At 67.9% G+C, this 55940-nt stretch carries 55 protein-coding genes, 1 tRNA gene and 1 riboswitch (2 of these 57 only partly in view); of the genes, 26 read left to right on the forward strand and 30 right to left on the reverse strand.

Annotation, left to right across the window (positions count from 1 at the left end; translation table 11 throughout):
- On the reverse strand, positions 1–264 hold the start of the coding sequence (locus ACLJPX_RS13595) for a DUF2786 domain-containing protein (RefSeq protein ID WP_101610657.1). It extends 471 nt beyond the left edge of the window; only the first 264 of its 735 coding nucleotides appear in the window; it begins with the start codon at positions 262–264; the stop codon falls past the left edge of the window.
- A 94-nt stretch (positions 265–358) separates the two neighbouring features.
- On the opposite strand from ACLJPX_RS13595, the gene ACLJPX_RS13600 reads away from it, so the two are divergent.
- Positions 359–1822, forward strand: a complete 1464-nt coding sequence (locus ACLJPX_RS13600) for a phytoene desaturase family protein (RefSeq protein WP_410600390.1) — start codon at positions 359–361, stop codon at positions 1820–1822.
- Here the strand turns inward: ACLJPX_RS13600 and ACLJPX_RS13605 are convergent.
- From ACLJPX_RS13605 to ACLJPX_RS13625, 5 genes are all read right to left on the reverse strand, one after another.
- Positions 1786–2451 (reverse strand): response regulator, encoded by a 666-nt coding sequence (locus tag ACLJPX_RS13605; protein WP_410600391.1) that lies wholly within the window; start codon positions 2449–2451, stop codon positions 1786–1788. The two genes, ACLJPX_RS13600 and ACLJPX_RS13605, sit on opposite strands and share 37 nt — an antisense overlap.
- Positions 2448–3620: a sensor histidine kinase gene (locus ACLJPX_RS13610; RefSeq protein ID WP_410600392.1), complete on the reverse strand. Its 1173-nt coding sequence runs from the start codon at positions 3618–3620 to the stop codon at positions 2448–2450. The genes ACLJPX_RS13605 and ACLJPX_RS13610 overlap by 4 nt, the downstream gene beginning before the upstream one ends.
- A gap of 249 nt (positions 3621–3869) precedes the next feature.
- A complete protein-coding gene (locus ACLJPX_RS13615; protein WP_101610653.1) occupies positions 3870–4427 on the reverse strand; it encodes a TetR/AcrR family transcriptional regulator in 558 nt (185 codons plus the stop codon).
- Entirely contained in the window at positions 4406–5206 is an 801-nt protein-coding gene (locus tag ACLJPX_RS13620) for an SGNH/GDSL hydrolase family protein (RefSeq protein ID WP_410600393.1), read from the reverse strand. The genes ACLJPX_RS13615 and ACLJPX_RS13620 overlap by 22 nt, the downstream gene beginning before the upstream one ends.
- 68 nt (positions 5207–5274) lie before the next feature.
- A complete protein-coding gene (locus ACLJPX_RS13625; RefSeq protein WP_410600394.1) occupies positions 5275–6756 on the reverse strand; it encodes a GAF domain-containing protein in 1482 nt (493 codons plus the stop codon).
- Between the two features lie 105 nt (positions 6757–6861).
- On the opposite strand from ACLJPX_RS13625, the gene ACLJPX_RS13630 reads away from it, so the two are divergent.
- Genes ACLJPX_RS13630 through ACLJPX_RS13645 form a run of 4 tightly spaced genes read left to right on the forward strand, consistent with a single transcriptional unit; the run spans position 6862 to position 10053 of the window.
- Entirely contained in the window at positions 6862–8385 is a 1524-nt protein-coding gene (locus ACLJPX_RS13630) for an aldehyde dehydrogenase family protein (RefSeq protein WP_410600395.1), read from the forward strand.
- Complete coding sequence (locus ACLJPX_RS13635; RefSeq protein ID WP_410600396.1) at positions 8385–8729, forward strand: DUF779 domain-containing protein; 345 nt, start codon at positions 8385–8387, stop codon at positions 8727–8729. The genes ACLJPX_RS13630 and ACLJPX_RS13635 overlap by 1 nt, the downstream gene beginning before the upstream one ends.
- Before the next feature lie 27 nt (positions 8730–8756).
- Positions 8757–9452, forward strand: coding sequence for an MOSC domain-containing protein (locus ACLJPX_RS13640; RefSeq protein ID WP_410600397.1), 696 nt, complete (start codon positions 8757–8759; stop codon positions 9450–9452).
- Entirely contained in the window at positions 9442–10053 is a 612-nt protein-coding gene (locus tag ACLJPX_RS13645; RefSeq protein ID WP_410600398.1) for a TetR/AcrR family transcriptional regulator, read from the forward strand. The genes ACLJPX_RS13640 and ACLJPX_RS13645 overlap by 11 nt, the downstream gene beginning before the upstream one ends.
- A gap of 58 nt (positions 10054–10111) precedes the next feature.
- On the opposite strand, the gene ACLJPX_RS13650 is transcribed toward ACLJPX_RS13645, so the two are convergent.
- Together ACLJPX_RS13650 and ACLJPX_RS13655 are read right to left on the reverse strand one after the other, a co-directional pair.
- Positions 10112–11692 (reverse strand): beta-N-acetylhexosaminidase, encoded by a 1581-nt coding sequence (locus ACLJPX_RS13650; protein WP_410600399.1) that lies wholly within the window; start codon positions 11690–11692, stop codon positions 10112–10114.
- 108 nt (positions 11693–11800) lie between these two features.
- Entirely contained in the window at positions 11801–13672 is a 1872-nt protein-coding gene (locus ACLJPX_RS13655) for a propionyl-CoA synthetase (protein WP_410600400.1), read from the reverse strand.
- 175 nt (positions 13673–13847) lie between these two features.
- On the opposite strand from ACLJPX_RS13655, the gene ACLJPX_RS13660 reads away from it, so the two are divergent.
- Positions 13848–15629 carry a serine/threonine-protein kinase gene (locus tag ACLJPX_RS13660; RefSeq protein ID WP_410600401.1) on the forward strand — a complete coding sequence of 594 codons (1782 nt, stop codon included), beginning with the start codon at positions 13848–13850 and terminating at the stop codon, positions 15627–15629.
- A 78-nt stretch (positions 15630–15707) separates the two neighbouring features.
- Here ACLJPX_RS13660 and ACLJPX_RS13665 read toward each other — a convergent pair whose 3' ends face one another.
- Positions 15708–16049 (reverse strand): hypothetical protein, encoded by a 342-nt coding sequence (locus tag ACLJPX_RS13665; protein ID WP_410600402.1) that lies wholly within the window; start codon positions 16047–16049, stop codon positions 15708–15710.
- Positions 16050–16071: 22 nt separating this feature from the next.
- On the opposite strand from ACLJPX_RS13665, the gene ACLJPX_RS13670 reads away from it, so the two are divergent.
- Positions 16072–16317 (forward strand): hypothetical protein, encoded by a 246-nt coding sequence (locus tag ACLJPX_RS13670; RefSeq protein ID WP_101610642.1) that lies wholly within the window; start codon positions 16072–16074, stop codon positions 16315–16317.
- 118 nt (positions 16318–16435) lie between these two features.
- Entirely contained in the window at positions 16436–17422 is a 987-nt protein-coding gene (locus tag ACLJPX_RS13675) for an EamA family transporter (RefSeq protein WP_410600403.1), read from the forward strand.
- On the opposite strand, the gene ACLJPX_RS13680 is transcribed toward ACLJPX_RS13675, so the two are convergent.
- Positions 17373–18944 carry a dolichyl-phosphate-mannose--protein mannosyltransferase gene (locus ACLJPX_RS13680; RefSeq protein ID WP_410600404.1) on the reverse strand — a complete coding sequence of 524 codons (1572 nt, stop codon included), beginning with the start codon at positions 18942–18944 and terminating at the stop codon, positions 17373–17375. The two genes, ACLJPX_RS13675 and ACLJPX_RS13680, sit on opposite strands and share 50 nt — an antisense overlap.
- Before the next feature lie 68 nt (positions 18945–19012).
- Between ACLJPX_RS13680 and rsmI the strand changes: the two genes are divergently transcribed.
- Positions 19013–19846 (forward strand): 16S rRNA (cytidine(1402)-2'-O)-methyltransferase, encoded by an 834-nt coding sequence (gene rsmI, locus ACLJPX_RS13685; protein WP_410600405.1) that lies wholly within the window; start codon positions 19013–19015, stop codon positions 19844–19846.
- Between the two features lie 3 nt (positions 19847–19849).
- Here the strand turns inward: rsmI and ACLJPX_RS13690 are convergent, their stop codons facing one another.
- A complete protein-coding gene (locus ACLJPX_RS13690; RefSeq protein WP_410600741.1) occupies positions 19850–20404 on the reverse strand; it encodes a QsdR family transcriptional regulator in 555 nt (184 codons plus the stop codon).
- Between the two features lie 99 nt (positions 20405–20503).
- On the opposite strand from ACLJPX_RS13690, the gene ACLJPX_RS13695 reads away from it, so the two are divergent.
- Positions 20504–21463 (forward strand): quinone oxidoreductase family protein, encoded by a 960-nt coding sequence (locus tag ACLJPX_RS13695; RefSeq protein ID WP_410600406.1) that lies wholly within the window; start codon positions 20504–20506, stop codon positions 21461–21463.
- Between the two features lies 1 nt (position 21464).
- Here ACLJPX_RS13695 and ACLJPX_RS13700 read toward each other — a convergent pair whose 3' ends face one another.
- From ACLJPX_RS13700 to ACLJPX_RS13720, 5 genes are all read right to left on the reverse strand, one after another.
- The gene (locus ACLJPX_RS13700; RefSeq protein ID WP_410600407.1) at positions 21465–22742 is read right to left on the reverse strand and encodes an aminodeoxychorismate synthase component I; all 1278 of its coding nucleotides are present in this window, start codon (positions 22740–22742) and stop codon (positions 21465–21467) included.
- Positions 22743–22859: 117 nt separating this feature from the next.
- Complete coding sequence (locus ACLJPX_RS13705; protein ID WP_101613517.1) at positions 22860–23474, reverse strand: glycoside hydrolase family 25 protein; 615 nt, start codon at positions 23472–23474, stop codon at positions 22860–22862.
- 94 nt (positions 23475–23568) lie between these two features.
- A complete protein-coding gene (locus ACLJPX_RS13710; protein ID WP_410600408.1) occupies positions 23569–24333 on the reverse strand; it encodes an ABC transporter permease in 765 nt (254 codons plus the stop codon).
- Positions 24323–25333 (reverse strand): ATP-binding cassette domain-containing protein, encoded by a 1011-nt coding sequence (locus ACLJPX_RS13715; protein WP_410600409.1) that lies wholly within the window; start codon positions 25331–25333, stop codon positions 24323–24325. Before ACLJPX_RS13715 ends, ACLJPX_RS13710 begins: the two co-directional genes overlap by 11 nt.
- Before the next feature lie 88 nt (positions 25334–25421).
- On the reverse strand, positions 25422–26012 hold the full coding sequence (locus ACLJPX_RS13720) for a PadR family transcriptional regulator (RefSeq protein WP_410600410.1): 591 nt from the start codon (positions 26010–26012) through the stop codon (positions 25422–25424).
- Between the two features lie 62 nt (positions 26013–26074).
- On the opposite strand from ACLJPX_RS13720, the gene metG reads away from it, so the two are divergent.
- From metG to ACLJPX_RS13735, 3 genes are all read left to right on the forward strand, one after another.
- The gene (gene metG / locus ACLJPX_RS13725) at positions 26075–27868 is read left to right on the forward strand and encodes a methionine--tRNA ligase (protein WP_410600411.1); all 1794 of its coding nucleotides are present in this window, start codon (positions 26075–26077) and stop codon (positions 27866–27868) included.
- Positions 27869–27875: 7 nt separating this feature from the next.
- Positions 27876–28712, forward strand: coding sequence for a TatD family hydrolase (locus tag ACLJPX_RS13730; protein ID WP_410600412.1), 837 nt, complete (start codon positions 27876–27878; stop codon positions 28710–28712).
- Positions 28713–29125: 413 nt separating this feature from the next.
- On the forward strand, positions 29126–30505 hold the full coding sequence (locus ACLJPX_RS13735) for a transglycosylase family protein (RefSeq protein ID WP_410600742.1): 1380 nt from the start codon (positions 29126–29128) through the stop codon (positions 30503–30505).
- A 59-nt stretch (positions 30506–30564) separates the two neighbouring features.
- Here ACLJPX_RS13735 and ACLJPX_RS13740 read toward each other — a convergent pair whose 3' ends face one another.
- The gene (locus tag ACLJPX_RS13740; RefSeq protein WP_410600413.1) at positions 30565–31500 is read right to left on the reverse strand and encodes a DUF222 domain-containing protein; all 936 of its coding nucleotides are present in this window, start codon (positions 31498–31500) and stop codon (positions 30565–30567) included.
- Positions 31501–31690: 190 nt separating this feature from the next.
- On the opposite strand from ACLJPX_RS13740, the gene rsmA reads away from it, so the two are divergent.
- From rsmA to ACLJPX_RS13765, 5 genes are all read left to right on the forward strand, one after another.
- Positions 31691–32530, forward strand: coding sequence for a 16S rRNA (adenine(1518)-N(6)/adenine(1519)-N(6))-dimethyltransferase RsmA (gene rsmA / locus ACLJPX_RS13745; protein WP_410600414.1), 840 nt, complete (start codon positions 31691–31693; stop codon positions 32528–32530).
- Positions 32531–32836: 306 nt separating this feature from the next.
- Positions 32837–32927: riboswitch (SAM riboswitch) on the forward strand.
- 211 nt (positions 32928–33138) lie between these two features.
- Entirely contained in the window at positions 33139–34149 is a 1011-nt protein-coding gene (locus ACLJPX_RS13750; RefSeq protein WP_101613516.1) for a methionine ABC transporter ATP-binding protein, read from the forward strand.
- Positions 34150–34270: 121 nt separating this feature from the next.
- Complete coding sequence (locus ACLJPX_RS13755; RefSeq protein ID WP_410600415.1) at positions 34271–35236, forward strand: 4-(cytidine 5'-diphospho)-2-C-methyl-D-erythritol kinase; 966 nt, start codon at positions 34271–34273, stop codon at positions 35234–35236.
- Positions 35237–35303: 67 nt separating this feature from the next.
- Complete coding sequence (locus ACLJPX_RS13760; protein ID WP_410600416.1) at positions 35304–37076, forward strand: ATP-binding cassette domain-containing protein; 1773 nt, start codon at positions 35304–35306, stop codon at positions 37074–37076.
- 51 nt (positions 37077–37127) lie between these two features.
- Positions 37128–38819: a fatty acyl-AMP ligase gene (locus ACLJPX_RS13765; protein ID WP_410600417.1), complete on the forward strand. Its 1692-nt coding sequence runs from the start codon at positions 37128–37130 to the stop codon at positions 38817–38819.
- Between the two features lie 61 nt (positions 38820–38880).
- Here ACLJPX_RS13765 and ACLJPX_RS13770 read toward each other — a convergent pair whose 3' ends face one another.
- The 4 genes from ACLJPX_RS13770 to ACLJPX_RS13785 form a co-directional block, all read right to left on the reverse strand.
- Entirely contained in the window at positions 38881–39210 is a 330-nt protein-coding gene (locus ACLJPX_RS13770; RefSeq protein ID WP_410600418.1) for a DivIVA domain-containing protein, read from the reverse strand.
- On the reverse strand, positions 39210–39569 hold the full coding sequence (locus tag ACLJPX_RS13775; protein ID WP_410600419.1) for a DivIVA domain-containing protein: 360 nt from the start codon (positions 39567–39569) through the stop codon (positions 39210–39212). The genes ACLJPX_RS13770 and ACLJPX_RS13775 overlap by 1 nt, the downstream gene beginning before the upstream one ends.
- A gap of 159 nt (positions 39570–39728) precedes the next feature.
- A complete protein-coding gene (gene pth, locus ACLJPX_RS13780) occupies positions 39729–40325 on the reverse strand; it encodes an aminoacyl-tRNA hydrolase (RefSeq protein WP_410600420.1) in 597 nt (198 codons plus the stop codon).
- A 10-nt stretch (positions 40326–40335) separates the two neighbouring features.
- The gene (locus tag ACLJPX_RS13785; protein WP_410600421.1) at positions 40336–40947 is read right to left on the reverse strand and encodes a 50S ribosomal protein L25/general stress protein Ctc; all 612 of its coding nucleotides are present in this window, start codon (positions 40945–40947) and stop codon (positions 40336–40338) included.
- A gap of 341 nt (positions 40948–41288) precedes the next feature.
- Here ACLJPX_RS13785 and ACLJPX_RS13790 point away from each other — a divergent pair, with 341 nt between their 5' ends.
- Together ACLJPX_RS13790 and ACLJPX_RS13795 are read left to right on the forward strand one after the other, a co-directional pair.
- Positions 41289–42410 carry a hypothetical protein gene (locus ACLJPX_RS13790; protein ID WP_410600422.1) on the forward strand — a complete coding sequence of 374 codons (1122 nt, stop codon included), beginning with the start codon at positions 41289–41291 and terminating at the stop codon, positions 42408–42410.
- Positions 42411–42505: 95 nt separating this feature from the next.
- The gene (locus ACLJPX_RS13795) at positions 42506–43123 is read left to right on the forward strand and encodes an NAD(P)-dependent oxidoreductase (protein WP_410600423.1); all 618 of its coding nucleotides are present in this window, start codon (positions 42506–42508) and stop codon (positions 43121–43123) included.
- Here the strand turns inward: ACLJPX_RS13795 and ACLJPX_RS13800 are convergent.
- The 5 genes from ACLJPX_RS13800 to ACLJPX_RS13820 form a co-directional block, all read right to left on the reverse strand.
- A complete protein-coding gene (locus ACLJPX_RS13800) occupies positions 43117–43992 on the reverse strand; it encodes a TIGR03621 family F420-dependent LLM class oxidoreductase (RefSeq protein WP_410600424.1) in 876 nt (291 codons plus the stop codon). The two genes, ACLJPX_RS13795 and ACLJPX_RS13800, sit on opposite strands and share 7 nt — an antisense overlap.
- A gap of 130 nt (positions 43993–44122) precedes the next feature.
- Positions 44123–45103 (reverse strand): ribose-phosphate diphosphokinase, encoded by a 981-nt coding sequence (locus ACLJPX_RS13805; protein WP_101610618.1) that lies wholly within the window; start codon positions 45101–45103, stop codon positions 44123–44125.
- Positions 45100–46587 carry a bifunctional UDP-N-acetylglucosamine diphosphorylase/glucosamine-1-phosphate N-acetyltransferase GlmU gene (gene glmU, locus ACLJPX_RS13810; RefSeq protein WP_410600425.1) on the reverse strand — a complete coding sequence of 496 codons (1488 nt, stop codon included), beginning with the start codon at positions 46585–46587 and terminating at the stop codon, positions 45100–45102. Before glmU ends, ACLJPX_RS13805 begins: the two co-directional genes overlap by 4 nt.
- Positions 46588–46631: 44 nt before the next feature.
- Positions 46632–48380 carry a diguanylate cyclase domain-containing protein gene (locus ACLJPX_RS13815; protein WP_410600426.1) on the reverse strand — a complete coding sequence of 583 codons (1749 nt, stop codon included), beginning with the start codon at positions 48378–48380 and terminating at the stop codon, positions 46632–46634.
- 43 nt (positions 48381–48423) lie between these two features.
- Positions 48424–48495 (reverse strand) — tRNA-Gln (locus ACLJPX_RS13820).
- Between the two features lie 174 nt (positions 48496–48669).
- On the opposite strand from ACLJPX_RS13820, the gene ACLJPX_RS13825 reads away from it, so the two are divergent.
- The 3 genes from ACLJPX_RS13825 (at position 48670) to ACLJPX_RS13835 (ending at position 51026) form a co-directional block, all read left to right on the forward strand.
- Complete coding sequence (locus ACLJPX_RS13825; protein ID WP_410600427.1) at positions 48670–49620, forward strand: acyl-CoA desaturase; 951 nt, start codon at positions 48670–48672, stop codon at positions 49618–49620.
- Between the two features lie 98 nt (positions 49621–49718).
- Positions 49719–50312, forward strand: a complete 594-nt coding sequence (locus ACLJPX_RS13830; RefSeq protein ID WP_146044282.1) for a TetR/AcrR family transcriptional regulator — start codon at positions 49719–49721, stop codon at positions 50310–50312.
- A gap of 81 nt (positions 50313–50393) precedes the next feature.
- Positions 50394–51026 carry a hypothetical protein gene (locus ACLJPX_RS13835; protein WP_410600428.1) on the forward strand — a complete coding sequence of 211 codons (633 nt, stop codon included), beginning with the start codon at positions 50394–50396 and terminating at the stop codon, positions 51024–51026.
- 6 nt (positions 51027–51032) lie between these two features.
- Here ACLJPX_RS13835 and ACLJPX_RS13840 read toward each other — a convergent pair whose 3' ends face one another.
- Positions 51033–51425 (reverse strand): NUDIX hydrolase, encoded by a 393-nt coding sequence (locus tag ACLJPX_RS13840; RefSeq protein ID WP_410600429.1) that lies wholly within the window; start codon positions 51423–51425, stop codon positions 51033–51035.
- A 3-nt stretch (positions 51426–51428) separates the two neighbouring features.
- Positions 51429–51950 carry an isochorismatase family protein gene (locus ACLJPX_RS13845; RefSeq protein ID WP_410600430.1) on the reverse strand — a complete coding sequence of 174 codons (522 nt, stop codon included), beginning with the start codon at positions 51948–51950 and terminating at the stop codon, positions 51429–51431.
- Between the two features lie 31 nt (positions 51951–51981).
- Here ACLJPX_RS13845 and ACLJPX_RS13850 point away from each other — a divergent pair, with 31 nt between their 5' ends.
- Entirely contained in the window at positions 51982–52707 is a 726-nt protein-coding gene (locus tag ACLJPX_RS13850) for an SDR family NAD(P)-dependent oxidoreductase (protein ID WP_410600431.1), read from the forward strand.
- Here ACLJPX_RS13850 and ACLJPX_RS13855 read toward each other — a convergent pair.
- On the reverse strand, positions 52704–53888 hold the full coding sequence (locus ACLJPX_RS13855; RefSeq protein WP_410600432.1) for a PQQ-dependent sugar dehydrogenase: 1185 nt from the start codon (positions 53886–53888) through the stop codon (positions 52704–52706). The two genes, ACLJPX_RS13850 and ACLJPX_RS13855, sit on opposite strands and share 4 nt — an antisense overlap.
- Positions 53889–53909: 21 nt before the next feature.
- The gene (locus ACLJPX_RS13860; RefSeq protein ID WP_410600433.1) at positions 53910–54701 is read right to left on the reverse strand and encodes a helix-turn-helix domain-containing protein; all 792 of its coding nucleotides are present in this window, start codon (positions 54699–54701) and stop codon (positions 53910–53912) included.
- An 86-nt stretch (positions 54702–54787) separates the two neighbouring features.
- Here ACLJPX_RS13860 and ACLJPX_RS13865 point away from each other — a divergent pair, with 86 nt between their 5' ends.
- Together ACLJPX_RS13865 and mfd are read left to right on the forward strand one after the other, a co-directional pair.
- The gene (locus tag ACLJPX_RS13865; protein ID WP_410600434.1) at positions 54788–55702 is read left to right on the forward strand and encodes an LLM class flavin-dependent oxidoreductase; all 915 of its coding nucleotides are present in this window, start codon (positions 54788–54790) and stop codon (positions 55700–55702) included.
- 56 nt (positions 55703–55758) lie between these two features.
- On the forward strand, positions 55759–55940 hold the start of the coding sequence (gene mfd / locus ACLJPX_RS13870; protein ID WP_410600743.1) for a transcription-repair coupling factor. Its footprint extends 3373 nt past the window's final position; only the first 182 of its 3555 coding nucleotides appear in the window; its start codon is at positions 55759–55761; the stop codon falls past the right edge of the window.

The raw sequence follows: 55940 nt of genomic DNA on the forward strand, positions 1-55940 counted from the left end.
CCGGCAGCGCAGGGGATGCGCGATGTTCGTGAGCAGCCCCGCCTTGTCGCGGCTGTACGGATTGTCGAGCGGGATCATGATCTGGGTGATCTCGTCGGCGGTCGCCCCGGAGGCGGCCAGCAGTGCTTGATCGATGCCGTACCGGGCGATCAGTTCGGCGGCCTTGGTGTTGTACGACTCTGCTTCGGCCTCGGTGACCGCCGGGTCCTCCGCCTTCGCGAGAAGTTTCCGGACGCGTGCGAGCAGCGTGTCATGGTCGGGCATGGCCCCCCTTCCTGATTGGGTTGGAGCGGATCAACCTAGGAGAGAGGTCCGACAATATTCGGGCAAGATCTCCGGATCCCGGCAAGGGGGTGCTATGTCGGTCGAGGTGTCGGTGGTCGGTTCGGGTCCGAACGGGCTCGCGGCGGCGGTCCTGCTGGTCAGGGCGGGCCTGTCGGTCGAGGTTCACGAGGCGGCGGACGAGATCGGCGGAGGGACGCGCACGGCTCCGCTGTTCGACGACGACGTCCTGCACGACATCTGCGCCACCGGGCATCCGATGGCCGCGGCGTCCCCGTTCTTCCGCTGGTTCGGCCTCGCCGAGCACGGTGTCGACCTCCTGCGGCCGGAGATCGCGTACGCACACCCGATCGACGGTAACCGGGCCGGACTCGCCTATGAAGATCTCGACCGGACCTGTGACGTCCTTGGTACGGACGGACTCCGGTGGCGCCGCTTGCTGGGACCGCTGGCCGGGAACAGCCGCGAACTGACCGATCTCCTGCTCGGCGACCTTCGCCATCCGCCCCGTGATCCCCGGATCGCCGCCCTGCTCCCGGCTCGGATCGCGACGCTCGCGGCCGGACTGGAGCGTCGCTTGTTCACCGGTCAGGAGGCGCCCGCGCTGCTTTCCGGCGTCTCCGCGCATGTGATGGGCCGTCAGCCTTCGCTCGCCGCGGCGGGGGCGACTCTGCTGCTCAGCCACCTCGCGCACTCGACGGGCTGGCCGATCGCCCGAGGCGGAAGCCAGACCATCACCGAGGCCCTCGCCGCCGACGTCCGCGCGCACGGCGGGCGGATCCACACCGGCAGCCGGATCACCGATCTGCGGCAACTGGCGAAGTCGCGGACGGTGATCCTCGACATCGCCCCGCGCGGATTCCTCGACATCGCCCGCGATCTGATGCCGCCGCGATACCGGAAGGCGCTGGAGTCCTACCGCTACGGACCCGGCGCGGCGAAGGTCGATTTCCTGGTGTCCGAACCGATTCCGTGGGCGGTGCCGGAGGTCGGCAAGGCGGGCACCGTCCACCTCGGAGGCACGCGCGACGCGGTGTACGCGGCCGAGAACGCCATCGCGCGCGGAGGAGATCCGGAAGACCGCTTCGTGCTCGTGTCGGATCCGATGGCGATCGATCCGTCGCGCGGGCTGCCGGGCAAGCGGCCGGTGTGGGCGTATTGCCATGTGCCGCACGGGGATCCGCGAGACGTCACCGAGATCGTCCGACGGCGGATCGAACGGTTCGCGCCCGGGTTCTCCGACACGATCCTGGCGAGCCGGTGCGTCACCGCACCGGAACTCGAGGCGTACAACGCGAACTACCCCGGCGGTGACGTCGCCGCCGGGGCGGTGAACCTGCGGCAGGTGCTCGGACGGCCGGTCGTGCGGTGGAATCCGCACAAGACCCCGCTCGGCGGCGTCTTCCTGTGCTCGGCCGCGACCGCGCCAGGGCCGGGCGTGCACGGAATGGGCGGCTGGCACGCCGCGAAATCCTTACTGGGCAAGGACTTCGAGCGCGTAATTCATGATCCGCGAGGCCGGACGAGGCCGGTTTCGTAGGCGACCACCACGGCTTGGGCACGGCTCGAAATCCCGAGTTTGGTCATGAGCCGGTTCAGATGCGTCTTCACCGTGGCCTCGCTGACCAGCAGACTCCGGCCGATGTCGGCGTTCGGCATGCCGGTGCCGACGAAACGCAGCACCTCGAGTTCGCGTTCGGTCAGCCCGGCCAGCGCGGGCGGGGCGGACGGTTGTTCCGGCGGGCCTTGGGTGAAGGCTTCGACCAGCCGCCGGGTGATGGTCGGGCCGAACAACATGTCGCCGCGCGCGACCGCGTGGATCCCGGCGATCAGCGTCTCCGGCGGACTGTCCTTGAGAAGAAAGCCCGCCGCGCCCGCGCGCAACGCGGTGTAGACGTACTCGTCGAGGTCGAAGACCGTCAGCATGAGCACGCTCGGCTTGTCCGGCCCGGCATGCGCGAGGATCCGCTCGGTCGCCTTGACACCGTCGAGTTCGGGCAGCCGGATGTCCATCAGGATCACGTCCGGACGCAGTTCACGCGCCTTCTCGACGGCCTCGAGCCCGTCTCGCGCTTCGCCCGCGACGTGCACGTCGGGAACCGCGCCGAGCAGGGCGACGAAGCCCGCCCGGACGAGATCCTGGTCGTCGACCACCAGCACACTGGTCACCGGGCTCGCTCCTGCGGAAGATAGGGAAGGGTCAGTTCGATCGCGAAACCGCCTGATCCGGCCGGTCCCATTTCTATCGAACCACCGTACATTCTCGCTCGTTCACGCATTCCGATGAGGCCTTGCCCCGCCGGATTGGGCGGTGGTGTCTCCTCGGAAGCGGAATTACCGACGCGGAGTACGAGCGCTTCCTCGCCGTATTCGAGGACGAGTTCCGCACACGCCTTCTCCGCGTGTTTCAGTACATTCGTAAGCGCTTCTTGAGCGATACGGTAGGTGCACAGTTGCTGTCCCGGCGGAAGTCGTCGTGGTTCGCCGATCGTGCGCGTCTCCACCGTGAGGCCGGCTTCACGAACCCGGGTGACCAGCGCGGGAAGGTCGGCGAGGCCGGGCTGAGGGCGGTATTCGTGGGGCTCGCGCCGCGGCGGGCGCAGCACTCCGAGCAGGCGCCGCAGTTCGTCGAGCGCTTCCGTCGTGGTCCCGGCGATGGTGTCCAGCGCGGTGCGCGCGGTGTCGGGGGAGGACTCGAAGACGTAGCGTGCCAGGTTCGCCTGCACCGAGATCACCGAAATGTGGTGGGACACGACGTCGTGCAGCTCGTGCGCGATGCGGATGCGTTCCTCGACCACGGCCTGTTCCGCTTCGAGCCGGATCTCCCGTTCCGCGCGGACGGCGCGCTCGACCATCCGGTCCGCGCGGACGTAGCCGAGCCGTCCGACGATGATCGTGCCCACGCACTGCGCGATCAGGCGGGTCGTGTCGACCACGAAGGACGGCACTTCGCCGAGGATGAGCCCCAGCTCGAAAAGGACGACCCACACGATGGTCGGCGCCACCGCCTTCGCGGGCGGATAGCGCGCCCACACCGTGTACGCCGCGATGAAGGCCGCGGGTTCGCCCAAAGTGGCCCGGTAGCCCAGCGCGGTGTAGACGGTCATGACCGAAACCGAGGCGAGCAGGACCGCGATCGGATGACGGCGCCGCACGACCAGCGGGAGTGCGATGAGGACCGCGAGGGCGACGACCCCGGGTTCGACCGGGTCGCCGAACGAGCCGCCGCGAGGTGCCGCGCCCAGCGCGAGGAGGGTGGCCGAGGCCGCCGTGATCAGGCAGTCGAGAAGCAGCGGCCGTGCGCGGAGGAGCTGAAAGGGCTGAGCGAGGGACGGCACTTACGAAAACTACCGCCGCAGCGTTAACGCGCCCAATTCCTGCAACCATCGCGGTATTCGCCCGCCGATATACCGCCAAGGTTTACCCCGGCCTCCGACTCGCGGGGATTCCGCTCGGTGATCTGTCCGGTTACCGTCGGAACAGGATGGACATTTCCATTCCCCCGACTCGGCGAAGAGGATGATCTGCCCCGGGTAAGAGGGCCTTCGGGAGGGGATATCCGGAACGGGCCGCCTCTTCGCCGAGCTTCAGCCAAGGTAGGCGTCAAGGGTGACGGCCAGCGCCCTTTCCGGCGACGGCGCGAAGCTGGCGCCCGCCAGCCCGCCCCAGAGCCACAACTGGGCGAGGCCGTGCAAGGACGCCCACAGCGAGGACGCGAGCAGTCGCGGATCGGTCGTGGGATGCCAGTCGCCGTTCTGCACCTCGGCGACCAGCGCGGCGAAGAAGTCGAAAACCGCGCTGCTCACCCGCGTGAGTTCGGGATCGTCCGGATCGATGAGGTCGCGTCGGAACATCAGCTCGAACATCGCCGGATGCGCCAGCGCGAAGTCGAGATATCCGTGGCAGGCCGCGATGAGCCGCTCGCGCGGGGTCCCGGCGGGCAGGCCGTCGCCGCGGTCGAGCAGTTCGGTGTAGCCGCGGGTGGCGACCGCCGACAGCAGGGCTGCGCGGCCGGAGAAATGCCGTAAGGGCGCGCCGTGCGAGACGCCGGCGGCCTTGGCGATCCCGCGCAGCGTCACCGCGCCGACGCCCTCTTCGGCCAGCAGGTTCGCCGCGGTGTCGATCAGGCGGGTTCGGGCGCCCACGACCGGGTCTCCTCGAGGACGGGCAGGAGTTCCGGGCGCTTCGGCAGGAAGCCGTCGCCCGGCTGGCGGCCGCTGAGCCGGTTGCGGAAACGGCTGACCGCGACCGGGAGGACCTCCCGCGTCAACCAGTTCAGATCCGCGCGGAGGCCGGGGCGTCCCGCCGAACCGGGGAGCGGTTCGAGCCAGGCCGGGTCGTGAGTGACGCCGAGTTTGCCGAGCACGTGCCCGGCGAGGCGGCGGTGGCCCTGCTCGGACAGATGCAGCCGATCCGGGCCGAAGTAGCGGGAATCGTGCGCGGCGTGGTCCGGCCAGAGGTCGACGAGCGTCGCGCCGTAGCTGACGGACGCTTCCCGGACGGCGTCGTTCAGCGCGGTGAGGCGCGGGCGCATCCGGTGGCCCATCGGCATGCGGTGCGAGATGTCGCTGAGGGTGAAGGTCACGACGTTCGGCGCGATCTCGGTGCAGGCGCGGATGGCCGTGTCGACGCGGCGCGCGACCGTGCGCGCGTCCCAGCCGCGGCTCATCACGTCGTTGCCGCCGCCGAACAACGCGATCAGGTCCGGCTGGAGCCTGCTCGCCGACTCGGTCTGCTCGGCGTGGATCTGGTCGAGCCTGCGCCCGCGGACCGCGAGGTTCGCGTAGCGGAAACCGGGCTCGTCCTCGGCGAGGCGTGCCGCGACGAAGTCCGCCCAGCCCCGGTAGAAGCCACCCGACGGATGCGGATCGGCCAGCCCTTCGGCGCAGCTGTCGCCGAGCGCGACGAAACGTTGGTAGCCCATCCAGATCTCCGTAACCGCGAGTTCACCTTGTAGACACTGTCTATCAAACTTATGTAGACGCTGTCTACTCAGCGGCCGAGGCGAGCCCGATGGGTGAAGGCGACCGCGCGACGCGGGTCTTCGTCCGGGAGTGCGCGGCAGAGCGCGTCGACGACTTCCAGGTCGTCGGCACCGCAGGAGGTCTCCCAGTATGTCCAGAGCGCCGTCGCGTCCCCGCTGTCGAGCACCACCCGCCGGACCGACGCGGTGACGGACTCTCGCTCTTCGCGGACGGCGGGCGCCTCCGACTCGGCCAGCAGCGGCCCATGGAAGGCCGTGGCTGCACCGGCGACGTCACCCCGCCTGAGCGCCGCGCGGACCCGCAGGAAGTCGGCGTCCACCTCGGCCGAAAGCCGATACGGGCGCGTCTGCACGATGTCCGATCCGAGTTGGGTCCGCAGCCGGTGGATCTCCGCGCGCACGGTCACCGGGTTGCCGCTCTCGCCATAGAGCAGCAGTGCCAGCCGTTCCGCCGAGAGTCCGTCGGGATGGAGAGCGAGCAAGGTGAGGATTTCCGCGTGCCGCAAGGTGAACGGCACCTCGCGACCGTCCACTGTGGTCGATGGCGGGCCGTCGGTGAGAAACTCCAGCGCGAGCCTGGGGCGCCTCGACGGCGACCGGTGGCGCAGTCGCAGCAAATAGCCCTCGCTCAACGGCTCCACCGTGCCGAGTCGCCCGTCGGGCAGGGTGACCGCGCCGCCTCCAGGTCGGATGTCCACAGTAGAGGGAAGGTCGCCGCACGACTCCGCGGCCAGCACGCGTCCCTTCGCCGACAGCAGGGCTCCTGGCGCGCCGCGTAGCGCTTCCAGGTGAGTCATGTTCGCGACCCGCAGCCGCTCGTCCCGCATCGCGAGCCGCGCTCGCAGCTGGCCTTCGGCGAGTTGTGCGGCCGCCGTGACCAGCGCGAGCATCGCGGGATGCACCGTCCGCAGCGGGCCGCTGACGTCGATCGACCCGAGCAGCGCGCCCGTCTCCGGATCGCGCACGGGCGCCGCCGCGCAGGTCCAGCCGTGATAGGTCCGCACCAGATGCTCGGCCGAGTAGATCTGCACCGGTTCCCCGGTGGCGAGCGTGGTGCCCATCGCGTTCGTCCCGATGACGTCCTCGCTCCAGCGCGTGCCCTCGGCGAGCATCACGCCGTCCGCGCGCCGCAGGACCGCCGCAGCGCCCTCGCGCCACAGGATGTGCCCGGCCGCGTCGGTCACGATCATCATGTGCTCGGCGTCGTCGGCGATGCTCACGAGCGTCTGCCGCAGGATGGGCAGCACCGGCGCCAGCGGATGCTCGTCCCGCAGCCCGGTCAGCTCGCCGGAGTCGTAGACGAGCGGGGCGACGCCGGTGTCCGGGTCGACCCGCGCGGCGAGCGAGCGATTCCACGACGCCGACACGATCGACCTGGGGGAACGCGGTCCCGGAACACCGGAGAGGACTGCGTCGTGGACGTCTTTCAGTAGCCGCGCGTACGCCTGGGGGTCACGCGGCGACGCTTCACCTCCGGGCAGCTCCGCCACGTCTCCGAGGATAGGTGACCGGGCTCACTTCGTTGCAACGCTCGTGCAACCCCACCCGGCCTACGTTCGCCGCCATCCGCCACCCCTAGCGATGAGGCAGGAAAGATGGCCAAGTACGCGGCACCGAACACCGAAGGCAGCGTCGTCAGCTACGAGTCCCGCTACGACCACTACATCGGAGGCGAGTACGTAGCGCCCGCGAGCGGCCAGTACTTCGAGAACCCGACCCCGGTGACCGGGCAGGTGTTCACCGAGATCGCCCGCGGCACCGCCGTCGACGTCGACCGCGCGCTCGACGCGGCCGAAGGCGCGGCCGCGGCCTGGGGCCGGACGTCGGTGGACGAGCGGTCGAACGTCCTGCTCCGGATCGCCGACCGGATGGAACAGAACCTCGAGGCGATCGCCGTCGCCGAATCGTGGGAGAACGGCAAGCCGGTCCGCGAGACGCTCGCCGCCGACATCCCCCTCGCGATCGACCACTTCCGCTACTTCGCCGGCGCGCTGCGAGCCCAGGAGGGCGGTATCTCGCAGATCGACGACAACACCGTGGCGTACCACTTCCACGAACCGCTCGGCGTCGTCGGCCAGATCATCCCGTGGAACTTCCCGCTGCTGATGGCGGTCTGGAAGCTCGCGCCCGCGCTCGCCGCAGGCAACGCGATCGTGCTCAAACCCGCCGAGCAGACCCCGGCGTCGATCCACCTGCTGATGTCGCTCATCGGCGACCTGATCCCGCCGGGTGTGCTGAACATCGTCAACGGCTTCGGCGTCGAGGCGGGCAAACCGCTCGCGTCGAGCAACCGCGTGCGGAAGGTCGCGTTCACCGGCGAGACCACCACCGGACGGCTGATCCTGCAGTACGCCAGCGAGAACATCATCCCGGTCACCGTCGAACTCGGCGGCAAGAGCCCGAACATCTTCTTCGACGACGTCGCCGCGGCCAACGACGCCTTCTACGACAAGGCGCAGGAGGGTTTCGCGCTCTTCGCGCTGAACCAGGGCGAAGTCTGCACCTGCCCGTCGCGCGCGCTGATCCAGTCCGGCATCTACGACCGGTTCCTCGGCGACGCCGTCGAGCGGGTCAAGAAGATCAAGCAGGGACACCCGCTCGACACCGAAACGCAGATCGGCGCGCAGGCCTCCAACGACCAGCTGGAGAAGATCCTTTCCTACATCGACATCGGGGTGAAGGAAGGCGCGAAGATCCTCACCGGCGGCGAGCGCAGCGACCTCGGCGGCGAACTGTCCGGCGGCTACTACGTGCAGCCGACGGTGTTCGAGGGCGACAACAAGATGCGGATCTTCCAGGAGGAGATCTTCGGCCCGGTCGTCTCGGTGGCGAGGTTCGACGACTACGCCGACGCGCTGAAGATCGCCAACGACACGCTGTACGGCCTCGGCGCCGGTGTCTGGTCCCGCGACGGCAACACCGCCTACCGCGCGGGCCGCGACATCCAGGCGGGCCGGGTGTGGGTCAACAACTACCACGCGTACCCGGCGCACGCGGCCTTCGGCGGCTACAAGGCGTCCGGCATCGGGCGCGAGAACCACAAGATGATGCTGGATCACTACCAGCAGACGAAGAACATGCTCGTGTCCTATTCGGACAGTGCGCTCGGGTTCTTCTGATGACCGGGCGGGTCGCGTTGACACCGGCCGCCGCGGAGCTGCTGCGGCGGCTGGTGTCGCTCCACGGGCCGGTGATGTTCCACCAGTCCGGCGGATGCTGCGACGGAAGCGCGCCCATGTGTTACCCGGCGGGCGAATTCCGCACCGGGGTGTCCGACGTCCGCCTCGGCGACCTGGTCGTCGAGGGGATCGAGGACGTCCCGGTGTGGATGTCGGGACCACAGTTCGAGTACTGGAAGCACACGCATCTGACCATCGACGTCGTGCCCGGCAGGGGGAGCGGGTTCTCGCTGGAAGCGCCCGAAGGCGTGCGTTTCCTGACCCGCTCGAGGTTGCTTGAGTAAACGAACGATCGTGCTATCTTCGGGGTTGTGAGCACACTCGAAGTGAACGAGGTCTTCGTCGGGCGGCCGTCCGTACTCGGGGTGAAGCGCGACATCCCGGTGTACAGCGCCATCGCGAAGTCGCGTGTCGACGCGTCGTCACTGAAGCTGGACGAGATCAACTTGGCCGGTGACGACCAGGCGGATCGCACGGTCCACGGCGGGGTCGACAAAGCCGTTTACGTCTATCCGGCGACGCACTACGCGGCCTGGTCGGAGCAGGGCTTCGCGGTGGTGGCCGGCGACTTCGGGGAGAACGCGTCGGTGGTGGGCGCCGACGAGCACGACGTCCGCGTCGGTGACGTCTGGGCCTGGGGAGACGCGCTGGTCCAGGTCTCGCAGCCGCGGACGCCGTGTTTCAAGCTCGCGATGAAGACCGGGCGCAAGGACGTCATCCCGGCGATGATCGATTCCGGCCGGAGCGGCTGGTACCTGCGGGTGCTGCGGACGGGTGAGGTCCCGACCTCGGGCCGGATGACGCTCGAAGAACGAGATCCGGCGAGTCCGACGATCGCCGAGGTGTACGTCGCTTCGTTCACCAACGTCGCCCAGCTGGACGACGATCGCCGCGTCGCGTACTGGGCGCTGCTGGACCGGGTGCTGGCGGCGCCGTCGCTCTCCCGGCAGTACCGTGACGGCCTGGAATCGGCGAAACGGCGGCGGGAGGAACGGGATGCCGGTTGACGGCCGGGTTGCCCGCGGCGACGCGACGAGGCGGATCGTGCTGCGGCGCGCCGTCGACATCGCCTCCGTCGAAGGGCTCGACGGCCTGTCCCTCGGCAGACTCGCGACCGAGCTGGAACTGAGCAAATCCGGGGTCTTCGCGTTGTTCGGTTCCAAGGAGGAACTGCAGCTCGCGGCGGTCGAGACGGCGAGCGCGATCTTCGCCGAGAACGTCATCCGGCCGACACTGGAGGTCGAGCAGGGGATCGCCAGGCTGCGCGCGCTGTGCGCGAACTGGCTGGACTACTCGGAACGCCGGGTGTTCCCGGGCGGCTGCTTCTTCTTCAACGCCGGCGCCGAATTCGACGCGCGGACCGGCCGGGTCCACGACGCGGTGGCGAACGCGAGCCGGGGATTCGCCGAGTTCATCCGGGCGACCGCCGTCGAGGCGAGGAAGACGGGGCACCTTCGCGAGTCCGTCGACGTGGCGCGGCTGGCCTTCGAACTGCACGCCCTCGGCCGGGCCGCGAACGCGGACTCGGTGATGTTCGGCGGCACCGAGCCCTACACGCTGGCCCGCGCCGCCATCACCGCCCGTCTCGACGCCGCAGCGGTGACATGAAAGGCCCGTTACTTGCAAATTTCGCAAGTAACGGGCCTTTCCTGTCACGTGAGCGGGGCTACTTCCAGTCGACCTGAGTGGACCGGTAGAAGTCGATGCCCTGCTGAACCCACCGCGGGCTCTGCTTCGCCAGCCGGAGCCGGTAGGCGTCCCACGTCCGGGAATCCTTCGGCGACCAGCCGATCTCGGCGTAACCCGGCAACCTCGGGAACGCCATGAACTCGATGTGCTCACTGGTCACGAGCGTTTCCGACCACAGCGGCGCCTCGACACCGATGACGTTCTTCTCCGTCACGCCCTGCAGGTACGTCGCCGGATCCCAGTCGTAACCGGTCTTGACCTCGATCAGCCCGGCCCAGGCCAGCCCGAGCGGCGTCTGCGGGTGGTACTTCATGTCCATGTAGGCCTTGTTGGCGGGCGACATCAGGATCTTGTTGCCCCGGGCCGCCGCCGCGGCGACGTTCGCGTCGGTGCCGGTCGTGCCCCAGAACTGCGGGACGGCCGAAAGCGGCGGGGTCGTCTTCGCGATGTCGTGCCAGCCGGTGATCGTCTTGCCGTACTTCGCGACGATCGGCTGCACCTTCTTGGCGAAGGTCTGGTAATCCTCCGGAGTGGTCGCGTGCGCCTCGTCGCCCCCGATGTTGAGGTACTTGCCGGGGGTGATCGCGGCCAGTTCGCGGAGGACGTCGTCGACGAACTTGTAGGTGATGTCGCTCTTGATGCACAGCGAGCTGTAGCCGACCTCGATGTCCGTGCGCGGCGGCACCGCGACGCCGTCGCAGTTCAGTTCGGCGTAGGAGTGCTGGGCCGCGTTGGTGTGCCCGGGCATGTCGATCTCGGGAACGATCGTGATGTGCCGCGAAGCCGCGTAGCGCACCAGGTCCTTGTACTGCTCTTGGGTGTAGTAGCCGCCAGGAGCGCCGCCGACGGCGGTCTGCCCGCCCACGGTCGCCAGCTTCGGCCAGCTCTTGATCTCGATCCGCCAGCCCTGGTCGTCGCTCAGGTGCAGGTGGAGCGTGTTGATCTTGTACTGCGCGATCTGGTCGATGTACAGCTTGACCTGCTCCGGCTTGAAGAAATGCCGGGCGACGTCGAGCATCGCGCTGCGGTAGCCGAAGCGCGGGTAGTCGAGCACGGTGCCGCCCGAAACCACCCACGAACGCTTCTGGACGGTCTTCGCTTCGATCGCCGACGGGAGCAGTTGTCGCAGCGTCTGCACGCCGGAGAACAGGCCCTTGTCGGTGTTCGCCTTCAGGGTCACGCCCGAGGAAGACACCTTGAGCTGGTACCCCTCGGTGCCGACCCGGCCGCTCGCGTGGCCGGTTTCGAGCGAGATGGCGGGGCCGCCGCCGCGGTGGCCGGTGACGACGGGCAGCCGGTAGCCGGTGGCGGGCCGGAGCAGCCCGGCCAGGTACTCGGCGACCTGCTTGCCGTCGCGATCGGCGCGGATGACGGTCCCGGGGCCGAGCCGGAAGTTCGCACGGGGATCCGGTTTCGCGTCGACCGGCGCGGGGACGACGTCGGTGACGGTCCGTTCGGCCTTCGCGTGCTGTGCCGCGCTCGCCGTCGCGGGCAGGCCGAAGGTCACGAGACCCAGGACGGCCACACCGAGCACGGTTGTGGACAGGCGTTTACTCATGGAGCACCTCCGGTCGGGGAACTGGAGACTCTCTTCCTTTAGAGGTATAGACCAATAGGGCAAACGGGACAACACCCGATCGGACTAGGACGGCGTACCGATCACCGGTCATTCGCCGCGCAGAACCGCTTTCAAGGCATCGAGAACGCTCGCGTCCTCGATCGTCGAGGGCACCTGCTCGTCGCGGCCGTCGGCTATTCCGCGCATGGTCTTGCGCAGGATCTTCCCGGATCGCGTCTTCGGCAGCGCGTCCACAATGGACACGTCACGGAACGCGGCCACCGGGCCGATGTCACGCCGGACCAGCGCGACCAATTCGGCCTTGAGCGTTTCGGCGTCGGTGTCGACGCCGGACTTCAGCACCACGAATCCGCGCGGAAGCTGCCCCTTGAGCTGGTCGCGGACGCCGATCACCGCGCATTCGGCGACGGCGGGATGGGAGGCCAGCACGGCCTCCATCGAACCGGTCGAAAGCCGGTGGCCCGCGACGTTGATGACGTCGTCGGTGCGGCCCATGACGAACAGATAGCCGTCTTCGTCGACGTATCCGGAGTCACCCGTCAGGTAGTGGCCTTCGTACCGCGAAAGATACGCCTCGCGATACCGCTCGTCGTCCTGCCACAGCGTGGGCAGCGATCCCGGCGGAAGCGGAAGCTTGATGGCGATCGCGCCTTCCTGCCCGGCCGGAAGCGGATCGCCCGACTGGTCCAGGATCCGTACGTCCCAGCCCGGCACCGGTTTCGTCGCGGAACCGGGTTTGACCGGCATCGGTTCCAGCCCGCGCGGATTCGCCGCGATCGGCCAGCCGGTCTCGGTCTGCCACCAGTGGTCGATCACCGGCACGCCGAGTTTCTCGTGTGCCCAGTGATACGTCTCCGGATCGAGCCGTTCACCCGCCATGAACAGGGTCTCGAACCCGCCGAGCTGGTATTTCTTCGTTTCGTTCGCGTCCGGGTCGACCTTCTTGATCGCCCGCAACGCCGTCGGCGCGGTGAACAGCGCCTTCACCCCGTGGTCGGCGATGACCCGCCAGAACGCTCCCGCGTCCGGGGTATTGACCGGTTTGCCCTCGAACATGAGCGTCGTGGCCCCGATGAGGAGCGGGGCGTAAACGATGTAGGAATGGCCGACGACCCAGCCGACGTCGGAAGCCGTCCACCACACGTCACCGGGGTGGATGTCGTAGATCGCGCCCATCGACCAGGCCAGCGCGACCGCGTGCCCGCCGGTGTCGCGCACGACTCCCTTCGGCTTCCCCGTGGTGCCGGAGGTGTACAGGATGTACAGCGGATCGGTCGCCGCGACCGGCACCGGATCGGCGGGGGAGGCCTTCGCAACCAGTTCGGCCCAGTCGGCGTCGCGCTCGCCCAGTTCGGCGCGGGCACGCTCGCGCTGCAGCACCACGACCTTGTCCGGCTGATGGGCGGTGCCCGCGAGCGCCTCGTCGATGATCGGTTTGTACTCGACGACCCGTGCCGGTTCGATCCCGCACGACGCGGCCACGATCACCTTCGGTTTGGCGTCCTCGATCCGCGCCGCCAGTTCCTTGGGCGCGAACCCGCCGAACACCACCGAATGCACCGCGCCGAGCCGGGCGCACGCGAGCATCGCGACCGCGGCCTCGGGGACCATCGGCATGTAGACGATGACGCGGTCGCCCTTCCCGACGCCGAGCGAGGCGAGCGCGCCGGCGAACCGGGCGACGTTGTCCAGCAGCTCCGCGTAGGTGAACCGGCGTACCGAATCGGTGACCGGGGAATCCCAGATCAGCGCGGTCTGCCCGCCGCGGCCGTCCCGGACGTGCCTGTCGAGCGCGTTGAACGCCGTGTTCAGCTCCCCGTCCGGGAACCAGCGGTAGAAGGGCGCCTTCGACACGTCGAGGGCTCGCGTCGGCGGACGGGTCCAGTCGATCGCCTGTGCGGCTTCGAGCCAAAAACCCTCCGGGTCTTCGAGGCTCCGCTGGTACGACTCGGCGTACATCGAAAGCTCCTTCGCACTCGGGTACCGGACCCATCATGTCCCGGCCGTCACGCGATCGCCCGGTCATCTGGAGACACGGGATATAACCCGGCAACCCCTCGGCCCGGTAGAGCGTCCTAAGCTGAACTAGGGAAAAACCGCCGGAAACGGCCGAATCAGCGAGGGGAGCAGGGCCATGGGGCTAGCGAGCGCGCTGCTTTCGTTCGCGCACAGCCTGTTCGGGCCAGGGATCTGGCCAGGGGACTGGGTGTGGGCGACGAGCACCGCGGGAGCGCTGGTCGCGCTACTGCCCGCACTGGGAGCGATGATCGTCGCGATCATCCGCAAAGGCACCGGCAACCGCTACGACGTGGTGACCCTGTCCGTCTTCGGCGGGATCGGCGTCGTCGCGGTCTTCCTGCTGCCCTGGGTGCTGGCCACCGGCCTTTCGCAGGTCTACCAGGAGGCCGCCTCGACGAAGTCGGGCGGTGAATCCGGGTTCAGCTCCAGCGACCTGGCGACGTTCACCTCCGACCAGAGCCCGCTGATCGGCAAGCAGAGCGTGTACCTCGGCGGCGGCCAGAACGTCTACGAGGTGCTGTTCTACCCGAACGGCATGCAGCTCTCGTACATCGTCTACCTGATCCTGCTGGTCGGGTTGCCCGCGCTGTCGCTGCTGTTCGTCATGCTGCAGGCGCGCACAGCGTTCCGCCGCGGACCGAAGTGGCCTTCGCGCTTCTTCTGGATCCCGTTCGTGCTGATGGTGCTGGCGAGCGTCGGCATGGGCGCGAACACCGCCGTGCACTTCTGGCTCGGTTTCCTGCCGCTCAGTGTGCTGGGCCTGATCCCGGTCGCGCTGGTCGGCCCGCCGCCGTGGTCGGTGATCAACCGGCCGGACCCGCAGCCCCGGCAGAAGATCGAGCCGTACCGCCCGGAGCCGCCCGCCCCGAAGCCGCAGCAGCAGTTGCCGCCCCCGCCGCCGCCCAAGCAGTACCCGGCGACGGCGCTCGCGCAGGCGCCCGAACCGCCCGCCCTGGCCGCTGTGCCTGGTCCGGTCCCGGCCCCTCCTGGGTCCCGCAACTCCGGCGGCGGCCGCTACAAGCGCGTCCGACGGCTCGGCCACGGTGGCTTCGGCACCGTGTGGGAAGCGGTCGACACCCAGCTCAACCGCACGGTCGCGCTGAAGATCGCGCACGCGCCGGACCGTGACACCGAGGAGCGGATGCAGCGCGAAGCCAGGGCTCTGGCCGTCGTGAACCATCCCAACTGCGTCCGCGTGTACGACCTCGTCGAGGAGCCGGACGGGCTCGCGCTGGTCATGGAGTACCTCGAAGGCAAGTCGCTTGCCGAGATCGTCGACTCGCAGGGTCCGCTCGACGACATCGCCGCCGGGCGCCTCTGGTCGACCATGGCGGGCGCGCTCGCCGCGGCGCACGAGAAGGGTGTGCTGCACCGCGACCTCAAGCCGTCGAACATCATCCTCGACCGCAACGGGCTCGCCCATCTCATCGACTTCGGCATCGCCCGCAGTCAGGGCGACTCGAAGATGACCGCGACCGGGATGATGATCGGCACGCCGGATTTCGTCGCTCCCGAGCAGGCGATGGGCTCCCCGGCGAGCCCGGCTTCGGACGCCTGGCAGCTCGCCGCGACGGTCAGCTACGCGCTGTCGGGCCAGCCTCCCCGCGGTACCCGGGAGACCCCGATGGCCGCGCTGATGGCCGCCGCCCGCGCCGAACCGGTCTCGAAGCTGCCGAACCGCAGCGCCCACGCCCGGATCCTCATCGCGTCGCTCGACCAGGAGCCCCGCCGCCGCCCGACGCTCACCGCCGTGCGCCGCGACGTCGAAGGCTGGCTGGCCCGCGCCGGCAAGTCGCCGGACGGCCCGGTGACCCAGATCGTGCAGCGCCGCCCTCCGCAGCATCCGCCGCAACCCCAGCCCCACCAGCAACCGCAGGCCCAACGCCACCCGCGCTGACCTGCGAAAAGAGAGCAAGGGACCTTTGCTGGCGTTCGTTAGTGTGCTAACGAACGCCAGCAAAGGTCCCTTGCTCTTTCAGTCGATGATGACCCAGGTCCCGTCGCGCCACGCCATGGTGAACGTCTTGGGGTCACTGTCCATGATCGTCGCCTTCGGCGCGATCGCCGTGGGCGGGACGGTCACCTGGTCAGGCCCCTTGCTCCGCACCTTCGCGGGATCGACCCGGGCGGCTTTCAGGTTCTTCAGATCCTCGGGCGTGAACATCTCGAACAGCATCGGGGTGAGGCTGCGGCACTCCTTGATCCCGCCGTCGTAGGCGGGCGCCGAAATCCGGCAGACGGTTTCCAGGTTCTTGGCGCCCAGCGCGTGGTGGAACTCCTCCATCACGCTCGCGGCGCCGACCGGCGTGTGCGCCACCGGGCCACCGGTGGCGGGTTTGGTGACCGGCGAAGCGGTCGCCGAAGCCGCTGAAGGCCGTGAAGCGGTCGTAGCGGGAGCGCTCGAACTGCTGCTCGTCGGCGCGGTCGAGGTGCCCGGAACCGCCGAAGGCTGCGGAGACGCGCTCCCGGCCGTCTGTTCCTCGCACCCCACGAGCAGGAACAGGGCCGCGGCCGCGAAGGTCGTGGCGAGCGGTCGGATCGTCATGGTGCCCCCTGTCGAAGTGCTGCTGACCGGGGAAGAGTAACAACTAGGCCCTGAGTGTCACAGGCAAAGGAAGAAATCCGACCTTGACGGGCGACATGCCCGCTGAAAACATCTGCATGTATCTACATTTGATGTACGTACATGCAAATGGGGGAATGATGGCCACGTCCGCACGCACCGGTCTGGTGCCCTTGGTGGCGTTCGCGGTGTTCACCGCGACGCTCGACGTCTATGCCGGCAACCAGGTCCAGACTTTGAGTCCCCTCAGCGTCGCGGCGATTTCGCTCAGTCTCGCGGCGGCCTTCTTCTTCGGCGCCGACGTCGTGAGAAGAGGGCTGACGGCGGCCCTGAGCCCGTTCCGTGAGCAGCGCGCCGACGTCCTCGCCATCAACGTCACCACCGCGGTCACCTGGCTGAGCATGCTGTACGCGCTCAAATTCCTCGAGCCCGCCATCGTCAACGTGATCAGCCTGGCGATCGGCCCGGCGCTGACGGTGCTGCTCGGAACTTTCCTGCGCCGCGGCAGCGCGGTCCTGCGTGCGGAGATCGCCACGGCGATCGGTATCTGCGGCCTGCTCGTCGTGCTGGTCTGGGCCTCCCTCGCCGGGCACAGCGGTGTCGGTGAGCGTCCCGGCGCCGAGATCGTCCTCGGCATCGTTCTCACCCTCGTTTGCGGGCTCGCGTCGACCGGCAACGTGATGTTTTCGAAGCGGCTCAGCGACGCTGGGAACAGCCCGCGTTCGGTGCTCGCCACCCGCTTCTGGCTGATCATCGCGATCGGCTGGGCTTTCACCGCCTTCGACGAAACGCCCCGGCTCGGGGAAGCGTTCGTGCCGTCGGCCGTGCTCGCGGTGATCGGCGTGGCCCTGCCGATGTACCTGTTCCAGGTCGGCGTACGGCATGCCGAACCGATCACCGCGGCACTGATCACGACCTTGTCGCCGGTGTTCGCGCTGCTCTTGCAGCTGCCGGATCCCCGCCTGAGGCCGTCGGCGGTGTCGCTCGTGTGCATCGTCGCGATCACCGCACTGGTCGCGGCAGGCGTCTTCGCCCGCGCCCGGTTCACACGCCGCCGGTCACCGGATCAGGCCGAGGTCACTTCCAGGACGGAAGCCACAACTCGGCGTTCCAATGCTCATTGGTGATCGCGTTGCCGTTGAGGATCGGCCACAGCCAGGCGAAGTTGGCCACGACGAGACCCACGTAGAGGGCGACGACGAGCATGCCCGTGCCCCGCCGCTCGAACCCGCGTTTCACGCCGCCGAGGATCTGGCCGAGGATCAAGGTCAACCCGAGTGCCAGGAACGGCGCCAGCGGCGTCGCGTAGAAGAAGTACATCTGGCGGTCGAGGTTGGTGAACCAGGGCAGGAACCCGGCGAAGTAGCCGACGAGCACGGCGGCGTAGCGCCAGTCCGCTCGGAAGAACGACCGCCACAGGCTCCAGCCGAGCATCGGCAGGGCCAGCCACCACATGGCCGGCGTCCCGATCAGCATCGTCGCCCGGATACAGGTCGACTCGCCGCAACCGGTCGCGTCGGTGCCGCCCGCGTACGCGTAGAGCATCGGCCGCAGCCCCATCGGCCAGGTCCACGGCTTCGACTCCCACGGATGCGGTTTGTCCTTGGGGGTCACCAGGTTCGCGTGGAAGTCGAGGACGTTCATCGAGTAGTCGCCGAGCGACCGCAGCGCGGGTGGCATCCAGGCCCAGAAGCCCGGATCGAGGTCCTTGATCGCCACGTAGTTGCGGTCGGTCGCGGTCTCGCTCGCGAACCAGGCCCAGTAGCAGGCGAGGTACACCAGGATCGGGATGACGACGATCGCCCACAGCGCGGGCAGCACGTCGCGGCGCAGCGTCCCGACCCAAGGCCGCTGCACCCCGGCGGCGCGGCGCGCGGCCACGTCGAAGAACACGGTGAGCAGGCCGAACGCGGCGATGTAGTAGAGCGCCGACCACTTGACGCCGAAGGTCAGCCCGATCATCAGGCCGCCGGCGAACCGCCACCACCGGAAACCGAGCTTCGGGCCGAACCGGGACTCTTCGATCCAGCCCTCGCGGACGGCCACGGCCAGCCGCCGCCGCACCTGGTCGCGGTCGCACAGCACACAAGCGAACGCGGCGAGAACGAACACCGCGATGAAGATGTCGAGCATGCCCATCCGCGACTGCAGGTGCAGCACGCCGTCGCTGATCACCAGGATCCCGGCGACAGCGCCGAGCAGTGTCGAGCGGGTGAGCCGCCGGGCGACGCGGATGGTGAGGAACACGATCAGCGTGCCCGCCAGCGCCGGCATGATCCGCCAGCCCCAGGCGTTGTAGCCGAACAGCCACTCGCCGATCGCGATGAGGTGCTTCGCCAACGGCGGGTGCACGATCAGCTCGTAGCCGTAGTTGTCTTCGTAACCGCCGTTGCGCAGCATCTGCCACGCCTGCGGGACGTAGTGCTTCTCGTCGAAGACAGGGGTGCCCTTGTCCGTGGGTGTTCCCAGATTCTGGATCCGGACGATGCCACCGATGAGTGTCAGCACCAGCGTGACGATCCAGCCGCGCAGGCGGTCTGTCGGCATGCCGCGGCCGAGGAGGGTGGCCTCGCGGTCGCTCGGTGGCCGGAGCGCGTCGACCGGATCCGGCCGCACGCTCTCGTCGTCACGGGTCAGCAGTGCGGTCACGGGGCATGATCCTACGGGCGGAAGAGTGAACTCGGTGTCCGGATCTGCGAACCGGTTAACCTTCGGGAATGACCGAAGGACGCCTCGTGCTGGCAGCCACCCCGCTCGGAGACGTCCGTGACGCTTCGCCGCGCCTGTCCGAAGCCCTCGCGACGGCCGACGTGATCGCCGCCGAAGACACCCGGCGCCTGCGCTCTCTCACCGCAGCGCTCAACGTTTCGCCGGTCGGACGGGTGGTCAGCTTCTACGAAGACGTCGAGACCGCCCGCCTGCCGAAACTGCTCGAATCGCTCCAGTCGGGCGAGACGGTAGTGCTGGTGACCGACGCCGGGATGCCCAGCGTTTCGGACCCCGGATTCCGCCTGGTGGCGGCGTGCGTCGAGGCGGACGTGCCGGTGACCTGCCTCCCAGGTCCGTCCGCGGTGACCACGGCGCTCGCGTTGTCCGGACTGCCTTGCGACCGTTTCTGTTTCGACGGGTTCGCCCCGCGCAAACCCGGTGAACGCGCGAAATGGCTCGGCTCGCTGAAGGACGAGCCCCGCACGGTCGTGTTCTTCGAGTCTCCGCATCGCCTCGCGAGCACGCTCGCCGACGCCGCCGACGTCCTGGGCCCCGACCGTCGCGCCGCCGTCTGCCGTGAACTGACCAAAACGTATGAAGAGGTTAAACGCGGCAATCTGCCGGACTTGGCCGCGTGGGCGGCCGACGGCGTCAAAGGCGAGATCACCGTCGTTCTGGCGGGTGCGCCTCCGCGTTCGGTGAGCGTCGCGGACCTGGTTTCGGAAGTTTCTTCGCGGGTCGAGGCGGGCGAACGCCTCAAATCCGCCGCCGCCGAAGTCGCCGAGGCCACGGGAGTCTCCAAGAAGGAGCTCTACGACGCCGTCCTCGCGTCCCGTAAGTAAGGACTAGGACAGTAGGGCTCTCGCGGCCGCGTACGCCTTCGCGGCGTCGGGCTCGGCGCCGGTGATGACGTCCGTGTAGATGAAGGACTCGCCGATCCGGACCAGCAGATAGGCCAGGTCCTCGACCGGCAGTGGCGGGGTGAGCCGTCCGGCCGCGACCTCCTCGTCCAGGAACTCGCACATCTTCGCGATCGCCCGGCTCTGGACCACGCTGGCCTTCGTCGTCAGAATCCGCAGCGCCCGTTCCGGTTCGGCGCGCAAGAACTCCCTGAACGGTTTCGAGTCGTTCACGGTCCGGACGAAGGTGCCGACGAGCTCCGCGATCCCCTCTGAGCCGCGTCCGAGCTTGCCGGAAGCCCGCGCTTCGAAAACCTCCACGGTCATCGACCACAGGATCTCGCCGAGCAGCTGATCCCGGCCGCCTACCCAGCGATGCAACGTGGCCCGGCTGATCCCCAGCTCGCCCGCGAGTTCGCCCATGTCCACCCGGCGCCCGTCGAGGAACCAGGCGCGCGCGATCGTGAACGCGCGCAGGGCGTCCGGGCGCGGCGAGGTCAGCTGGCGTTCGAGTGCGGTTTCGATGAGTGAAACATATCACGCTATGTCTCATGGATGAGACATATGCAAGAATGTCTCATCTCGATGAGGAGGAAGCGGATGCGCGCAGTACAGGTGACCGAATTCGGCGGACCCGAGGTGCTCAACCTCGTCGACCTGCCCGATCCCGTTCCCGGCCCGGGTCAGCTGCTCGTCGACGTCGATCGCATCGGCGTCAATTACGCCGATACGCATCAAGCCGAGAACTCCTACCTCGCGCCGAGCAAGCTCCCGCTCGTGCCCGGCGGCGAGGTCGTCGGCCGCACCGCGGAGGGCAAGCGTGTCGTCGCGCTGCTCAACGGCGGTGGCGGCTACGCCGAGCGCGCGGTGGCCGACGAGGTCACCGCATTCGGCGTGCCCGACGGCATCGACGACTTGACCGCGCTCTCCTTCATCGTCCAAGGCACCACCGCCTCGCTCCTGTTGCGCAAGAGCGCCCATCTCGAGCCCGGCGAATCCGTCGTCGTGCACGCGGCGGCGGGCGGGGTCGGCTCCATCGCCGTCCAGCTCGCGAAGGCCTGGGGCGCGAGCCGCGTCATCGCGACCGCCAGCAGTGACGAGAAGCGTGGACTCGCCCTCGAACTCGGCGCCGACGTCGCCATCGATTCGCGCGCCGAGAACATGACCGACGCGCTCCGCGAGGCGAACGGCGGCAAGCGTGTCGACATCGTTCTCGACATGACCGGCGGCACCGTCACGGACCAGAGCATCGCCGCCCTCGCGCCGTTCGGCCGGCTCGCGTTCTACGGGATGGCCAGCCGCGAGCAGCCGAAGCCGATCGAAGCCCGCAACCTTCTCGGGCACAGCACCACCGTGTCCGGGATGTGGCTGCCGCACGCCTTCAAACTTCCCGGAAACGTCTTCGGTCGCACGCTCGACGAGCTCTTCTCGCTGGCACTGGACGGCCGGATTCGCGCCGTCGCCGGCGGCGAGTACGCGCTTTCCGACGCCCGCGCCGCCCACGAGGCCCTGCGTTCGCGCGGCACCGCGGGCAAGCTCCTCCTGGACCCCACGAAGTAGCTCAGCCGAGCAGGCGTTCGAGCGGAGCGGATTTGTGCAGGCATTCCTGCCATTCCGCTTCGCTGTCGGAGTCGGCGGTGATCCCGCCGCCGACTCCCAGCGCGATCGTGCCGTCGTGGATTTCGAAGGTCCTGATCGCGACGTTCAGTTCCAGCCCCGCGATCGGCGAAGCGAGGCCGACAGCGCCCGTGTAGACACCGCGCGCCGCGGGCTCCAGCTCGGCGATCAGGTCCAGCGCGCGGATCTTCGGCGCGCCCGTCACCGAACCCGGCGGGAAGGTGGCCGCGAGCAGGGCCGCGTCGTCGACCCCGTCGGCGAGTTGTCCCTCCACTGTGGACTCAAGATGCCAGACCCCGGGCGCGGGCCGGACCTTGAGCAGTTCGGGGACGCGCACGCTGCCGGTGGCGCACACCCGGCCGAGGTCGTTGCGGACGAGATCGGTGATCATCACGTTCTCGGCGACGTCCTTGGTGGATTCCCGCAGTCGCTGAGCGAGATGCTCGTCGTCGGCGTTCCGCCGCGGCATGGTGCCCTTGATCGGCGTCGACCGGACATGCCGTCCTTGTCTGGCAAGGAAAAGCTCAGGGGAGAACGACACGACCGCGCCCCAGTCGCCGGCGAGGAACGCCGCCCTGCGGGCCCCCAGGCGGCGCGTGCCTTCGGCGAACAACGCGATCGGATCCCCGTCGAATCCTCCGCTGAAGCGAGCGCAGATGTTCGCCTGGAACAGCTCACCGGCTTCGATCGCGTGCACGCAGGCCTTCACCGCGTCGTAGTGCTCCGACGGAAGCGGCCGGGACAGCGGGCCGGAACTCCAGGACGTCGCTTCGGGAAGGTCGGCGAGCAAGGATTCCACCGCGGAAACCTCACCGACCGGGTCCGGGGCATCCTCGGGAACCAGCGCTTCGAACCACCACGAACCGTCCGTGTCCAGCCGCAGCACCCGGTCGACCCAGCCCCAGACGGCCGGGGGCAGGCCGCCGGAACGGCCGGAGGGATCGGTCAGGTCGTACCCCAGGTAGCCGAACCAGCCGCCGCCGATCGCGCCGGGCACCACGTCACGAACGGAAGGCATCCGGGCGGGAATCGCGAAAGCCTCGGCCACGTCCTGGACGGGAACGAGGGGAGCGCTCAGCGCGATGACCGCGCGCGAAGAAAACCAGTCTCCGCAAAGCGCGGCCGGGGGCGCGAGACCGAGGGCCGCGGCGCGTACCCCGAGAGCCGCCAGCGCCCGCTCGGGCGCGACGTCCGTCCGCAGCCTCCGGCACATCAACCGCACGCGACATTGTCTCCGCCCGGGTGGCCGGAAACGCAACCCGCCTCGGCCGGAAAGTGAGATCCGCGACCACGCGGGCCGGCCTCGGTGACGTCACGCATACCCGCAGTCACGGAGGCATTACAAAAGCAGGTCCGAGAGCGCGAAGGGATAGACCACGGCGTCCTGGGCGATCGGCCCGTTCACGCCGGGCAGCCCGGTGCCGAAACCGTGCTGGTGCAATCCCAGCCGCGAGTGGAACCAGCCCGGCCTTCCCGGGATCTCGTTGTGCCTGACCAGCCACAACACCACTTCGCTGTCCGCCCACTTGTCCGGATGCAGGCGGTTCGTCCAGCAGTCGAGCCCCGCGTACACCAGAACGCGTTCGACGCGCGCCGCGTGCCTGACGTGTTTGATCCACGCCTTGATGAACCGGTCGTCGACACTGGGCGCCTCCACTTCGAGCGCCGGCGCGAGCGAACCGGGCGCGAAGGCACCGAGCGCGCTCGCCGTCCGTACGAAATGGTCGGCCTGGTCGTGGACCGCGCCGGGACGCGCGTAATGCCGTGCGCCGGTGTGGATCCCGGCGTGCTGCGCGCCCGCCAGATTGCGTTCCGCGGCGACGTCCCGCCAGTTGGTGTTCTCGCTGACGGTGACCGAAGCGAACCGGATGTCGGCGCCACGTACCGCTGCCCAGTCCGTCACCGTCTCCCGGTGGGACAGGGTGACTCCGTGCTCACCTTCCGGATCGATCAAAGTCACCTGTCCTCGAATTTTTGCCCCAGTACGCCGGAAAGGTCACCTTACGTCCGCGGAGCGGCCGCAAGGTGACCTTTCGGTACAGCGTGTCTCAGGCGTTTTCGCGTTGGAACGTCCGCGAGCCCCACCAAATGGCCAGAACGGCCATGACCAGCACCACCACGCTCCCGGTGAACAGCGCGTCCATCGAGAAGTCACCGCGGAAACTGTTCCGCTCGACATCCACCACATGCCGGAACGGATTGAAGCGGGAAATCGTGTACAGCCAATCCGGCGCCGAGCCCGCGGTGATCGGGATCAGGATTCCGGACAGCAGCAGCAACGGCATGAGAACCGCGTTGAGCAAAGCCGGGAAGGAGTCTTCGCTCTTGAGGGTCAGCGCCAGCGCGTACGAACACGACGCCAACGTGATCGACAGAAGGAAAACGATCACCAGGCTGAGCACGACGCCGCCGAACGGTGCGTTCAAATCGAAGACCAGGTACGCCAACGCGATGATGATCAACGCCTGGACGACCGTCTGCAGCGCGTTGGCGAGCACCTTGCCCAGCAACAACGCCACCCGGCTCACCGGCGTGACCCGCATCCGTTCGACCACGCCAGAGCGGTATTCCGCGAGGAGCCCGAACCCGACGAAGGAACTGCCGAACAGCGCGAGCTGCGCGATGATCGCCGGGGTGAAGATCATCCAGCCGTCCACATCGGACAGGCCTTGCACGTTGAGCGCCTTCACCAGAAGCGGCCCGAAGAAGAACAGATAGAGGAGCGGCTGCATGATGCCGATCACCAGCCAGGTCGGGTTGCGCAACGCCGTGAGCATGTCCCGGCGGAAGATCAACCAGGTGTCATGCAACATGCGTGGCCTCCTTTTCCGGAGCGTCCCCGACCGGCGCGCTCTCTTCGGCGTCGCGCAGGCTTCGGCCCGTCAGGGTCAGGAAGACGTCGTCGAGCGTCGGCCGGTGCACCTGCATGGACGTCATCGCGATGCCACGCGCGTCCAAGGCCCGCAGCAGTTCGGGCATCGCGGTGTCCCCGCGCGGTACCCGGAAACGCACCGTGCCGTCGGTGACGGTCATTTCGTGTGCCCCTTCGAGGCGGCCGGCGACCTCCGCGGTCTCCGCCGCCGACTCCGGTGTGACCCCGATGACGACACCGTCACCGGAAACCCTCGCCTTCAGCGAATCCGGCGTGCCCTCGGCGACGATCTTCCCGTCGTCGATGACGATCAGCCGGTCGGAGAGCGCGTCGGCCTCGTCGAGGTAATGCGTGGTCAAGAAGACCGTGACGCCCTGTTCGTCGCGCAGCCTGCGGATGTGCTCCCACAGGTTCGCGCGGCTCTGCGGGTCGAGTCCCGTCGACGGCTCGTCGAGGAAGACGAGACCAGGCGAGTGGATCAACCCGAGTGCGATGTCGAGACGGCGGCGCTGCCCGCCCGACAAGGTCGCGGTCTGCCTCTGGTCGAGTCCGGCGAGGTCCAGCTGGTCGGCGAGGGTGGCCCCGCGCGCGAGCGCGTCCGCCTTGCTCATCCGGTACAGCCGCCCCTGGAACTCGATCTCCTCGACGACCTTGCTCGCCGGTGCCGTGCCGCCGCCCTGCGCGACGTAGCCGATTCGCCGGCGCACCCCCAGTGGGTCGGCGAGCAGGTCACAGCCGCCGACCGTGGCCTCGCCGGCGGTGGGCTTGAGAAGCGTCGTCAGCATGCGCAGGGTGGTGGTCTTCCCCGCGCCGTTCGGCCCGAGGAAGCCGACAAGTTCCCCGGCCGACACGTCGAGATCGACGCCCTTGACCGCGTGGACCTCGCCCCCATTGCGGCCCTTGCGGCGGAAACGCCGCTCAAGGCCGCGTGCCTTGATCATGTCTACCCCTTTCCGGTGTTCAGCTAGTCAAATTTGACTAGCTGAAGGACGCACTGTGCCCTAGAAGTCGTCCCGTGGTCAAATTTGATTACCTGGGCGGCGCGCCGAACACGGCTTCGTCGCCTTCGCCCGCCATCACGTACTCGCCCGCTTCAAGGCGGCCGATCAGGTCTCGCATCCAGGTCACGTTCGCTTCCGCGTGCACGCTCCACAGGCGGTACAGCTCGCTGACGTGCGGCGGCTTCCCCAGATCGATGGCGTGCTCACGGGCGTAGTGGGTCGACTGAGCGTGCGCTTCCATGTTCGCCAGCTGCTGTTTCAACAGGGCCAGCACCTGAGCGCGGGGCAAGGTCGGCATGAACGTGACCGCCGCCGACAGCGAGTACCCGGTCGCGTCGTCGCTCGACAACGCCCTGCCGAGCTGTACGAGGAATTCGGTCTCCCCGTCTTCGGTCAGCTTGTACGCGACACGGTCGGGCCCGCTGCCCGCTTCGATGTCGTCGACCTGTTCCAGGAGGCCTTCGGAGGTCATCTTCTTCAGCGCGTGATAGATCGACCCCGGCTGGACATTGCCCCATTTGTCGGCCGCCCACGAGAGAAGTTCGCGCCGGACCTGGTAGCCGTGTGCCTTCCCGTACATGCGCACGACACCCAGCACCAGCAGACGCGTGGCGGACACCGAGGCCTCCGATCCTCTCCCGGACAACAATGCCTTAGACGACGTCCGTAGGCTAAACAAGCATGAGCACCCCAGTGTTGACTGCGGTGGCCTGGCCCTACGCCAACGGCCCCCGCCACATCGGCCACGTGTCCGGATTCGGCGTCCCGTCCGACGTCTTCTCCCGCTACCAGCGAATGGCCGGCAACCGGGTGCTCATGGTGTCCGGCACCGACGAACACGGCACCCCGATCACCGTCCAGGCGGACAACGAAGGCCTGACCTCCCAGCAGACGGCGGACAAGTACACCCGTCAGATCGGCCAGGACCTGCAGGGACTCGGTCTCACCTACGACCTATTCACCCGCACCACCACGGGCAACCACGCCGACGTCACGCAGCAGATCTTCCTCGCGCTGCACCGCAACGGCTACGTCGTTCCCAAGACCACGCGGGGCGCGATCAGCCCTTCGACCGGCCGCACCCTGCCCGACCGCTACATCGAGGGCACCTGCCCGATCTGTGGCTACGACGGCGCGCGCGGTGACCAGTGCGACAACTGCGGCAACCAGCTCGACCCCGCGGAGCTGATCAACCCGAAGTCCCGGATCAACGGTGAAACGCCGAAGTTCGTCGAGACCGAGCACTACTTCCTCGACCTGTCCGCGTTCGTCGAGACCTTGGGCAAATGGCTGTCCAGCAAGACCGACTGGCGCCCGAACGTCCTCAACTTCACCAAGAACCTGATCGACGACATGCGCCCGCGGCCGATCACCCGCGATCTCGACTGGGGTGTGAAGATCCCGCTCGACGGCTGGCGTGACCAGCCTATGAAGCGTTTCTACGTCTGGTTCGACGCTGTCATCGGCTACTTCTCCGCGAGCGTCGAATGGGCGCGCCGTTCCGGCAACCCGGACGCCTGGCAGGAGTGGTGGAGCAACCCGGACGCCCGCTCCTATTACTTCATGGGCAAGGACAACATCACCTTCCACGCCCAGATCTGGCCCGCCCTGCTGTTCGGCCACAACGGCGAGGGCGATCGCGGTGGCGTCCCCGGCAAGTACGGCAAGCTGCACCTGCCCGACGAGATCGTTTCCAGCGAGTTCCTCACGATGAGCGGCTCGAAGTTCTCGACCTCGCGCGGCACGGTCATCTACGTCCACGACTTCCTGCGTGAGTTCGGCCCGGACACCCTGCGGTACTTCATCTCCGTCGCGGGCCCCGAGACCCAGGACACCGACTTCACCTGGGACGAGTTCGTCCGCCGGACCAACTTCGAACTGGCCAACGAGTGGGGCAACCTCGTCAACCGGTCCATTTCCATGGCCCACAAGAACGTCGGCGCCATTCCGCGTCCGGACGCCCCCACGGCCGCCGACGAGGAGCTCAAGGAGCTCTCCCGCAAGGCGTTCGACACCGCGGGCGCCCACCTCCAGCGGTCCCGGTTCAAGGCGGCGGCGAGTGAGGCCATGCGTGTCGTCACCGCCGCGAACCGGTACCTGTCGGACCAGGAGCCGTGGAAGCTCAAGGACGACCCCGCCCGCCGGGACAGTGTTCTGCACACCGCTTTGCAGGTCGTCTCGGACGCCAACACGCTGCTGACCCCGTTCCTGCCCCACTCGGCCCAGAAGGTGCACGAGGCACTCGGCGGCTCCGGTGTGTGGGCTGCGCAGCCGGAACTCCAGGAAGTCGAGGACCTCGACATCCCCGGCCGGATCAACCCCATCATCACCGGGGACTACAAGACCGAGCAGGCACGCTGGAAGTCCGTGCCGATCGAGGTCGGCAAGCCGCTGGAGAAGCCGACCCCGTTGTTCGCCAAGCTGGACCCGGAACTAGGCGAAACCGGTCCCGAATGGGCACCGATCTCGAAGTGATCAGCTGATGGGTGCGGAGAAGAAGGAACTGCCGCCGATCCCGGACCGGTTGCCGGTTTCGGTGGTGGACGCGCATACCCACCTCGACGCGTGCGGCGCGGTCACCGCGGCTGACGTGACGGCCATGGTCGATCGCGCCGAACGCGCCGGCGTTTCGCGGGTGATCACCGTCGCGGACGATCTCGCGGCCGCCCGATGGGCCGCGCAAGCGTCCACTTGGGACTCCCGGGTCTGGGCCGCCGTCGCGATTCATCCCACGCGCACCAAGGAATTCGGCGAGGCCGAGAAATCCGAAGTGGAGAGTCTCGCGAAGCAGTCCAGAGTGGTCGCGGTCGGCGAGACCGGCCTCGACTACTACTGGGACTACTCGCCCCACGACGCACAGCAGGACGCCTTCCGGTGGCACATCGATCTCGCCAAGCGGATCGGCAAGCCCTTGATGATCCACGATCGGGACGCGCACGAAGACGTCCTCCGGATCCTCGAGGAAGAGGGGGCGCCCGAGCAGGTCGTCTTCCACTGTTTCTCGGGGGACGAGCACATCGCACGCCGGTGCATCGACGCGGGTTATGTCCTTTCTTTTGCGGGAACGGTCAGTTTCCGCAACGCGCGCGGGTTGCACGAGGCGGCACGCATCGTTCCGTCGGGCCAGTACCTCGTCGAGACGGACGCGCCGTTCCTGACCCCTCATCCGTTCCGTGGGCGACCGAACGAGCCCTACTGCGCCGCCTACACCGTCCGCCACCTCGCCACGTTCAGGGGTGAGGCGGTGCACGAGGTGGCCGAATCGGTGCGAGTGACCGCTGAGCTGGTCTTCCGTTTGCCGACAGTCACCCCCAGTTGAACGGATTGCGACATTAGTGATCATCAATGGTCCACTCTGATGAGTGACCAACGTCACGACACTCCGGGGGGTGTTTGCGCAACCCGGCGAGGTTCGTTACTGTCCCGTGATCGTGCCGGTCGGTACCCGCTCATGCGGTTTCCGGCTGTTACGCCCACAGTCACGTCAGTGCACGTCGGGGAAGCGGAACCAGGAGCGGTACGGCCTGGAACCGTGACGATGGCGCTGACTGCGGGTGTCGGACTTCTAGAGGTGTGCCGAAGTGCGCATCGAGACGAAGGACGTTGTGGAGCGGTTGTCGAGCTCCTTCACGTCTTGGGAAAGGGAACGACCCAGTGACTGGTAGCAGTAGGCAGGATGGCTCGCGCCTCGGCGCAGAGACGAACACCTTCGCTTCCGCCGGTTCGGTTGCCGTGCTCGACCGCGACACTCACTACGGCGAGCTGGACTACTCCGACGATCCGCGCATCACGCACCAGGACGTCCTGGCCGCGCTCGGCCCCGACGCCGAAACCCTGATGGCCGAGATCGACGTCGACGTCGACGAGCTGATCCGCCTCATCAGCGCCGAGACCACCATGCTCCCGCCGATCGTCATTCCGGACGAGATGGCCGAGGACCGCACCGCGAGCGCGGCGATGAAGGCCGCGACCAAGGACGAGGTCATCTCGAGCGCGACCCGCGTCTGGAAGAAGCGTTTCCTCAAGGGAACCGTCATGGCGGTGCTGCTCACCCTCGGCGGTGGCGGCGCGGCCGCGATGGCGATGAACAAGAGCGTCACGCTCGACATCGACGGCAAGCAGCAGACCGTGCACAGCTTCGGCGACACTGTCGGCGAAGTCCTCGAAGACGCCGGTCTTTCGGTCGGCGCGCACGACTCCCTCTCGCCCTCGCCCCAGGCCGAGGTCGGCGACGGCGGCGTCATCAAGCTGGAGCGCGGCCGCAAGCTGAACCTGGTCGTCGACGGCGCGCCGCAGCAGGAGTCCTGGGTCCGCGCGACCAACCTCGGCGAAGCGCTGAACCAGCTTGGTCGCGCAGACCTCGCCAAGGCCGGCACCTGGACTTCGCTCCCGCAGAACGGTGAACTCCCGCTCGAGGGCGCCACCGTCGAGGTCAAGACCCTCAAGAACGTCACCGTCTACGACGGCGCGAACGAACCGCGCAAGGTTCAGACCAACTCGGTCACCACCAAGGAATTCCTCGGTGAACTGCGGATGACCCTCGGCCCGGACGACGAGGCCGTCGGCGGCCTCGACGTCAAGCTGGTCGACGGTGCCGAGGTCCACGTCAGCCGGACCGGCGTCACCATGGTCAAGCAGAACGAGGAAATCGCGCCGCCCGAGCAGAAGGTCGACGACCCGGAGCTCGAAAAGGGCAAGACCAAGGTCGAAGACCCGGGCACCCCGGGCCAGAAGACCGTGACCTACAAGGTCACCAAGCGCAACGGCAAAGAGGTCGGCCGCGAGAAGGTCTCGGAAGAGGTCATCACCGAGGCCAAGCCCAAGATCGTCAAGGTCGGAACGAAGAAGCCCGCGGACCCGGTCATCGGCGACGCCGGCGCTTGGGACCGCATCGCGCAGTGCGAGTCGACCGGTAACTGGGCCGCCAACACCGGCAACAGTTATTACGGTGGCCTGCAGTTCAACAAGAGCACCTGGGACGCCTACGGCGGCTCGCAGTACGCCGCGTACCCGCATCAGGCCAGCAAGGCCCAGCAGATCGCCGTCGCCGAGAAGGTCCGCGACGACCGCGGTGGCTACAGCGCTTGGCCGCACTGCGGCAAGAAGGCCTGACAGCCAGAATTTTCTCCTTCCTGAGGGTCATCGTGTGGGTTCCGCCCGCAAGGTGGCCCTCAGGCCGCTTTGGGCTCCGATACGGATGAAGGACGCGCGCCGGGTCTCGGTCTCGACAGCCGTGCCCACCAGCGCGGAGGCCTTATGTGGGCCAGATCCCGTACTCGTTCAGGTTTCTCGACAGGCTCCGCGTGCGGAGGCTGCTCGGCGGCCTGCTCCGAGCTTCGCCGAGGCAAGGGGATCTCCGGTCCGTCTACCGCGAGATCCACAATCTCCGCGAAAGCATCACCACGTCTCTCTGCCGGAGTGCGGTCGTCGGGTTCTCCGTTCGGAGCCGGATGTGCCAGTGGCACCAGAAGCGCGTTCAAGCGGGCACCGGTCTCGGGATCGAGGTTGCCGCGCAGGTCCCACCGACCGGTGCGTTTCTGACGCAACCAGAATTCGCTTCGGGGAGTTTTCGAGCCGGGGTCCTTGGTGTCACCCCCGTCCGGATCGAGACGCGCGAGCAGGTCTGTCCCGGCGATCGTGACGTCGCGCGGTCTCGCGACGCCGGCAAGATCGACCAGGACCTTCTCGGCGTCGAGCCGGGCGTCTGCGGGGACGTGCTCGGGCAGCCTCCGCATCACCTTGACGATTCGATCGATGCTGCCATCGGCCAGTACGCCGGTGGCGGCCGCGGCTCCGGTCAAAGGCGCGACGGGCGGAGTGGAAGTCCCGTCGCGCGAGCGTCTCGAGTTGAGCGCGAGTGCCCGACCGGTCACCTTCTGCGCCTCGGCCCGGGGGACCCGGGCCACATGCTCGTAGAAGACGGCGATCGAGTTGTATCCGTAGAGCTCTCGGACACCTCGTGACTCGATTTCGGCCAGGATCTGGCCGACTTCGGCGAACAGACGTCGCCCTTCGCGCAGCCGTGTCTGCAACTCGTCGAGAAGCAGCTCGGGGTCACCTTCCGGCAGATCGAGCGGGAAGGCATTGGGAGTGTTTGTGCTGGTCATCCCTCGATTGTCGGCCCAGAGTCGAACGAATGCACGGTATCGATCGGGTAGATGATGATCACGCTCCGGCGACGCCAACTTGCGCCGATCACTCTTGCGTGGGAAGCAGGCCGGTTCGCAAACTGCGGATGGATGATGCGGGCGGGTCGGGCGATCGGAGGCGTCCGCCGGGGCTGGCTACGATCGTCAGGTGACTGAACTGCTCGGGCCCGCGGAGATCAGGGCGTTGGCGGCCGAGTTGGATGTCCGGCCGACCAAGAAGCTCGGCCAGAACTTCGTGCACGACCCCAACACGGTGCGCCGTATCGTCGACCTTTCCGGGGTCGGTGAAGGTGACGTCGTGCTGGAAGTCGGGCCTGGCCTCGGCTCGCTGACGCTGGGACTGCTCGCGACCGGCGCCGAGGTCGTCGCGGTCGAGATCGACCCCGTGCTGGCCGGGCGGTTGCCGAACACCGTGGCCGAACGCGGCGGGGCCGAAAGGCTGACGGTCGTCGGGGCGGACGCTCTGCGGATCAAGGCGGACGACCTGCCTGAACGGCCGACGGCGCTCGTCGCGAATCTGCCGTACAACGTCGCCGTTCCCGTCGTGCTCCACCTGCTCGCCGAGTTGCCGTCGCTGACCAGCGGTCTCGTGATGGTCCAGACCGAGGTCGCGGACCGTATGGCGGCCGGCCCGGGGAGCAGGACTTACGGCGTCCCCAGTGTCAAGCTCGCGTGGTACGGGAAAACGCGCAAGGTCGCCGCGGTTCCCCGCTCCGTGTTCTGGCCCGTTCCGAACGTGGATTCCGCACTGGTCGCTTTCGAGCGAGGCGACGACGTCGTGTCGTCCGTGAGCCGGGAGCGATTGTTCGCGGTGGTCGATGCGGCCTTCTCGCAGCGGCGGAAAACCTTGCGTGCGGCGTTGGCGTCCTGGGCCGGGTCTGCCGAACGTGCGGGGGAGTTGCTCGAGAAAGCGGGTATCGACCCCAAGACCCGCGGGGAGCAGTTGGACGTTCATCAGTTCGCCCGGATCGCGGCGGCGACCGACTGACCACGGCAGGCCAAGACCGTCTCGAAGGCTGACACGGGTCCGGTCAGGGGAGCGGTGTTTCCCCTGTTGCAGCTGTGACCGGCACCGCGCGGAAGCGAGTTGGTCAAGGTCAGCACGACTGCGTAAATCCTCTTCTGGATCTACATGATCCAAACCTGTCTTAGCAGGCAGGGGCTCTGGTCCGGCACGAGAACACTCGCCGCCTTCCCATTATATGGACAGGCGATCCTGTATGATGGACGCGACCAGACGTGTGATCTGCGCCTACGCGCTTGCTTTCATCCAGTGGGATCGGTTTTACTCAGTGAGCCATCCCGAGCGACTGAGAGACCTGGCTCGCCGAAGTCGCAGCAACCACCCTCCACAGGGCAGGTGCTACCGCCAGGACCGATGGAGGCTGTGCCTAATGAACAGGGTCACCCACCCGCTCCTGCTGACCAGGCGACGCGTAGTCGACGAAGGTCGCCGCACGGTAAGTGCGTGTCGACGCTCAACCGTTACTGCCTGAGTCTTTTCCCTTACCTCTGAAGCCTGTCCCGTTCGGACGGGCAATCGGTGACGGTTGGCGCGCTCGAAAGAAGCAGCGCCCCATTTGCATGGAGCCCTTCGTGATCACTGTCGAAAACTTGTCCAAATCCTTTCCTCTCAACGGAAATCCCGTCGTCGCCCTGCGCGATGTCAGCGTGGACATCCAAGCCGGCTCGCTGTTCGGAGTCGTCGGTCCGGCCGGTTCCGGCAAGTCCACCCTCGCTCGTTGCATCGGACTTCAGGAGCGTCCCGACCGAGGCGTCGTCCGCCTCGACGGCCTCAACACCGGCACCCTCGACGGGCGCCGTCTGCGGGAAATCCGCCGTCAGGTCGGTGTCGTGAACACCAAGGCGGAGCTGCTCGCCGAGCGCACCATCGCCGGCAACATCGCGTCGCCGCTCGAACAACTCGGCCTCGACGGGCCGCAGCGCCGTAACCGGGTCGGCAATCTGCTCGATCTGGTCGGACTCACCCCGCGAGCGGGGCAGCGGCCGGGCGAACTGACCGAAGGGCAGCTGCGCCGGGTGGCCATCGCCAAGGCGCTGGCCGCCGGACCGTCCGTGCTCCTGGCCGACGACCCGACCGCGGGTGTGCAGCCCGAGGAATCCGGCGCGGTCCTGACCGTGCTCGACCGTGCGCGTGCCGAGCTCGGGGTCACCGTGCTGCTCACCACTCCTGACGCCGGCGTGGTGCGCCGTGTTTGCGACGACGTCGCGGTTCTGGAAGCCGGGGCGATCATCGAACGCGGAACCGTGCTCGACCTGGTCTCCGACCCGAACAGCCGGACCGCGCAGGCGCTCCTGCCCTCGATCGAAACCGGCCGGGCGCAGGCTTCGAAGTACGACCGCGCGGTGGACGTCGTGCTCGTCGGCTTCGCGTCGGTCGGTGCGCTGCTGCCCGAGGCGGCCGGTCGTTTCGACGTCGAACTCGCCACCATCGGAGGCGGCCTCACCCGGATCGGCGACACGCCCGTCGGCCGGTTCCGCCTCGGTGTGCGTGGCGAGCGCGCGGATGCCGCACTCGCCTGGATCGCCGAACGAGGTGGCCACGTGACCCACCCTGTCCGCGGGCCGCAGGGCGTCGCTGCTTGATTCCCCGACGAACGGGCCGCTCAGGACGAACTCTGTCCAGGGCGGCCCGTTTGCGTCCGCGTCGTCCTGTTCTCTTTCTCCTGGTGGCAGCACAAGTGGAGCGGGCACGTAGGCTTGTCTCGTGCTCGCCGTCGTACCGCCCCCAGTTACCGTCAGGGTTCCCGCCAAGGTCAACCTGCACCTGTCGATCGGTGACGTACGCCCGGACGGCTACCACGAGCTGGTGACCGTGTTCCAGGCGCTTTCCCTGACCGACGAGGTGACCGTCGCGGTCACCGAGGAGCCCGGCGTCGAGGTTTACGGCGAAGGTGAAGGTTCCGTACCGACAGGGGCCAACAACCTTGCTTGGAAGGCGGCGCAGGCCCTGGCGGCCCATGTCGGCAAGGCGGAGGGCGAGTCCAAGGTCCGGGTGGTGCTTCGTAAAGGCATCCCGGTAGCGGGCGGGATGGCCGGGGGCAGTGCCGACGCGGCCGCGACCCTGGTCGGGCTCGCGTCGCTGTGGAAGCTCGAGATCTCCCGAGACGAACTCGCTGGTATCGCTGCCAAGCTCGGCAGCGATGTTCCCTTCGCGCTCTACGGTGGGACAGCGTTGGGCACCGGCCGGGGTGAGCAGCTGGTGCCGGTGTTGTCGAGGCACACGTTCCATTGGGTTCTGGCGTTCGACCAGCGCGGTCTTTCGACCCCGCGGGTGTTCGGCGAACTCGACAGGTTGCGTGAAGAGGGCAGCCCGCCGCGGATCGGTTCGCACACTCCGGTGGTCGAGGCACTGGCATCCGGTGACCCGCGGCAGCTGGCGTTGCTTCTCGGTAATGACCTGCAGGCGGCCGCGGTCTCGTTGCGTCCCGGGCTTCGCCGGACGTTGCGGGCGGGGGTCAACGCGGGTGCGCTCGCCGGCACCGTGTCCGGATCCGGACCGACCTGCGCGTTTCTGTGCGCGGACGCGCAGTCGGCCGTCGAGGTCGCCGCGGAACTGTCCGGCGCTGGTGTCTGTCGTACGGTGCGCGTCGCGCACGGGCCTGTTCCCGGAGCCCGGCTGGTGGGCGGGGACGACGCGCCGCGGCCGGCGCCGCCACGGGTGCACGCATGAGGATGTCCGAAATGGACATCGACTAATTCGTTGTGGTGCAAGCTTTTTGGAAAGGATCGGCTGAGGCATGGCCAACTTGGTCAACCTGGAGTCGGTGAGCAAGTCCTTCGGGGTGCGCCCGCTGCTCGACGGTGTTTCGCTCGGTGTCGCGGAGGGGCAGCGCATCGGCGTCGTCGGTCTCAACGGGGGCGGGAAGACGACGCTGCTGGAGGTCCTCGCGGGGATCAGCGAGCCGGATACGGGACGAGTGAGCCAAGTCCGCGGCCTGCGGATGGCCGTGGTCACTCAGCGGACCGAACTCCCCGTCGGCAGCACGGTCGGCGACGTCGTGCTGGAGCGCTACGGCGCGGAGCACGAGTGGGCCGCTGACGCGCGCGTCAGGTCCATTATGGACGGTCTGGGGATCACCGCTCTCGGTGTCGAAAAATCCACGACGAATCTGTCCGGTGGCGAGCGCCGCCGCGTCGCGCTGGCGGCGGCCCTCACGGGTGAGCTGGACCTCGTGGTCCTCGACGAACCGACCAACCACCTTGACGTCGAAGGTGTGCGCTGGCTCGCCGATCATCTGCTCAACCGCAGGATCGCGGTCGTGGTCGTGACTCACGACCGGTGGTTCCTCGACACCGTCGCGAGTGTGACCTGGGAGGTCACCAACGGTCGCGTCGAGCAGTACGAAGGCGGTTACGCGGACTGGATCTTCGCGCGGGCCGAGCGGGCGAGGCTGGCGGCGACGGCCGAGGAGAAGCGGCAGAACCTGGCACGCAAGGAGCTCGCGTGGCTGCGTCGTGGTCCGCAGGCCAGGACCTCGAAGCCGCGCTATCGGGTCGAGGCGGCGGAGGCGCTGATCTCCGACGTGCCGGAGCCGCGTGATTCGGTCGAATTGCAGGCGTTCGCCCGGCGACGGCTGGGAAAGACCGTCCTGGAGGTCGAGGACGCCACTTTGACCGTCGGTGACCGCACCCTGCTCGATCACGTCACGTGGCGGATCGGTCCCGGCGATCGGATCGGCCTGGTCGGCGTCAACGGGTCGGGCAAGACGACGCTGCTGAAGCTGCTCGGTGGTGACAAGGAGCCTGAGACAGGACGCCGCGTCCAGGGGAAGACGGTCAGCCTCGCGCATCTCCGGCAGGAGCTCGACGATCTGCCCGGTGACCTGCGCGTCCTGCAGGCGATCGAAGAGATCTCAGGAAGGGTCGTGTTCGGCAAGCAGGAGCTCTCCGCTTCGCAGCTGGCCGAAAAGCTCGGGTTCCCCGCGGCGAGGCAATGGACCCCGGTCGAAGACCTTTCCGGTGGTGAACGGCGCCGTCTGCAGCTGTGCCGGCTTCTGATGGCCGAGCCCAACGTGCTGCTGCTCGACGAACCGACGAACGATCTCGACATCGACACTTTGCAGCAGCTGGAAGATCTGCTCGATTCTTGGCCGGGCAGCCTCGTCGTCGTCTCGCACGACCGGTACCTGGTGGAACGCGTTTGCGACACGATCGTCGCCTTGTTCGGGGACGGGCAGGTGACCCATCTGCCGGGCGGGATCGAGGAGTACCTGGACCGGCGCGCCAGGAGCCTGGAGAAGGCAGGGAACGACAGGAAGCCGGGAAACAAGCAGGCCTCCGAGCCCAAGAAGAACGCCGCGGAGCTGCGGGCGGCGCAGAAGGAACTGTCCCGCCTCGAGCGCAAGCTCGACCAGCTCCACGCGAAGGAAGAGAAGCTGCACGCGGCGCTGCTCGCCGCGGCGACCGATCCGTCGAAGCTCATCGAGCTCAACACTGAACTGAAGGCTGTCGAAACGGAGAAGGAGGAGGTCGAGGCCCAGTGGCTGGAGACCTCCGAAGCGATCGAGTGAGTTCACTCGACGGTGAGCGGGTCTTCCCGGGCGGACAGTACTGTGACGCGCATGAGTCGGTTCGTGGACACGCTCGTCGCCACCGCGGCGGGGCGAGGTCAGCAGCGGGGAATGGTCACCGGGGAGCCCAAGGAGCCGGTTCGGCGGACCTGGGCCGAGATTCACGAGCAGGCCAAACGGGTCGCCGGGGGTCTGGTCACAGCAGGGCTCGAGCAGGGCAAGGCGGTGGCGGTGCTGGCCGCGGCGCCGTCGCTGATCGCGCCGACGGTGCAGGCGGTATGGCTCGCCGGTGGCAGCGTGACGATGCTGCACCAGCCGACCCAGCGCACCGACCTGGCCGAGTGGGCCGAGGACACCGTTCGCGTGCTGCGGATGATCGGATCCGAGCTTGTTCTGCTCGGTGAGCCGTTCGACCAGCTGGCGCCGGTGCTCACCGAGCACGGCATCGCGTTCCAGGTGATCACCGAGCTGCTCGAGGCCGAACCACTGGCCGAGCCCGTGCCGACGGCCGAATCCGACACCGCGCTCTTGCAGCTGACCAGTGGGTCGACGGCCGATCCGAAGGCCGTTCAGATCACCTACGGAAACCTGTATTCGAACGTCAAGGCGATGGTCGATCGCGCCGAGTTCGATTTCGACGTCGACGTGATGGTTTCGTGGCTGCCCACCTTCCACGACATGGGGATGGTCGGCTTCCTGACGGTTCCGATGACGTTCGGCGTCGAACTCGTCAAGATCACGCCGCTCGAGTTCCTGTCCGGACCGTTGATCTGGCCGCAGCTGATCAGCAAGTACAACGGCACGACCACGGCAGCGCCGAACTTCGCGTACGCGATCGTCGGCAGGCGGATGGCTCGTGTCGACGACGACAACGCGTACGACCTCTCGAAGCTTCGGATCGCGCTGAACGGTGCCGAGCCCATCGACGAAACGGCCGTGCAGACGTTCGTCGAGGCAGGGGCACGGTTCAAGATGCCCGCCGAGTGCGTCTTCCCGGCTTACGGCATGGCGGAGGCGACTCTCGCGGTTTCGTTCGCGCCGCTGTTCACCGGACTGACACTGGACATCGTCGAAGCCGACGCGCTCGAGGCGGACAACCGCGCGGTACCGGTGCCCGAGGGCGACCCGCGGCGCGGAACCGACGACGTCCGTTCCTTCGCGGTACTCGGGCCGCCGCTCGACGGGCTCGAGGCCGAGATCGTCGATGACGAGGGCACCGTGCTCGGCGAGCGCCAGGTCGGGGAGATCCGCCTGCGCGGTGAGGCCGTGACGCCGGGGTACCTGACCATGGAAGGTCCTCTCGCGACACAGGACGAAGACGGCTGGCTGCTCACCGGCGACCTCGGTTACCTGGTCGACGGCATGATCGTGATCTGTGGCCGTCGCAAGGACGTCATCATCATGGGCGGCCGGAACCTGTACCCGACCGATATCGAGCGGGCGGCGACTTCGGTCGAGGGGGTTCGGGCCGGGAACGCCGTGGCCGTGCGGATCGACGCGGGCAGCCGCCGGGAGCGGTTCGCCGTCGTCCTCGAATCGAAGCTCGCCGGGGATCCGGACACGGAGAAAGCGCTGGCGAAGGAAGTCGCGGCCAAGGTGCGCGGCGCGGTCGACATGCGGCCTTTCGCGGTCGTGGTGCTTCCGGCGGGGAGCTTGCCCAAGACGCCTTCAGGCAAGGTGAAGCGGGCAGCGACTGCCACCCAGTTCGCGGACAGGATCGCCAAGAACGCGGCGACCAGCTGACACGAGAGGGCCGGGGCCGCGAAGATCGCTGGCCCGGCCCTCTTTCCGCATCTTCCGTGGGTCAGCGGCGTCGCCAGGGCGGCTTACGGGTGTGGGTGTGCTCCAGTGCCGGCGCGATGTAGTAGCTGGCGGCCTGGGAAAGCCCGGCTAGCGTGCCTTCGACGTCCCGGAGGAACGCGTCGACGGCTGTCGGGTCGTAGCCTCGCTTCGAGAGCGGTGCTTTGGCGAACGCCACGTTGTGGACGTCCGAAACCGACAGGTCGTCCTCGCCGTCGAGCGTCGAGGCGACCCGTTCGAGGAAGGCGTCGACCGCGGGTTCGTAGTAGCCCCGGGCGCCGATCGGCGCCCGGTCGAACTGCCGGGTTCTGGCCTCGAACGCGGTGACGGGCACTAGCGCTCCCGCAGGAACTCGACGGGACCGCGGTCCGGAACTGCGCGTTCGGCGGTCGCCTCTCCCTCTTCACGCGCGCCGGGTACGCCGAGCACGTGCTGGCCGGTCCGGTGGGCGAGCTGTCCTTCGACCTTGTCGAGGAAATCGTCGACTTCGCGTTCGTCGTAGCCGCGCTTCCCGATCAACGGACGCGAGAACATGACGTGGTGGACCTCGGCCGCCGTCAGGTCGTCCCGGTCCGAGATCGTGTCCGCGATCCGCTCCAGGAACGCGTCGACCTCGTGCTTGGCGTATCCGCGCCGCCCGATCGGGGCGTTCGGGAAAGTGGCGCCGGTGATGTCTTCGGCCGTAAACGACATGAAACTCTCTCCGGTTTCGGTGGGGAATGCGATCTCCGCATTCCGTCCTAACGGGTTTGAGAGTTCCCCGGAAGAGCCCGCGCTATTCCACGACTCGATCAGGGGCGTGGTGAAACGCCTTCGAGTGACGAGATGTAACACACCGCCATGTGAGCGGGTTCACCCAGCGTGGAAGGTGTTCTGTGCAGCGGCGAGGCCGGTGCTGATCAGCGCTTCAACGGCGTCGGCGCACCGATCGATCTCGAAAGCGAGTTCTTTGCGTTCGACCGTCGAGAAGTCTTTCAGCACGAAATCGGCCGGATCTTGCCGTCCCGGAGGACGTCCGACGCCGAAACGGACGCGGTAGTAGTCCTTGGTGCCGAGAGATTTGGTGATCGAGCGGAGACCGTTGTGGCCGTTGTCACCGCCGCCCAATTTCATCTTGAGGGCACCGAAGTCGACGTCCAGCTCGTCGTGGACGACCACGACACCGGCCGGGGGGATCTTGTAGAACCGGGCCGCGCCGACGACGGGGCCGCCCGAGAGGTTCATGTACGAGCGCGGCTTGGCCAGGACCACTCGCTGCCCGGAGAGTCTGCCTTCGAGGACTTCGGCACCGCTCTTATGGGCCTTGAACTTGCCGCCGACGCGGCCGGCGAGTTCGTCGAGCACCATGAAGCCGACGTTGTGCCTGTTGCCCGCGTATTGGGGGCCGGGATTGCCAAGGCCGGCGAGCAGGATCTGCTCGCCGGCCCCGGGAAGTACTGCTTCGGTCACACGAGTGACTTTATTCGGCGGCCTCGGCGGGGGTCTCCTCCGCCTCGCCGGCGCCTTCGTCGCCCTCGAGCGCAGCCTCGGACGGCGCCTCGTTGACGGCGACGACCAGGGCCTCGGGGTCGGTGACCAGGGAGGCGCCCTTCGGCAGGATGACGTCCGAAGCGTTGATCTGGGTGCCGGCGACGACGCCCTCGACCGAGACCTCGACCTGCTCGGGGATGTGCAGCGCCTCGACCTCGATCTGGATGGCGTCGAGGTCGGTGGTGACCAGGGTGCCCGGGCCGGGGGTGCCGGTGACGACGACGGGGATGTCGACGGTGACCTTCTCGCCGCGGATGACGACCAGCAGGTCGACGTGCTCGATGTAGTTCTTCAGCGGGTGGACGACGATGGTCTTCGTCAGCGCCAGCTCGCTCTTGCCCTCGAGGTCGAGGGTGATGACGGCGTTGCTGCCGTTCTCACGCACGACGCGGGCGAACTCGAGGGCGGGCAGGGCGTAGTGGCGCGGGTCCGAGCCGTGCCCGTACAGCACCGCGGGGATCTTGCCGGCGCGACGCGTGCGGCGCGCGGCACCCTTGCCGAATTCGGTGCGGGGCTCGACGGACAGACGTACCTCGGACACGGTGTAGCACTCCTTCAATTCACCAACATGTTCAGCGAAATCATGCTGAGGGTGGGGATGGTTCGGGGCGGTTCTGGTGTTCGGCGGCGAGTTCCACGGGCGTGCTCGATCGCGTGTGGCCACTCAAGCCGCCGCGTCGATCACGTCGGGCACCAGGTGCTCACGGAACCCGCCTCGCCGAGACCGGGAAAGTGTAGACCAACCGGTCGCGTGGGGGTCCCGCCGGGTGGCTCGTTCAGGTGACAAGTCGGTGACAGCTGCTTCGGGAACCCGCGGATGCGGTGGTGCGCGACCCCTTTTCTAAGGTGTGATCTCTGCGCACGCGAGACACAGGGGGCGGAATGCCGGCACGACGGTTGAGGATCGGCGCGGTCGCCGTCTTGTGCTGCCTCGTGGCCGGTTGCGACGTCGCGATCGACGGGGCGGCCGGGATCTCGCCCGCCGAGCAGCAGCGGGTGGATCGGCGCACGGAGCAGCGAGGCGCTGTCGAGAGCGCGTTGAAGGCGCTCGAGCAGGCACCTGCCGTTGTCTACAAGTCGACTATCAAGGATGCTTCGGGCAAACCCGCCGAATTGCAGTTCCGGATCACCCGCAACGGAAGCGCGCAAGGCGCGTTGCCGGTCGACGGCCAGCCCATCCAGGTCATCTCGGCCGACAAGCAGCTGTACCTCTCGGCGACGCCGGAGTACTGGAAGGCGCACGGGCTCGGGAACAGTGACCAGTACGGCACCAACTGGGTCCGCACCGACAGTTCGGATCTGCCGGTGAACGCCGTCGAGGTGCTCAATCCGCGCAAGGCCGCGTCGACACTCCGGACCGCGGTGTCCGCGATGAACCGGCTGACCGATCCGGTGCGGTCGAAGTTGCCCGACGGGACCGAGGTCTACGACGTCGGCAGTGGGCTCGGGACGCTGCGGGTGACCACCGCGGCGCCGCATCGCGTGGTCAGCTTCGCGCCGTCCCTCGTCGACGCGGCGGGCGGCAAGACGCTCGGTGCCGAGATGCGGGTCGAGCCACTCACCGGGGACGCGCTCAAGAAGCTCCAGACCGATCTGGACGGCGCTGTCGGCGGTGTCGGGCAGCCGTTCGACGCGCTCGTCCAGGTCAGCGTCAGCGTGGTCAACGACAAACTGGACTGCACGGATTTCGTCGGGACCTGCCGGGCGACCATCGACGTGGCCAACACCGTCATCGGTGGCGCGAGCAAGACGCCCGTGCACCTGACGCTGACCGTCGAGTTCACCGCCCAGTCGCTCGGCGCTCAGACCTGCACCGCGGACGCCAACGCGGCACCGGACACCACGACGAGCATGACCTGCGAGGTCAAGTTCAAGCTGCCGAATCGGAACGCCAGCTACCAGGTGCAGGCGAAGCCGTCGCCTCGCGGCGAGGTCCGGGTGCCGGTCGACGTGAACGGCGTCCGCGAAAAGCTCAAGTCCGAGTTCGCCACGCTGGGCGGCTGACCTGCACACTCACCCACGGGTGAGTTACATACGTTGAAGTAGTCGATCACGCGTTCTTAGCATCGGCGTTGTCGCCGATGAAAAGGGAGAACGTGATGGCGAAGTTGGTTGTGTTCGGAGGAACCGGGTACGCGGGCGGGAAGATCACCGCGGAGGCACGCGGCCGCGGCCACGAGGTCCTCGTGGTGTCGAGGAACGCTGAGGGCGAAGGAGCCAAGGCAGGGTCGCTGTACGACGAGGCCTTCCTCGCCGACGTCGCCAAGGGCGCCGACGTCCTGGTGATCGCGGTTCACGGTCAGGGCGGTCTGCTCGACGCGGTGCCCTCGATCGCTCAGGTCGCGAAGGACAACGGCGCGCGGATCGGCGTGGTCGGCGGGGCGGGCAGCCTGCACGTGGCCGAGGGCGGGCCGCGGCTGATCGACACCCCCGAGTTCCCGGACGCGTACAAGGGCGAGGCGGGGGCGCACGCGGAGGTGCTGGAAGCGTTCCGGAAGCTTCCCGAGGACATCGACTGGTTCTACGTCAGCCCGGCCGCCGAGTTCGGCGCGTGGGCCGAGGGCGAGCGGACGGGCGACTTCCGGCTCGGCGGCGACGTGCTCCTGACCGACGAGAACGGTGGGTCGAAGATCAGCGGCGCCGACTACGCGATCGCGTTCGTCGACGAGATCGACAAGCCGGAGCGCCGCCGTCAGCGTTTCTGCGTCGCTTACTGACCGGACAGTTCCTTCACGACCGGAGCGAACGTTTCCAGCATCGGTTCGAACACCGTGATGTAGGAGAAGCCGTACCGCTCGCGACGTTCCTGGAGTTGCCGGACGATCTCGTCAACGGTCCCGAACAGCAATTGTGGCGTTTCGAGCAGGGTGTCCACGTCGAGGGCGTCCTGGTCCTTGAGCTCTTCACGCCAGGACTCCGCGGCCGCGTGCCGGTCTTCCGTGACGACGACCCGCTGGACGAGCATGTTCAGTTCGGGATCCCGGCCGTCGAGGTGTGAGCGGAAGAAGGCGACGCGTTCGTCCATGCGCTCGGCGTCGTCGAGCCGGAAGGTGCCCGGCGGTTTCCCCGGCGCTTGACGAAGGCCCGCGAAGCCGGCGATATCGGCTTCGCGGGCGGCGAGGGAGAGCACGCCATCGCTGTTGCCCGCGAGGAGCAGCGGCGGGGGCGTGATCCCCTCGGCGGCGAAGTGTTCGCGCAGGTGGTCAAGGCCCTTGGAGAGGTACTCGATGCGCTCCTTGGCCGGAATCCACGGCAGGCCGGCGTCGTCGAATTCCGATTTCATGTGACCGGAGCCGAGGCCGAGGTCCAGCCGGTCACCCGTCATCTTCACTGTCGTGGTGACCTCGCGCGCGAAGAGCGCGAGGTTGTAGAAGGGCACGTTGGAGACGAGAGTGCCGACGCGTGGCCGCTCGGTCACGGCGGCGGCCATGGTCAGGGCCGGAAAAGGCGCGTTCCGTCCTGGGCCGAGATGATCGGGCACGGAGATGACGTCGAAGCCGAGGGCCTCGACGCGCCGGCACTTCGCGACCCAGTCTTCGCGGTTCTCGGCGGCCCACAGGTTCACACCGAACTTGAATTTCCCCATGAACGGAAACCTAGCCACGCCGGACGGCCCGGCGCGCCCTGTTTCGCGAGGAGCCGAAAACGAAGCAAGGGACCTTTGCTCTCACTCTCCGGAAGAGAGCGAGAGCAAAGGTCCCTTGCTTCGTTTCGGATCAGGCGTTGCCGTCGAAGAGGGACGTGACCGACCCGTCCTCGAAGACCTGCTGGATCGCCTGCGCCAGCAGCGGCGCGATGGACAGCACGGTCAGGCCGGGGAACCGCTTCTCCTCCGGGATCGGCAGCGTGTTGGTGACGATCACCTCGCGCGCCTTGCAGTTCGACAGCCGCTCGGTGGCGGGGTCGGACAGGATGCCGTGGGTGGAGGCGATGACAACGTCGGACGCGCCTTCGTCGAGCAGGGCTTCGGTGGCCTTCACGATCGTGCCGCCGGTGTCGATCATGTCGTCGATCAGCACGCACAGCTGACCGCGGACCTTGCCGACGACGCGGTTGGCAACGGCCTGGTTCGGCTTGTCCGGGTCGCGGGTCTTGTGGATGAAGGCGATCGGCCGGTCACCCAGCTGAGCCGCCCACTTCTCGGCCAGCCGCACGCGGCCCGAGTCCGGCGAGACGACGGTGATGTTCTCGTCCTGGTAGGTCTTGTTGATGTGCGCGGCCAGCACGTTCTGCGCGAGCAGGTGGTCGACCGGGCCGTCGAAGAAGCCCTGGATCTGCGCGGTGTGCAGGTCGACCGTCATGATCCGGTCGGCGCCCGCGGTCTTGAACAGGTCCGCGATCAGGCGCGCGGAGATCGGCTCGCGGCCCTTGTGCTTCTTGTCCTGCCGCGCGTACGGGTAGAACGGCATGATCACGGTGATCCGCTTGGCGCTCGCCCGCTTGAGGGCGTCCACCATGATCAGCTGCTCCATCACCCACTCGTTGATGGGCGCCGGGTGGCTCTGGATCACGAACGCGTCGGTCCCGCGCACCGATTCGTTGAACCGGACGAAAATCTCGCCGTTGGCGAAGTTGTGCGCGGTCTGCGGGACGACCGTCACGTTGAGGTGCTTGGCCACCTCTTCGGCGAGCTCCGGGTGTGCGCGCCCGGAGAAGAGCATCAGGTTCTTCTTCGGTGTGCCGGACTTCGAACTCATGCTGGCGACTCCCCGTCGTTTCCCTTATTTGAATCGGACACGGCGGTGGTGTCCTGCTTCGCGGCGGAAGCTGCTTCTGCCGCGGGTGTGCCCGGCCTGCGCCGGGTCACCCAGTCTTCGATGTTGCGCTGCGGCCCGGTGGACACGGCGAGCGCGCCCGGGGGCACGTCTTGCCTGATCACGGTGCCCGCCCCACTGTAGGCGCCATCGCCGATGGTCACCGGGGCGACGAACGTGTTGTCCGCGCCGAGCCGAACATGGGAGCCGATCGTGGTGTGGTGCTTGTTCACGCCGTCGTAGTTCACGAAAACGCTGGAACACCCGATGTTGCTGTTCTCGCCGATGGTCGCGTCGCCGACGTAGGTCAGGTGCGGAACCTTCGTCCCGGCGCCGATGTCCGCGTTCTTCGTTTCGACGAAAGCGCCGAGTTTGCCCTTGGTCCCCAGCTTGGTGCCGGGGCGGAGGTAGGTGAACGGGCCGACCTTCACGCCGTCGCCCAGTTCCGAATCGGAACCGTGCGTCCGCACCACCGACGCGCCCGCGCCGACGGAGACGTTCTCCAAGGTGCTGTCCGGGCCGATCTGCGCGCCCTCGCCGACCGAAGTCGAGCCCTTCAGCTGCACGCCGGGCTCGATGACGACGTCGCGCGACAGGGTCACGCCCGCGTCGATCCAGGTGTTCGACGGATCGACGACGGTGACGCCCGCCCGCTGCCAGCCGCGGACGATGCGCCGGTTCAGCTCGGCGCCGAGGACGGAGAGCTGCACGCGGTCGTTGACGCCTTCGGTCACCCACGGGTCGTCGATGACCAGCGCGCCGACGCCCTTGCCGTCGCCGCGGGCGATGCCGAGGACGTCGGTGAGGTAGAGCTCGCCTTGGGCGTTGTCGGTCGAAAGCTTCGAAAGCCCGTCGACCAGGACCGACGCGTCGAAGGCGTAGACGCCGGAGTTGATTTCGGCGATTTCGTGCTGTTCGGGGGTGGCGTCCTTCTGCTCGACGATCGAGGTGACGACGCCGTTTCCGTCGCGGATGATCCGGCCGTAACCGGTCGGGTTCTCGACGACCGCGGTCAGCACGGTGACCGCGTTTCCGGTGGAGGTGTGCTCCGCGACCAGGGAAGCGAGTGTTTCGGTGTCGAGCAGCGGGACGTCGCCGTAGCTGACGACGACGGTGCCGGTCAGCCCTCCCGGCAGCGCCGAGAGCGCGCACGAGACGGCGTGCCCGGTGCCCTTCTGCTCCTCCTGGACGGCCGTGACGACCTCGCGGCCGAGCGCCTCGCCGACCTTCGCCAGCCGCGCGCCGACCGAGTCGCGACCGTGGCCGATGACCACGACCAGGTGTTCGGGGCTCAGTCCCGCGGCGGCCCGCACCGCGTGCTCGACCAGGGGACGGCCGGCGATCGGGTGCAGCACCTTCGGGGTGGACGAGCGCATACGGGTGCCCTCACCCGCGGCGAGGATCAACGTGCTCAGCGGGCCGGTCACGGCACTCCCAACATTTCACCAACGGTGGTTGTCGGGCATTGATCCTACGTGGGCTGCTCGGCGTCCCACGCGGGGTCGGTCGGAGCATCCTCGCCGGGCCATCCGGTGACCGGATCGATGGCCATCGAGTTCACCGACGAAACCTGGTTCCCGCCGCCACGTTTCGCCTGGTACATGGCCGCGTCGGCGCGGGCGAGGACCTGTTCGGCCCGTTCCTGCGGGCGGAGCGAAACCAGGCCGACGGAGAGGGTGACGCCGTGCGAAAGGTGGTGCGGCAGAGATGCGACGGCATTCACAGAACGACCTAGCGCCTGCTTCGCCGCCGACGCCGGAGCCCCAGGTAGAAGCACGATGAACTCGTCTCCGCCGTATCGGGCGACGACATCGTCGCCGCGCAGGGCGTCGCGCAGCGTGCTCGCGATGACACGGAGCACGTTGTCGCCCTCGGCGTGGGACTGCTTGTCGTTGACGTCCTTGAATCCGTCGAGGTCCACCAGCGCGACCGCGAGCGGCTGGGCGTCCGCGGACGACGCCAGCGAACGCAGCTTTTCGTCGAGCGCGCGCCGGTTCGGCAGCCCGGTGAGCGGGTCCTGGAGGGCCTGCTGGGTGATCGCCCCGTGCTCGGCGGACAGCCGTTCGTGCTCCCGGCGCGCGTTGAGCGTGGCGATCTGCGATTCCCGCAGCGACCACATCTCAGTTTCCAGGATGGTCGCGTAGTCGATCAGCGACTGGCTCGCGCCGGACGCGTAGTCCGGGGCGGTGTCGAGCCTGGCCAGCTCGCGGGCGAGGTTCAACCGCATCGACGGCAGCGAACCGTCCTCGTTGTCCTCGCGAACCTCTTTGAGCACCTGCAGCGCGTCCTCACGGCGGGCGGCGTTGTCCAGGCAGCGGGCCAGCGCGATGGCGATGATCTCGCGTTCGTGCGGGAACACCAGTTCCGGATGCAGCAGCGCGTTCAGCCGCTCGATGTGGGACGAATCGGGCGACGCCAGCGCGGCCGCCGCGGCGAGCACGCCGACCTGGTCGATCGCGGGCACCCCGGCCTTGCGCGGGAACAGCGACTCGGTGAACGGGCCCTCGGCGGCCTGCGCCATCGACGCCGCGGTGCGGAACTTGTCCGCTCCTTCGTCGTACCGCTCGATGCGTTCGAGCCGCAGGCCCCAGCCCAGCAGCATTTTGACCCGGTTGATCAGCTGGAGCGCGATCTCGTGCGGGCTCGCGCTGTCCCGGATCGCCTGCGCGGCGCGGGCGATGGCCTCCTCGGCCGCCTCGTAGACGCCCAGCTGGTTCAGCACCAGCCAGCAGTCGACCAGGGTCGTGGACAGCATCCGGTCCCAGTTGCGCCTGCCGACCTGGCGGTCCGGGACCGCGGAGTCGTCGAGGATGGCCAGTGCCCTGGCGATCTCGGTGAGGGCGGCGTCCTCTTGTTTGGCGATCACCAGGCGCCGTCCGCGCATCGCGTGCGCGTCGGCCCGCATCAGGGCGAGGCCGTGCCGCCGGGTGTGCGCGAGCATCTCGTCGAGCCTGGGTTCGGCTTCGGCCGCGAGACCGCGGGTGACCAGCCTCGCCATCGCCGAGTAGCGCAGCAGCTGGGCGACCAGCAAAGGTTCGCCGCGGCGCTGCGTCTCGTCGAGGAGTTCGTCGAGGCTGGTGATGATGTCCAGCTGTTCGGCGAAGCTGACGCGCTGGATGGCCGCGCCGAGTTCGCGCGCGCGACCATGGAGCCAGGCGTCGGACATCTCCGCAAGCGCCGGCCGCCTGCTGCTGGTCGTCGCGTCCTCGGTCAGCCGCACACACCCCCACCGTTGAAAACGCCGCTGGTCATCTGTTCGTCTGCTCCGCCGCCAGGATTCGAACCTGAACTGTCAGAACCAAAATCTGAAGTGCTGCCGATTACACTACGGCGGATCGATCCTGGTCAGAATAGCCATGCCGGAGACGCCCGCGTGCGCCCGGGGGTTGCCTCACAGTCGCGGGCACTCCACAGGGGACGAAACCTCCTGTACCGTAACTTACGGCATCGTAGGTAAGGTCACCCTTAGGGAAACCCTCAAGGGTCGCGCGTAGAAAAGAAGTGACTGCATGACGGCTACCCTCGACCGTTCCCAGAAGCCCGCGAAGGGCCCCAAGCCCGTTCTCGACGGGAAGCGATCGGGCGGCGTGCAGCTCTCGGTCTACCTCGGGGTCATCTTCCCGCTCGCCGCGTTGCTCGTGGCCGTCCCGTTCGCCTGGGGCTGGGGATTGACCTGGGTCGACGTCGCCATCTTCGTGGTCTTCTACGCGATCAGCGGCCTCGGTATCACCGTGTCCTACCACCGCTACTTCACGCACGGCTCGTTCAAGGCCAAGCCGTGGCTGCGCGTCGCGATGGCGATCGCCGGCAGCATGGCCGTCCAGGGCCCCGTGATCACCTGGGTCGCCGACCACCGTCGCCATCACGCGTTCTCCGACCGCGACGGCGACCCGCACTCGCCGTGGCTGTTCGGCACCACGCCGCTCGCCATCGCCAAGGGTTTCTGGCACGCGCACATGGGCTGGCTGTTCGAGCGCGACCAGACCAACGCGGAGCGGTTCGCGCCGGACCTGGTGAAGGACCCGGCCATCAAGAAGGTCGACGACCTGTTCTGGCTGTGGAGCCTGCTCACGCTGGTCCTGCCCGCGGTGCTCGGCGGGCTGATCACCTGGTCGTTCTGGGGCGCGGTGACCGCGTTCTTCTGGGCCGGTCTGGTGCGCGTCTGCGTGCTGCACCACGTGACCTGGTCGGTCAACTCGGTCTGCCACATGATCGGCGAGCGCCCGTTCGCCGCCCGTGACAAGTCGGCCAACTTCTGGCCGCTGGCGATCTTCTCCTTCGGCGAGTCGTGGCACAACCTGCACCACGCGGACCCGACCTCGGCCCGGCACGGCGTGCAGCGCGGTCAGATCGACATTTCCGCGCGTCTCATTTGGATCTTCGAGAAGTTCGGCTGGGCCTATGACGTGCGCTGGCCGACCCCGCAGCGCCTCGCGCGCATCGCCGCCGAAAGCAAATAGCGAGGTCACGTTAGTCTTCCCCAATGGCGGGGAGACGGCGAACCAAACGTGAAGCGGTCACCGGAGCGCGTCCTGTCGCTCCGGTGGCCCGTGTGCGGATGACGGGGACCGAGCGCAGGCAACAACTTCTCAACGTCGCCAGAGCCCTGTTCGCGGAAAAGGGTTTCGAGGGCACTTCCATCGAGGAGATCGCGCATCGCGCGAACGTCTCCAAACCGGTGGTGTACGAGCACTTCGGCGGCAAGGAAGGCATCTACGCCGTCGTCGTGGACCGCGAAACGCAATCGTTGCTCGACCGGATGGTCTCCACCCTCCACGGTGGACACCCGAGGGTGATGCTGGAGCAGGCGGCGATCGCGTTGCTCTCCTACGTCGAGGACTCACACGACGGCTTCCGCATCCTGGTGCGGGATTCGCCGGTCGCGAGTTCGACGGGCACGTTCTCCACGGTGCTGAACGACATCGCCAGCCAGGTCGAGCACATCCTCGCGCAGCAGTTCGCCGCGCGGGGCTACGACGAGAAGCTGGCCGCGCTGTACGCGCAGGCGCTCGTCGGCATGGTCGCCTTGACCGGGCAATGGTGGCTCGACGCCCGGAAACCGAAGCGTGACGAGGTCGCCGCGCATCTGGTCAACCTCGCCTGGAACGGTCTGTCCAATTTGGAGCACAAGCCGAAGCTGCGGCTCCGCTGAGATCTGCGTCGCGTGGCAGTAACGTTTCCCGGCCGGTGAGCGCTAGGCCCCCCATAGAGATCATCAAGCTGGGGGAACACCATGGAAAACTACCCTGCGCCCGCCGTGGAACAGATGGTGCCGCGGAAGAAGACGTGGCTGAGGCCCGTCATCCGCTTGGCCATCTTCGGCGTCGTCGCCCTGGTCGCGTTCCTCGTCGCGAATCCGTTCACGGCGTCGAGCACCGAGGTCGGCGCCTGCCTCAAGGGTGACACCAACAACGCGGAGAGTGTCGAAAAGACCGAATGCGGTCAGCCCGACGCGAACTTCAAGGTCGTCGGCAAACAGGAGAACAAGTCGGAAATCGGGCTCAAGCTCTCGGGCGGGTCGGAATGCGACGACTACCCCACGACCGACGCGTACTTCTTCCAGGGAAAGAAGACGGGGAGCGACGGCACCCTGCTGTGCCTGGAAGACCTGAAGAACCCGGGTGAACGGCCGCCGGTCGTCGGTGACTGCCTTCCCGATGACGTGGTCAAGGCGAAGAAGCTCACGAAGGTGGACTGCGGGACAGCCGGCTACAAGGTCCTCGCCATCGAGAAGAGCACGGCCTACCTCGTCGACGACAGCACCGTTTGCACCCAGGTGCCGTCGACCGACGAGAAGATCGCGTGGCAGCGATCGGGTGGCGGGCTCCCTCAGTCGAGGGTGCTGTGCCTGGACAAGCTCAAGTAGCGGTCGTCAGCGCAGGAGGCCGGTCTCCCTCAGGTGGTCGAAGATGACCTTGCCCGCGGCGGAGACCCGGTCCCTGTCGGCGTAGGCAAGCCAGGCGATCTCGTCGATCTCGCTGCTGGCCGTGAGCGTCCCGGTGTACTCGGCGGTGTAGGCGGTCGTCCGGACCACGATCCCCGGCGCTTGCCCGTCGGCCTGTGCTTCGAAGGTCCCGGCGGGCTCGCCGCTCGCCGGGACGATCTCGACGGCCAATTCCTCGCGAACTTCGCGGACGAGTGTCTCCGTGTCGGTTTCGCCGGGTTCTCGTTTGCCTCCGGGTAGGTAGAACAAGGACTTGCCGCGAGAACGGGCGCACAGGACCTTCCCGTCCACCAAATGGAGCCACGCGATTTTGTCGATCACGGTTCAGCCCAGCGCCGCGGCGGTCTCGGCGGTCGTCAGGACTTCGCCCAGCCTCGGGAACACCTTGGTGATCGCGGACTCGTGGGAGATCGCGGCGATCCCGGTCATCGCGTCCGAAACGGCGATGGTCTCGTAGCCGTGGTCGACCGCGGCTCGCAACGTCGATTCGACGCCGTACTCCGTGGCGATCCCGCCGAGCACCAGGTTCTTCACGCCGAAGCCGCGCAGGAGTTCGTCGAGTCCGGTGCCGTAGAACGCGCCGATCGTGTGCTTGGTGATCAGGTGCTCGCCTTCGCGGGGTGTCAGTTCGGCGACCAGTTCGCTCCCGGGCGGCTGCTCCTTGACGTACGGCCGGTGCGCCTGCACGTGGACGATCGGCGAACCGGCCGCGCTGAAGACGTCACGCAGCAGAACGGCGTTCGACACGACTTCGGTGCCTTCGAGCGGGACAGTCTCCAGCGCGACGATCCGCGTCTGGAGGTCGATCAGGACGAGCGCGGTCGTCGCCGGGTCGATCTTCGTCATGGCGGGAGCCTAGTGTCCCTATGCTGGAGCCATGGGGCAGCGCAGAGAAGTAGTGGTCACCGGCGGCGGAACGGGAATCGGCTACGCGGTCGCGGCGGCGTTCGCCGCGCTGGGCGAGCGGGTGACGATCACCGGGCGTCGCGAACAGGTCCTCACCGAGGCCGCCACGTTGCTCGGGGCGAACCCGGTCCCGTTCGACGCGGCCGACCCGGACGCGGTGGAACGGGCGCTGGCCGAACTGCCGGAGCGCGTCGACGTCCTGGTCAACAACGCGGGCGGGAACACCGACTTCCGGAACGGGCCCGCCGGGGACCTGAAAGCGTTCGCCGCGAACTGGCAGGCCAACCTGGACGCGAACGTCTTCAGCGCCGTGCTGGTCACCCGTGCCTTGCGGGAAAGGCTCGCCGACGGCGCGCGGATCGTCACGATCGGCTCCATCGCCGCGCACACCGGCGCCGGTTCCTACGGCGCCGCCAAGGCCGCGCTGGAGGCATGGAACGTCGACGTGGCAAGGGAATTCGGGCCGCGGGGGATCACCGCGAACATCGTCGCGCCCGGACTGGTCGGGGACACCGAGTTCTTCAACGGCAAGCTGTCCGACGAGCGCCGGGAGTGGCTCATCGGCAACACGCTGACCAAACGCGCCGGTGACCCCGCGGACGTCGCCGAAGTGGTGACCTTCCTGGCGAGCCCGGCCGCGCGGCACGTCACCGGCCAAGTCGTCCACGTCAACGGCGGCGCGCACCTCGGCCGTTAGGCGCCGGGGGTGACGCGCAGCAGCTTGTCGTCCTTGCCTTCCGAGGTCGTCACGTAAAGGGAGCCGTCCGGGGCGCTGCGGACCGCGCGCAGCCTGCCGAACTTGTCGTCGAACTCCGGCGGCAGCGTCACTTCGGTGACCTTGCCCGCGTCGTCGAGGCGGAACAGGAGCAGCTTCTGCCCCTTCAGCGCCGTCACGGCGAGGGAGCCTTCGAGCGCGCCCCACTGCGATCCGGCGAGGAACTCGGCGCCGCAGATCGCCTCGGTGATCTCCCCGGTCGTCCACAAGGGACTGACGGCGTCCGGGAACCGTTGCGTGTCGGTCATCGGGACGCCTTCGTCGTAGCTGGTTTCGGTGCCGCCCTTGGACGGGTCCCAGCCGTAGTTCGCGCCGGCGCGTTCCAGGTTGACCTCGTCGTCGATGGTCGGCCCGTGCTCGGCGGTGAACACCTGCCCGGAACCCGGCCGGACCGTGACGCCCTGGACGTTGCGGTGCCCGAAGGTGAACACGCGCTGTTCGTTCGGGTTCGCCGACGAGATGAACGGGTTGTCCGGCAACGGGTTCCCGGTCTTCGCGTCGATGCGGAGCACCTTGCCGCCGAGGTTCGTGCGGTCCTGCGGGAAGGCCGGGCGCGCGGTGTCGCCGGTGCCGACGAGCAGCGCGCCGTCCGCGCCGAACGCGGGACGGCAGCCCGAATGCCTGCCGCTGGAGTTCACCGGCAGCCCGGTCAGCAGATCCTTGACCTTCGCGGCGCTCGCGCCGTCCTCGGAGAGCCGCCACGTGACCAGCCGGATGTCGACGGCCTTGTCACCCTCCTTGTGGGTCTGGCAGGTGATGAACTCCCGCGAAGTCGCGAAGTCCTTGCTGATCACCATCCCCATCAGGCCGCCCTCGCCGCGCACGTGGACGTCGGAGAAGTCGGCGGCGACGTCGCGTTTCGTACCGCCCTCGACCAGGGCCAGCTTCCCCGGGCGCTGGGTGACGAGGATCTTCCCGTCCGGCAGGAAGCCGACGTCCCAGCCGTGTTCGAGCCCGGCCGTCACCTGCTCGACCTTCAGTTTCGTCACGGAAGGTTTCGAGGTGACCGGCGGTGCGCTCTGCACCGTTTCGCTCGACGCCCCGGAACAGGCCGTGACCAGCAAAGACAGGGACGCGATCGCGACGACGGCGGGAGTGCGCATGGCATCAGCATGCCATCGTGCTCAATCGCCCGCGAGGAACGAACCGGATCGTCCGGTCAGGATCTTCGCCGTTTCGGCGTCGGCGGGAAGGAACGTCTCCAGTTTCAGTTCCGACACCGTGACGTCGGCGGCGGTCGCGAACGTCGTGATGGCCGTGATCAGCCGCAGTTCGCCCGCCGAAGTGGACAGGCGCATCGGGACGGCGAATCCGAGGTGATCGGGACCGGGCGGCCCCGGTTCCGGAACGTAACCTTCGAGTTCGGCCAGCAGTTCGGTGAGCCGCTCGTCGGGCGCGTGCGCGATCTCCTGGGTCAGCCGTTCCAGGATGTGCCGCGCCCAGTCCGCGAGGTTCCGCACGCGCGGCGCCATTCCCTTCGGATGCAGGGCGAGCCGCAGGGTGTTGACCGGCTCTTCCAGCAGTTCCGGTGCCACGTCCTCGAAGAGCAGGTCGAGCGCGTCGTTGCGGGCGACGAGAACGCCGTAGCGGTCGACCACGATGGCCGGGTACGGCCGGTGCCCGTCGAGCAGGCGCCGCATGCCGTCGAGAACCGGCAGGAGCCTGGGGTCGTCCAGCGCCGTTTCGGGGAACCCCGGAGCGAAGCCGGCCGCGAGCAGAAGGCCGTTGCGCTCCCGAAGGGGGAGTTCGAGCGATTCGGCGACGCGCAGCACCAAGCCGCGGCCGGGGATCGACCGGCCGCCTTCCAGGAAACTCACGTGCCGTTGGGTGGTTCCGGCCCGTAATGCCAGTTCCAGCTGGGAAAGCCGCCGCCGTTCGCGCCAGCCCCGCAGCGCGGGGCCGAATCCGGAAACCATGGTCGTCATCTTGGCCGAAGCGCCGGCGGCGCCGCTATTCCCTCGAGGGAATTGAGACGATTCCCCGTCGCGGAGATGCTTCCGGCATGAAATTCGGTCTGGTCGTCCCCACTTATCGGTCCATCCTCGACGCCGGGCGCACCGCGCCGGGAATGGTCGCCATCGCGGTCGAAGCCGAACGCCTCGGCCTCGATTCGGTCTGGGTCGGTGACACCCTCGCGACAGCACCTATCGATCCGTTGACGTTGCTCGGCGCGTTCGCGGCCAGAACCGAGCGGGTCACGCTCGGCACGGCCGCGCTGCTTCCGGCATTGCGGGATCCGGTTCTTTCCGCGAACACGATCCTTTCGCTGGACCTGCTCAGCCAGGGCCGGATCACGCTCGGCGTCGGAGCCGGGTTCGCCGGCCGCAGCGAACCCGAATTCGCCTTCACCCGAGTCCCTTGGGAACGCCGTCGCGCCCGGCTCGACGACATCGTCGCGCTGTGGCGGCACGTCTGGAGCGGGAAGACCGGCCCGTTCCACGGCGAGGTGCTGCGCTACGACACCCTTCCGGAGTACCCGGAGCCGCACCGTCCGGGTGGTCCTCCGGTATGGCTGGCCGCGTTCACCCCAGGGGCGCTGGAGCGGGCGGGGCGGCTTTACGACGGCTGGTTGCCGTATCCGCCCGACGTCGAGGACTACGTCGACGGCCTCGCGAAGATCCGCGAAGCAGCCGTACGTCCCGTGACGCCCGCGTTGTTCGCGACAGTGCTCATCGAAGATGACCCGATCCGGGCACGTGAGCGACTGGAGGACTACGCGCAGCGCAATTACGGCGTTCCGCTGGACTTCGTCGAGAAGATCCAAGTGCAGATCGCGGGCAGTCGCGAAGAGGTCGCCGAGAGGCTTCGCGAATACGGGGCCGCGGGTGCCGAACACGTGCTGATCCGGATCGCGACGCAGGAACCGGCGGAGTTCGACGAGCAGCTTCCGAAGGTGGTCGAAGCCTTGCCCAGGTAATCGCGCGGCGGACTGTCGGTGCCCCCACGTAGGCTGGGACGGTGACAAACGCTCCATTGTCCGGACTCCTTCATTCCATCCTTCCCGATCCGGCCCTTCGCGGGGTCGTCGAGCGGGCCGGTGCCCCGGTGCTCGAGCTCCAGGGCGCGATCGCCACCCGCCAGCTGGTCGCCGGTGCCCTCGCCGCGGACGAGGGCGCCGGTCGCCCCGTGCTCGCGGTGACCGCCACCGGCCGCGA

It is taken from the genome of Amycolatopsis sp. lyj-90, from assembly GCF_046549035.1.
Classification (GTDB): Bacteria; Actinomycetota; Actinomycetes; order Mycobacteriales; family Pseudonocardiaceae; genus Amycolatopsis.

Bases quoted from the DNA above. Each gene is read 5' to 3' on its own strand.
- ACLJPX_RS13635 (WP_410600396.1), top strand. From the start codon at position 8,385: ATGACCGGGCGGGTCGCGTTGACACCGGCCGCCGCGGAGCTGCTGCGG.
- ACLJPX_RS13760 (WP_410600416.1), top strand. From the start codon at position 35,304: ATGGCCAACTTGGTCAACCTGGAGTCGGTGAGCAAGTCCTTCGGGGTG.
- ACLJPX_RS13740 (WP_410600413.1), bottom strand. From the start codon at position 31,500: ATGACCAGCACAAACACTCCCAATGCCTTCCCGCTCGATCTGCCGGAA.
- ACLJPX_RS13695 (WP_410600406.1), top strand. From the start codon at position 20,504: ATGCGCGCAGTACAGGTGACCGAATTCGGCGGACCCGAGGTGCTCAAC.
- ACLJPX_RS13600 (WP_410600390.1), top strand. From the start codon at position 359: ATGTCGGTCGAGGTGTCGGTGGTCGGTTCGGGTCCGAACGGGCTCGCG.
- ACLJPX_RS13630 (WP_410600395.1), top strand. From the start codon at position 6,862: ATGGCCAAGTACGCGGCACCGAACACCGAAGGCAGCGTCGTCAGCTAC.
- metG (WP_410600411.1), top strand. From the start codon at position 26,075: ATGAGCACCCCAGTGTTGACTGCGGTGGCCTGGCCCTACGCCAACGGC.
- ACLJPX_RS13825 (WP_410600427.1), top strand. From the start codon at position 48,670: ATGACGGCTACCCTCGACCGTTCCCAGAAGCCCGCGAAGGGCCCCAAG.
- ACLJPX_RS13845 (WP_410600430.1), bottom strand. From the start codon at position 51,950: ATGACGAAGATCGACCCGGCGACGACCGCGCTCGTCCTGATCGACCTC.
- ACLJPX_RS13835 (WP_410600428.1), top strand. From the start codon at position 50,394: ATGGAAAACTACCCTGCGCCCGCCGTGGAACAGATGGTGCCGCGGAAG.
- ACLJPX_RS13830 (WP_146044282.1), top strand. From the start codon at position 49,719: ATGACGGGGACCGAGCGCAGGCAACAACTTCTCAACGTCGCCAGAGCC.
- ACLJPX_RS13655 (WP_410600400.1), bottom strand. From the start codon at position 13,672: ATGTACGCCGAGTCGTACCAGCGGAGCCTCGAAGACCCGGAGGGTTTT.
- ACLJPX_RS13795 (WP_410600423.1), top strand. From the start codon at position 42,506: ATGGCGAAGTTGGTTGTGTTCGGAGGAACCGGGTACGCGGGCGGGAAG.
- ACLJPX_RS13860 (WP_410600433.1), bottom strand. From the start codon at position 54,701: ATGGTTTCCGGATTCGGCCCCGCGCTGCGGGGCTGGCGCGAACGGCGG.
- ACLJPX_RS13800 (WP_410600424.1), bottom strand. From the start codon at position 43,992: ATGGGGAAATTCAAGTTCGGTGTGAACCTGTGGGCCGCCGAGAACCGC.
- ACLJPX_RS13710 (WP_410600408.1), bottom strand. From the start codon at position 24,333: ATGTTGCATGACACCTGGTTGATCTTCCGCCGGGACATGCTCACGGCG.
- ACLJPX_RS13730 (WP_410600412.1), top strand. From the start codon at position 27,876: ATGGGTGCGGAGAAGAAGGAACTGCCGCCGATCCCGGACCGGTTGCCG.
- ACLJPX_RS13790 (WP_410600422.1), top strand. From the start codon at position 41,289: ATGCCGGCACGACGGTTGAGGATCGGCGCGGTCGCCGTCTTGTGCTGC.
- ACLJPX_RS13850 (WP_410600431.1), top strand. From the start codon at position 51,982: ATGGGGCAGCGCAGAGAAGTAGTGGTCACCGGCGGCGGAACGGGAATC.
- rsmI (WP_410600405.1), top strand. From the start codon at position 19,013: ATGACCGAAGGACGCCTCGTGCTGGCAGCCACCCCGCTCGGAGACGTC.
- ACLJPX_RS13765 (WP_410600417.1), top strand. From the start codon at position 37,128: ATGAGTCGGTTCGTGGACACGCTCGTCGCCACCGCGGCGGGGCGAGGT.
- ACLJPX_RS13805 (WP_101610618.1), bottom strand. From the start codon at position 45,103: ATGAGTTCGAAGTCCGGCACACCGAAGAAGAACCTGATGCTCTTCTCC.
- ACLJPX_RS13715 (WP_410600409.1), bottom strand. From the start codon at position 25,333: ATGATCAAGGCACGCGGCCTTGAGCGGCGTTTCCGCCGCAAGGGCCGC.
- ACLJPX_RS13855 (WP_410600432.1), bottom strand. From the start codon at position 53,888: ATGCGCACTCCCGCCGTCGTCGCGATCGCGTCCCTGTCTTTGCTGGTC.
- ACLJPX_RS13660 (WP_410600401.1), top strand. From the start codon at position 13,848: ATGGGGCTAGCGAGCGCGCTGCTTTCGTTCGCGCACAGCCTGTTCGGG.
- ACLJPX_RS13645 (WP_410600398.1), top strand. From the start codon at position 9,442: ATGCCGGTTGACGGCCGGGTTGCCCGCGGCGACGCGACGAGGCGGATC.
- ACLJPX_RS13675 (WP_410600403.1), top strand. From the start codon at position 16,436: ATGGCCACGTCCGCACGCACCGGTCTGGTGCCCTTGGTGGCGTTCGCG.
- ACLJPX_RS13775 (WP_410600419.1), bottom strand. From the start codon at position 39,569: ATGTCGTTTACGGCCGAAGACATCACCGGCGCCACTTTCCCGAACGCC.
- ACLJPX_RS13650 (WP_410600399.1), bottom strand. From the start codon at position 11,692: ATGAGTAAACGCCTGTCCACAACCGTGCTCGGTGTGGCCGTCCTGGGT.
- ACLJPX_RS13865 (WP_410600434.1), top strand. From the start codon at position 54,788: ATGAAATTCGGTCTGGTCGTCCCCACTTATCGGTCCATCCTCGACGCC.
- ACLJPX_RS13620 (WP_410600393.1), bottom strand. From the start codon at position 5,206: ATGGGCTACCAACGTTTCGTCGCGCTCGGCGACAGCTGCGCCGAAGGG.